45 protein-coding genes (2 of these 45 cut by a window edge) are annotated in these 57671 nt (G+C 66.8%); 17 read left to right on the forward strand and 28 right to left on the reverse strand.

The features are described from left to right. The 5 genes in view from ACFVWG_RS20050 to ACFVWG_RS20070 are tightly spaced (at most 42 nt apart) and all read right to left on the reverse strand, a layout consistent with a single transcriptional unit that may run on beyond the window. On the reverse strand, positions 1–2124 hold the 5' portion of the coding sequence (locus ACFVWG_RS20050) for a hypothetical protein (RefSeq protein WP_391544828.1). 66 nt of this gene lie to the left of the window's left edge; 2124 of the gene's 2190 nt are visible here — the first part of the coding sequence; the start codon lies at positions 2122–2124; its stop codon lies beyond the left edge, outside the window. A 28-nt stretch (positions 2125–2152) separates the two neighbouring features. After that, complete coding sequence (locus ACFVWG_RS20055) at positions 2153–4156, reverse strand: hypothetical protein (protein ID WP_391544829.1); 2004 nt, start codon at positions 4154–4156, stop codon at positions 2153–2155. An 8-nt stretch (positions 4157–4164) separates the two neighbouring features. Continuing rightward, a complete protein-coding gene (locus ACFVWG_RS20060) occupies positions 4165–6540 on the reverse strand; it encodes a hypothetical protein (RefSeq protein ID WP_391544830.1) in 2376 nt (791 codons plus the stop codon). A gap of 42 nt (positions 6541–6582) precedes the next feature. After that, a complete protein-coding gene (locus ACFVWG_RS20065) occupies positions 6583–6804 on the reverse strand; it encodes a hypothetical protein (protein ID WP_391544831.1) in 222 nt (73 codons plus the stop codon). A 19-nt stretch (positions 6805–6823) separates the two neighbouring features. Continuing rightward, positions 6824–8053: a neprosin family prolyl endopeptidase gene (locus ACFVWG_RS20070; RefSeq protein ID WP_391544832.1), complete on the reverse strand. Its 1230-nt coding sequence runs from the start codon at positions 8051–8053 to the stop codon at positions 6824–6826. A 209-nt stretch (positions 8054–8262) separates the two neighbouring features. Here ACFVWG_RS20070 and ACFVWG_RS20075 point away from each other — a divergent pair, with 209 nt between their 5' ends. The 3 genes from ACFVWG_RS20075 to ACFVWG_RS20085 are packed head-to-tail and all read left to right on the forward strand — an operon-like array spanning position 8263 to position 12813. Beyond that, positions 8263–9537: a patatin-like phospholipase family protein gene (locus ACFVWG_RS20075; RefSeq protein WP_391544833.1), complete on the forward strand. Its 1275-nt coding sequence runs from the start codon at positions 8263–8265 to the stop codon at positions 9535–9537. Continuing rightward, positions 9530–11476, forward strand: a complete 1947-nt coding sequence (locus tag ACFVWG_RS20080; protein ID WP_391544834.1) for a hypothetical protein — start codon at positions 9530–9532, stop codon at positions 11474–11476. The genes ACFVWG_RS20075 and ACFVWG_RS20080 overlap by 8 nt, the downstream gene beginning before the upstream one ends. Continuing rightward, positions 11473–12813 carry a hypothetical protein gene (locus ACFVWG_RS20085; protein ID WP_391544835.1) on the forward strand — a complete coding sequence of 447 codons (1341 nt, stop codon included), beginning with the start codon at positions 11473–11475 and terminating at the stop codon, positions 12811–12813. The genes ACFVWG_RS20080 and ACFVWG_RS20085 overlap by 4 nt, the downstream gene beginning before the upstream one ends. Before the next feature lies 1 nt (position 12814). Here ACFVWG_RS20085 and ACFVWG_RS20090 read toward each other — a convergent pair whose 3' ends face one another. Then, positions 12815–13876 (reverse strand): hypothetical protein, encoded by a 1062-nt coding sequence (locus ACFVWG_RS20090; RefSeq protein ID WP_391544836.1) that lies wholly within the window; start codon positions 13874–13876, stop codon positions 12815–12817. Positions 13877–14038: 162 nt separating this feature from the next. Between ACFVWG_RS20090 and ACFVWG_RS20095 the strand changes: the two genes are divergently transcribed. The 4 genes from ACFVWG_RS20095 to ACFVWG_RS20110 all read left to right on the forward strand — a co-directional run bounded on the left by ACFVWG_RS20095 (position 14039) and on the right by ACFVWG_RS20110 (position 17054). Then, the gene (locus ACFVWG_RS20095; RefSeq protein WP_391544837.1) at positions 14039–14305 is read left to right on the forward strand and encodes a hypothetical protein; all 267 of its coding nucleotides are present in this window, start codon (positions 14039–14041) and stop codon (positions 14303–14305) included. A gap of 159 nt (positions 14306–14464) precedes the next feature. Next, positions 14465–15409, forward strand: a complete 945-nt coding sequence (locus ACFVWG_RS20100; protein WP_391544838.1) for a C39 family peptidase — start codon at positions 14465–14467, stop codon at positions 15407–15409. A gap of 25 nt (positions 15410–15434) precedes the next feature. Further along, positions 15435–16556, forward strand: a complete 1122-nt coding sequence (locus tag ACFVWG_RS20105) for a hypothetical protein (protein ID WP_391544839.1) — start codon at positions 15435–15437, stop codon at positions 16554–16556. 99 nt (positions 16557–16655) lie between these two features. Further along, positions 16656–17054 carry a hypothetical protein gene (locus ACFVWG_RS20110; protein ID WP_391544840.1) on the forward strand — a complete coding sequence of 133 codons (399 nt, stop codon included), beginning with the start codon at positions 16656–16658 and terminating at the stop codon, positions 17052–17054. 5 nt (positions 17055–17059) lie between these two features. Here the strand turns inward: ACFVWG_RS20110 and ACFVWG_RS20115 are convergent, their stop codons facing one another. The 3 genes from ACFVWG_RS20115 to ACFVWG_RS20125 form a co-directional block, all read right to left on the reverse strand. Then, a complete protein-coding gene (locus tag ACFVWG_RS20115) occupies positions 17060–17977 on the reverse strand; it encodes an NADP-dependent oxidoreductase (protein ID WP_391544841.1) in 918 nt (305 codons plus the stop codon). A gap of 120 nt (positions 17978–18097) precedes the next feature. Beyond that, positions 18098–19423, reverse strand: a complete 1326-nt coding sequence (locus ACFVWG_RS20120; protein ID WP_391544842.1) for a PLP-dependent aminotransferase family protein — start codon at positions 19421–19423, stop codon at positions 18098–18100. 154 nt (positions 19424–19577) lie between these two features. Continuing rightward, entirely contained in the window at positions 19578–20645 is a 1068-nt protein-coding gene (locus ACFVWG_RS20125; RefSeq protein WP_391544843.1) for a hypothetical protein, read from the reverse strand. Positions 20646–20883: 238 nt separating this feature from the next. Here ACFVWG_RS20125 and ACFVWG_RS20130 point away from each other — a divergent pair, with 238 nt between their 5' ends. Further along, the gene (locus ACFVWG_RS20130; RefSeq protein WP_391544844.1) at positions 20884–23487 is read left to right on the forward strand and encodes a S8 family serine peptidase; all 2604 of its coding nucleotides are present in this window, start codon (positions 20884–20886) and stop codon (positions 23485–23487) included. 44 nt (positions 23488–23531) lie between these two features. Here the strand turns inward: ACFVWG_RS20130 and ACFVWG_RS20135 are convergent, their stop codons facing one another. From ACFVWG_RS20135 to ACFVWG_RS20175, 9 genes are all read right to left on the reverse strand, one after another. Beyond that, a complete protein-coding gene (locus ACFVWG_RS20135) occupies positions 23532–24254 on the reverse strand; it encodes an alpha/beta fold hydrolase (protein WP_391544845.1) in 723 nt (240 codons plus the stop codon). A gap of 127 nt (positions 24255–24381) precedes the next feature. Next, the gene (locus ACFVWG_RS20140; RefSeq protein ID WP_391544846.1) at positions 24382–25284 is read right to left on the reverse strand and encodes an MBL fold metallo-hydrolase; all 903 of its coding nucleotides are present in this window, start codon (positions 25282–25284) and stop codon (positions 24382–24384) included. Between the two features lie 90 nt (positions 25285–25374). Further along, entirely contained in the window at positions 25375–26985 is a 1611-nt protein-coding gene (locus ACFVWG_RS20145; RefSeq protein WP_391544847.1) for a thiamine pyrophosphate-binding protein, read from the reverse strand. Between the two features lie 90 nt (positions 26986–27075). Beyond that, positions 27076–27861, reverse strand: coding sequence for a hypothetical protein (locus ACFVWG_RS20150; RefSeq protein ID WP_391544848.1), 786 nt, complete (start codon positions 27859–27861; stop codon positions 27076–27078). Continuing rightward, positions 27858–29795 carry a hypothetical protein gene (locus tag ACFVWG_RS20155; RefSeq protein ID WP_391544849.1) on the reverse strand — a complete coding sequence of 646 codons (1938 nt, stop codon included), beginning with the start codon at positions 29793–29795 and terminating at the stop codon, positions 27858–27860. Before ACFVWG_RS20155 ends, ACFVWG_RS20150 begins: the two co-directional genes overlap by 4 nt. Further along, positions 29792–30610 carry a carbohydrate ABC transporter permease gene (locus ACFVWG_RS20160; RefSeq protein ID WP_391544850.1) on the reverse strand — a complete coding sequence of 273 codons (819 nt, stop codon included), beginning with the start codon at positions 30608–30610 and terminating at the stop codon, positions 29792–29794. The genes ACFVWG_RS20155 and ACFVWG_RS20160 overlap by 4 nt, the downstream gene beginning before the upstream one ends. After that, positions 30607–31503 (reverse strand): carbohydrate ABC transporter permease, encoded by an 897-nt coding sequence (locus tag ACFVWG_RS20165; protein WP_391544851.1) that lies wholly within the window; start codon positions 31501–31503, stop codon positions 30607–30609. The genes ACFVWG_RS20160 and ACFVWG_RS20165 overlap by 4 nt, the downstream gene beginning before the upstream one ends. Then, positions 31493–32764: an ABC transporter substrate-binding protein gene (locus ACFVWG_RS20170; protein ID WP_391544852.1), complete on the reverse strand. Its 1272-nt coding sequence runs from the start codon at positions 32762–32764 to the stop codon at positions 31493–31495. Before ACFVWG_RS20170 ends, ACFVWG_RS20165 begins: the two co-directional genes overlap by 11 nt. A 77-nt stretch (positions 32765–32841) precedes the next feature. Next, positions 32842–33495 (reverse strand): GntR family transcriptional regulator, encoded by a 654-nt coding sequence (locus ACFVWG_RS20175; protein ID WP_391544853.1) that lies wholly within the window; start codon positions 33493–33495, stop codon positions 32842–32844. A gap of 114 nt (positions 33496–33609) precedes the next feature. On the opposite strand from ACFVWG_RS20175, the gene ACFVWG_RS20180 reads away from it, so the two are divergent. After that, a complete protein-coding gene (locus ACFVWG_RS20180) occupies positions 33610–35904 on the forward strand; it encodes a carbohydrate-binding protein (protein WP_391544854.1) in 2295 nt (764 codons plus the stop codon). A gap of 21 nt (positions 35905–35925) precedes the next feature. Here the strand turns inward: ACFVWG_RS20180 and ACFVWG_RS20185 are convergent, their stop codons facing one another. Next, positions 35926–36792: a helix-turn-helix domain-containing protein gene (locus ACFVWG_RS20185; RefSeq protein WP_391544855.1), complete on the reverse strand. Its 867-nt coding sequence runs from the start codon at positions 36790–36792 to the stop codon at positions 35926–35928. A gap of 151 nt (positions 36793–36943) precedes the next feature. Between ACFVWG_RS20185 and ACFVWG_RS20190 the strand changes: the two genes are divergently transcribed. After that, positions 36944–37741, forward strand: a complete 798-nt coding sequence (locus ACFVWG_RS20190; RefSeq protein ID WP_391544856.1) for an NPP1 family protein — start codon at positions 36944–36946, stop codon at positions 37739–37741. A gap of 21 nt (positions 37742–37762) precedes the next feature. Here ACFVWG_RS20190 and ACFVWG_RS20195 read toward each other — a convergent pair whose 3' ends face one another. Beyond that, entirely contained in the window at positions 37763–40015 is a 2253-nt protein-coding gene (locus ACFVWG_RS20195; protein WP_391544857.1) for an LLM class flavin-dependent oxidoreductase, read from the reverse strand. A 134-nt stretch (positions 40016–40149) separates the two neighbouring features. Further along, positions 40150–41112 carry an alpha/beta fold hydrolase gene (locus ACFVWG_RS20200; RefSeq protein WP_391544858.1) on the reverse strand — a complete coding sequence of 321 codons (963 nt, stop codon included), beginning with the start codon at positions 41110–41112 and terminating at the stop codon, positions 40150–40152. Positions 41113–41340: 228 nt separating this feature from the next. Between ACFVWG_RS20200 and ACFVWG_RS20205 the strand changes: the two genes are divergently transcribed. Further along, positions 41341–41688, forward strand: a complete 348-nt coding sequence (locus tag ACFVWG_RS20205; RefSeq protein WP_391544859.1) for a hypothetical protein — start codon at positions 41341–41343, stop codon at positions 41686–41688. After that, complete coding sequence (locus ACFVWG_RS20210) at positions 41685–42695, forward strand: DNA topoisomerase IB (RefSeq protein ID WP_391544860.1); 1011 nt, start codon at positions 41685–41687, stop codon at positions 42693–42695. Before ACFVWG_RS20205 ends, ACFVWG_RS20210 begins: the two co-directional genes overlap by 4 nt. A 16-nt stretch (positions 42696–42711) precedes the next feature. Here ACFVWG_RS20210 and ACFVWG_RS20215 read toward each other — a convergent pair whose 3' ends face one another. Continuing rightward, positions 42712–42837 carry a hypothetical protein gene (locus tag ACFVWG_RS20215; RefSeq protein WP_391544861.1) on the reverse strand — a complete coding sequence of 42 codons (126 nt, stop codon included), beginning with the start codon at positions 42835–42837 and terminating at the stop codon, positions 42712–42714. A 28-nt stretch (positions 42838–42865) separates the two neighbouring features. Further along, positions 42866–43600, reverse strand: coding sequence for an SDR family NAD(P)-dependent oxidoreductase (locus ACFVWG_RS20220; protein WP_391544862.1), 735 nt, complete (start codon positions 43598–43600; stop codon positions 42866–42868). Between the two features lie 149 nt (positions 43601–43749). On the opposite strand from ACFVWG_RS20220, the gene ACFVWG_RS20225 reads away from it, so the two are divergent. Continuing rightward, positions 43750–44643, forward strand: a complete 894-nt coding sequence (locus ACFVWG_RS20225; RefSeq protein ID WP_391544863.1) for a LysR family transcriptional regulator — start codon at positions 43750–43752, stop codon at positions 44641–44643. 27 nt (positions 44644–44670) lie between these two features. Here ACFVWG_RS20225 and ACFVWG_RS20230 read toward each other — a convergent pair whose 3' ends face one another. The 3 genes from ACFVWG_RS20230 to ACFVWG_RS20240 all read right to left on the reverse strand — a co-directional run bounded on the left by ACFVWG_RS20230 (position 44671) and on the right by ACFVWG_RS20240 (position 49313). Then, positions 44671–45072 carry a hypothetical protein gene (locus ACFVWG_RS20230; RefSeq protein ID WP_391544864.1) on the reverse strand — a complete coding sequence of 134 codons (402 nt, stop codon included), beginning with the start codon at positions 45070–45072 and terminating at the stop codon, positions 44671–44673. Between the two features lie 23 nt (positions 45073–45095). Continuing rightward, entirely contained in the window at positions 45096–46451 is a 1356-nt protein-coding gene (locus ACFVWG_RS20235) for an APC family permease (protein WP_391544865.1), read from the reverse strand. A gap of 78 nt (positions 46452–46529) precedes the next feature. Continuing rightward, positions 46530–49313 (reverse strand): X2-like carbohydrate binding domain-containing protein, encoded by a 2784-nt coding sequence (locus ACFVWG_RS20240; protein ID WP_391544866.1) that lies wholly within the window; start codon positions 49311–49313, stop codon positions 46530–46532. A gap of 1200 nt (positions 49314–50513) precedes the next feature. On the opposite strand from ACFVWG_RS20240, the gene ACFVWG_RS20245 reads away from it, so the two are divergent. The 3 genes from ACFVWG_RS20245 to ACFVWG_RS20255 all read left to right on the forward strand — a co-directional run bounded on the left by ACFVWG_RS20245 (position 50514) and on the right by ACFVWG_RS20255 (position 54637). Continuing rightward, a complete protein-coding gene (locus ACFVWG_RS20245) occupies positions 50514–53171 on the forward strand; it encodes an ATP-binding protein (RefSeq protein ID WP_391544867.1) in 2658 nt (885 codons plus the stop codon). 177 nt (positions 53172–53348) lie between these two features. Continuing rightward, the gene (locus ACFVWG_RS20250) at positions 53349–54332 is read left to right on the forward strand and encodes a hypothetical protein (RefSeq protein WP_391544868.1); all 984 of its coding nucleotides are present in this window, start codon (positions 53349–53351) and stop codon (positions 54330–54332) included. Positions 54333–54340: 8 nt separating this feature from the next. Next, positions 54341–54637, forward strand: a complete 297-nt coding sequence (locus tag ACFVWG_RS20255; protein ID WP_391544869.1) for a hypothetical protein — start codon at positions 54341–54343, stop codon at positions 54635–54637. 310 nt (positions 54638–54947) lie between these two features. Here ACFVWG_RS20255 and ACFVWG_RS20260 read toward each other — a convergent pair whose 3' ends face one another. Further along, a complete protein-coding gene (locus ACFVWG_RS20260) occupies positions 54948–55136 on the reverse strand; it encodes a hypothetical protein (protein WP_391544870.1) in 189 nt (62 codons plus the stop codon). Positions 55137–55204: 68 nt separating this feature from the next. On the opposite strand from ACFVWG_RS20260, the gene ACFVWG_RS20265 reads away from it, so the two are divergent. Continuing rightward, entirely contained in the window at positions 55205–57286 is a 2082-nt protein-coding gene (locus tag ACFVWG_RS20265; protein WP_391544871.1) for a M14 family zinc carboxypeptidase, read from the forward strand. Between the two features lie 48 nt (positions 57287–57334). Here ACFVWG_RS20265 and ACFVWG_RS20270 read toward each other — a convergent pair whose 3' ends face one another. Further along, positions 57335–57671, reverse strand: the end of a protein-coding gene (locus ACFVWG_RS20270; protein WP_391544872.1) for an alpha/beta fold hydrolase. 542 nt of this gene lie beyond the right edge of the window; the window shows 337 of its 879 coding nt (coding positions 543–879); the start codon falls outside the window, past its right edge; its stop codon occupies positions 57335–57337.

The raw sequence follows: 57671 nt of genomic DNA on the forward strand, positions 1-57671 counted from the left end.
GCCGTCGAGCAGGAAGTAGGTGGCGGTGTAGGCGTAGGTGGCCGGGGAACCCGTCGGCAGGAACACCGTCCAGGTCTGCTTGGTGGTGTCGCCGGACCGGAACAGGAAGTCGTCGGTCTTGGGCGGGACGCTGTGCTCGTAGCGCAGCGAGATGTTGACCAGCTTGAGCTTCGTCCAGTCGAGCAGTTCGGGGACGATCCGGACGTCGAGCTTGTCCGCGAAGGTCCGGCCGAGCTTGAAGCTGGTGCCCTTGGCGTCGCTGACGTCGACGTCCTCGCTGGTGCCGTCCTGGTGCCCGATCGTCGCCTGGTACGACAGCGTGCCCTTGGCCTCGTCGATGGTCGGGAAGGTCCAGGTCTCGAACGTCTTGCCGGCCCCGCTGAGGTTCACGCCGAACGTCTGCTGGTAGTCGTTGCCGGGTTCGGTGTACGTCGCCTGGACCGAGATGTCGGCGATGTCGGCCTGCAGGTCGCCGACAGCCACGAAGGTGACCGTCTTGAGCGCCCGGAACGGGTCGTCGATCGAGATGATGTCGGCGTCGGTCGTGAGCTCGGGACCGGTGATCTCGCGGCCGTCGCCCTTCATCGTGTAGGTGGTCTGGTAGCTGACGTCGCCGGTGCGGGGCTTGCCGATCACCTCCAGCAGCTTGTGCTCCTCGGCGTCCTTGGTGAAGTTGAAGAACCGTTCGATCGGGTGGTCGCCGCCCTCGTAGCGGACCCGGACCCGGGCCCGGCTGACCTGCTCGAAGTTGATGTCACCGTTGACGATGTCGAGCTTGAGCACCGGGAGGTTGCTGAGCTTGACGTTGAGGTCGGTGCCGTCGTCCTCCTGCTCCACCGAGGTCCACGCCGGGGTGTCGCCCTCGAACTGCACGGTGTACGACCAGAAGAACTTGCGGATCTTGTCGGCGACGATGAACTCCGCCTTCTGCGGCTTGCCGACGTCGTCCTTGCCGAAGGTGGCCTCGACGGTCTTGGCGTTCTCGCCGTGCGGATAGCGCACCTTGACCTCGACGAGCGTGATCCCGTACGCCGCGAAGTCCGCATCGACGCGAATGCTGAGCCGGAGCGAGCGGAGGAACTCGTCGACGCTGACCTTGGAGTAGTAGTCCTCCCACTTCAGCTGCTGCCCGTCGGCGTCCTTGAGACTCGTCACGGTCGGCAGGCTGCCGTTCGGGTGGATGGTCCGGATGATCGCCTTGGCCTCGGTCCACTCGACCCGGACGTCGCTGATCTGGTTGTTGGTGACCTCGCGGTGGACGTTCTCGAAGTCCTGGTCCTCGGTCAGCTGCTTGACGTTGGGGTCGACGGCCTGGAAGGCCTGGAGCAGGTTGCGCTGGACGCCGGCCTCGAGCTGCTTGGTGATCAGCTCGTGCACCCAGGCGTCGAACTGGGTGCGCTGCTCCGGTGTGAGATTCGGGTCGTCGACGGGCTGGAAGTGGGTCTCGGTGACCTCGTGCTGGTAGCGCTCGCTGTGGGTCACCTCGGTGTAGCTGTCCTCGCTCCAGAAGTTGTCCTCGATGTCGACGTCCTGCCAGAAGGAGTAGAACGCGTCCGCGTGCCAGGTGCCCCAGGCCTTGGCCTCGGGCAGCCGGCAGTAGTGGTCGAGGTCGTACAGCACCTGGATCGCCGACGACGAGCCCTTGCTGAGGGTCTCCTTGAAGATGGCCGTGCCGAGGACCGAGAGCTCGAGGAAGAAGCAGGCGGTGTTCTCGCCGGTGAGGGACGGGCTGGTCGATCCGGAGATCTTCTCGACGATCTTGCCGTCCTGCTGCAGGACGAGGCGGACCGCGCCTTTGAGCCAGGGGACGGTCTGCAGCTCCACCTTCGGGCCGTTGCCGCCCATCCGGTTGTTGACCTCCTCCTGCAGCTTCTGCCGGATCTTGTCCTCGGTCTCCGGCAGCACGCTGAGGTCGGTGTCGAAGGCGACGAACCCGCCGAACTGGCTCTCCCCGGCGACCCGGATGGCGTCGTACTCGACGAACCGCAGCGCCAGCCCGCCGTTCTCCAGGCGCCCGATCCGGGGGAACCGGGGGAGCAGGTAGAAGACGTGCGAGCGGGCCGGGTCGTCGTCGCCGTGGACCTGGTGGTTCTCGAGTGTGCGGACGTTGTCGAGCTTGAGCATTGGAAGGTCCTCTCCCCCTGGATGTGGTTCAGTGCCGCCAGGTGCTGGCGTCGGTGACGACGAGCACAGGGCCGGGTCCCCCGGCCAGGGCCAGCGCCAGCGGCCCGGAGACCGCGACCCTGAGCAAGTAACGAACGGCGAGCAGTCCGGCCGCACCGGACAGCGCCCGCTTGACAGTGGCAAGGTCGGCCCCGGTGAGCGCCGTACTGAACGAGGCTTCCTGCGTGATGGTGTTGGACGTCCCCGCGGCGGCCAGGGAGGTCAATTGCCCATCGCGCAGTACGACGAGTTCGGCCGCGCCCTCGACCTCGAACGGCGCCGGCGAGAGGCGGACGTCGGCGGCTGCGCCGGCCGCCAGACACAGCTGCCGCGCCGTCTCCTGCGCAGCATCGGAGACCAGCAATGAAGTGGTGACCATGAGCATGGCGATGCCGCCGGCCTCGATCAGGGACAGCTGCGGTGCGCCGTCCGGACTCAGCGCCGGGCCTGCCGTCAGCGGCAGGAAGCGCCAGTCCGGCTCGTCCTTCAGGCCGACAACGCGCAGGCCGCCGGTCTCGACCACTTGCGGTTGCTCGTCGGGCTCCGCCCACGGCGGATCGGTGAACGAGAACGGATCGAGCCAGATGGGGGCGTCAGGCAACAATTGCCGCGTGCTGCGTGAAGCCGGACCGCGAGTGGTCGCGGTGGCCTCGATCGTCACCTCGAAGGCGTCCCGTGGAACGGCGAGCCAGGCTCGGTTCTGCGCCGCCGACAGCGAAGTCTGGCTGACGAAGACCGACGGATCCCGGGTGAGCCGGGTGGCGCGGGTGGAGACCGTCACGTCAGCCAGGTCGAGCAAGTCGTCGGTGGCGAAGACAGAGATCAGCCGTACGCCGAGATCGGCCGGCGTCACGACTGGGGTGGAATCGCCTGTCACGTGGCGGCCTTCCCCGCTGACTGTCCTGGGCACTCGGTCGGTCTCAAGCACCGCCGAACCTTCGAGGTCGTAGGAGAGCGCTTCACCGGACGCGAGCTGGAGGGTCGTCAAAGCCGGTGCCGGGGGCAACAAAGTAGCGCTTGCCTCGGCTGCGAACGGGCGGCCCGGTGGAACCGGGGGAGCGGTGAGGCGAACGGTGGCCGCGACCATGCCAGCCGGCATCGCGGGCAGTGTGCTGTGCACAGTCACCTGCTCGCGGCCGTCAGTCAGAGGCCGCACCTCATGACGGCGAATGCCTTCGTCCCCGCCCTCACCGAGCATCGGGTCACAGGTCAGACGCAACAGCCGAGTGGCCATCTCGGCCTCGCTCAGCTCCCAGGTGAAGGTTCCTGGCCGCACGTCGGGGAACTGCCAACCGGCCTCCGTGTCGTCGACGAACACTGGAACGGCCAATCGCGTCACAATGCGGTCCAGCACAGCCGCGGCCAACAGCTCGGCGTCATCCGGACCATTGCTGACCTTGATGCCAGGCAGTCCGGCACGTATCCGGTCGCGGAGGTCCTCTGGGCGCACTGGCGAGATCCCGATCCCTTGCGCCATGGCATCGACGTCCACGGTCAACGTGCCCGAGCACCGGGCAGCGACCCCGCGAACGGTCACCAGGACGACAGCGCCGAGCGTGCGCAGTCCGGCCCGCAGGCTGCCGGTCAACAGCTCACCGGCAACACCATCGAGGCGGACCAGCGTCGGCAGCACCTCTCCGGCCGTGGCGTCACAAGGTTGTGCGGCCAGTACGTCGGCCGGCAGGTCGAGATCAGCCGGTGCGACGAGCCGGACCCAACCCTCACCCAGCGGAGCAGGCCGAGCCCGCAGCACTGGCTGCCCGGGAACCCGGCTGGTGGTGTCCATCGCCGTGTTGAAGGTGAACCCGGCGGTGACCAGCGTGAACTGCTCGATGCGGTCGTCGCGTTCCTGCAGATACTCGTCGACCTGCAGTGGCTCGGCGTTCAGCGAAGCCGGTACGACGGACAACACGCCGGGCTGCTCGAAAGCGACGTACCCCTCGGCAACACCCGACCTGTGGGCCTGGCCGAAGTCCGGAAGTCCCGTGAACATGGCTCCTCCTAGGGTTGCGGCAGCGCCAGCAGGTTGCTGTCGGTGGAGCGCCAGTCGGTGTCCTGGGTGTTGCGTCCCGAGACGTGCACGAGGGTCTGCCGGAAGCGGAACGACCCGAGTCCGCGGTTGAGCAGCCAGTCCAGGAGCGGGACCGGTACGGCGACGTCGGATTGCAGGGTCGTGTGATCGACGACGACGGGACTGGCCACGCCCTCGAACTGGATGCCGATCATCGAGAGATCGCGCTCCGGATCGCCTGAGGTACCGAGGCCACCGGCGGTGGTGATGAGCTTGATCACCCGGGGGAGGCGTTCGACGCGGCGGTCGAGGGTCTGGCTGACGGCCTTCTCCGGATCCACGATGACGCGGACGCCGCTGACGTCGAGCATCACGTCGGTCCCGCCGGGTTGGGCAGGCGTCACGATGAGGTCGAGCGTCGTACCAGGGCCGAGCTTGGCTGGCAGCGCTCCGGATACGGCGGCGGGAATCCCGTCGGTCCAGGCTGGCAACACCGGGACGGTCAGGTCGACCTCGCCGACGTTGAGCAGGGTGACCGTGATGGCGCCGTCGGCACCAGGCTTCTCGGTCCACGACAACGGCGGTACGGCGGGCCTGTCCAGCCGCAGCTCGACGGGCACCTGATGCTTGTCGTCGTCCACGCTGACGTCGACGCGTCCACGCAGTACGGCGCCAGGACCGTTGGTGGTGAGGACGGCGTACACATCGCGAAGCGCGTCGAAGTCGAAGCTCTCGGAGACCCACCAGCCGCGCACCAGATCCGGAGCCGCATGCGTGGTGATCGCGCCACCAGGAAGGTCGAGCGTGCAGGTCGCCTGATGAACGGCGGGTCGTAGCTCCGCAACGCCGCCACCGGGAATGTGCTTGGCGAGCTCAGCTGCCGCGGCGAAGAGCCGGGCCGGCGAGGTCTGGGGAACGAGGTGGACACCCATCAGCGCCAGCGCCCGCTCGGCGTTGGTCTGGGCATCGATCGATCGGCCGACGGTGAAGGACAACTCCGGCCCGTACGGCGCTTCCTCGCGCTGACCGATCAGGAAGACGTCAGGCAGGAAGTAGAAGACGTTGCCGGCATTCTGATCCTGGAAGTAGACGTGGTTGCGCGACGAGGGCCCGTCGGCCGGCCAGGGTACGACCAGCGTGGTGAAACCCTTGGTGGCCGGCGGCTGCCCCGACGGGAACAGATACGGGTGGGCTTCGATGTCGAACCGGAGCTGCAGGGCGATGTCCTGCGTGTTGCTGACCAGGACGAAGCGGGCCTCGGGCTCGGGTGCCGGAACCGGGTCGGGCTCACCTGGAATGGGGAACCGTCCGGGGAAGCGCTTGAGCCTGAGCCACGGGTTGAACGGTCCGTCTCCGTCCGACAACACGCCAATGTCGGGACGGCGCAAGGTCGCTCGCAGCAGGGGAGCGGCCGGCACCTCCGGCTGGATCAAGAGGCGCTGGAAGGACCGGTCCACGGCGAGCCGCTGACGGAAGTTCACCTGGTTCAGCTGGACGGCGTCCCGGATGACTTGCCGGCTCTGCCGCTCGAGCTGCACGGCCTCCCCGACGTGATCGTCGACGCGCTCCACGACCCGCTCGTCGATGTGCTCCACGACGTGCTTGTCGATGTCGTCGTGGTGGCGCTCGAGCAGTCGCTCCAGCTCCTCGGGGCGGGGATCCGGACGACCCGGATCCGGATCCGGGAACGGAACAGGCTGGAACTGCTCGGGGATCGGATTCGGCAGAGCGTTGATGACCAGGTCGGGCAGGACCACGTGCGTCCCGAGCTGATCGGGCTGAGCGACGAAGATGACGTCCGGGCGCGGCCCCACCGCGGCGGCCCGGACAGCGACGGTGATGCCGCGATGGACCACCAGTCGTGCGTTCTCCTCGTCGCGGACGAAGGCACGCAGCAGGGCATCGCGCTCCGGCAACGTGAGCAGCAGAACGACCTCGGGTCGAACCTGCGTGGGGCCGAACCCCGGCGTGACCTCGGCGACGGGGTAGTCGCGCGCGAGCTCCCCGGCTGACGAAACGCTGACGGTCAGGTCGTGCGGCAAGATCAGGGCATCGGCCCGCGTGATCTCCGGTGCCGCGAAGCTCTCCAGCCCGAACGTCATCCGCCAGCGGCCGTCCACGAGCGAGGTCGTGATCTCGTAATGACCCGTGGCCGGTGTGACGCGGAGCCGGTAACGAGGGAGGTAGTAGACCTTCGCGGGGTCGGTAGGGTCCTCGAACAGGACAGTGTCGTCGACCCGTCCATCGGGGCTGATCGGCACGGTGATCTGCGAGCGTGGAACGCCAGGCCGGAGCGGCCCCATCCGGCGCATGGTCTCCAGATTCGCGCTCAGGCGGGAGAATCGCCCTAGCTCAGCTCCTGGCATCGCCCTGTCCCCCTCGGTCAGGTTGGTTGCCGGTGGCCCCGTTCAGCCGTTAGGCGGCGGAGCCGGATTCTGTTCAGGTGGCTGGTCCGACTGCACTTCCTTGCCCTGCAGCCGGTACGACGGACGACGCTTGAGCCGTGGAACGTAGCCCGGCGGGCATTTCGACTCGCCGGGCTCGGGCGCCGACGGGGCGCGGGCGGCCTCGGGATCGGCCAGCACGCACTCGTACTCGTCGTCGGGTGCCGAGGGCAGAACCAGAGGCAAGTCGTCCCCTGCCGTCACGTCACACGCCTCCAGGTCCGCCCCAGTAGAAGTTGGAGCCCCAGCCCGTGGTGCCGGTGAAGTCGGTGGTGATGTCGTACGCCGCGGCGTTGGTCACCTGTGGCACGCCCTGAAGCCCGGTCATCGTACCGCCTTCATCGCTTTGGTACTGGAGGTTGCGCATGTACGCCGCGTTGCCCCAGCCCGCGGCGGGAAAGGCCCCGCTACCCATCCGGGTGCTGGTCGGCTCCGGGTGGCTGTCCGCGTCGTCGACGATCTCGCCGCCCCAATCGACCCGATCGGCCATCGAGCGCAGACCGGTGTCGTTGTAGAGGCTCGCCGGGTAGTAACCCATCCACTCGCCGCCGATCCGGACCCACCAGTTGCCCTGGTACAGCTGGACCTTGATCAGCAGGTCGTACTGGTCGCCGCCGGCGACGCTCTCGGCCACCCGCATACCGGGGAACGAGGAGGTGCCGATCTGGACCCAGCCTTTGACGTCGGTGTTGTAGCCGCCGAGGTTGTCCCCGCTCTGGGAGTAGGCGTTGGTCGTGTAGTAGATGAACAGGTGCGGCTCCCAGTCGCCGTAGATGTCCTTGTAGGTCTGGGCTCCGACCTCGAGGGTCTGCAGGGCGGCGCCGCTGCCGCGGACGGTCCAGAGCTGACCGAGCGAGAACTCGTTGGACCACTGCACATAGGGCTTCCAGGTGTTGATGTATCCCTCGGTGCCGTAGTTGTTCACGAACTGGTACGCGTGGGCGTACTTGTGGTCCGCGCCGATCGCCGGCGGGTGCGGGTTGTCCGGAGGCGTGAACTCACGCCGATAGGGGCCCTTGGCAAGGTAATCCTGCAGCGTGCCGACCGGCCGCAGCTTGTCGACATCCTTGCGCAGGACCGGGACACACTCCGGCGGTCCTTGCTCGTCGTCCAGCGCGAACAGCCCACGGGCAGCCGGTACGGCGGGGCGCTCCGGGTCGTGCCCGGTCTCCTCCAGCGGCGGCGGCTTGGCCGGAGCTCCGTCGGTCTGCGATCCCGCGGGCACCCAGTCGACATGGTCGCCGGCCGCGGTGGTGGTCTGCGTGATGACGTCCCGCTTGGCGTAGACGTCGAGATGGTACTGACGGATCTCTTCCAGCCGCTCGGCGGCGGCGGTCGGGTCGTCGTCCGCCTCGGGACCGGCCAGCCCGAACTGCCCACTCCCCGCCTTCGCCGGTTTTGCTGCTGGATTGCGTTCGATGACGCCGATATCCATGACAAATCCTCCCCCGAGTGAGCCCCCCTCAGGATTCACTCATTCAGCGATCCTCCTCCCCGGTACCGAGCGCGTCAAGGCGGTGGAAATGCCGGGAAATACTTCAAGCAACGATTTGTATGAAGCGTCTGAAATCGGCAGTGCCGAAGCCTCGCCAATACCGTCGGTGAGTGGCATGCTCGGTTGCGGGGGCGCGTCCGCACTGGGGAGTGGCGGCACGCCGTACAGGGGCCACGCACTACAGGGGATGGGCACCAAGGGGGAAACAACGTATGACCGGTACTTCGGATGCTCACGCGCGCCCGGACGGCGAGGACTTCACCTCGGCGAGCCCGGTGCGGCCAGGGCCGGACGATGCCCACACCACAGCGAAGGCGGGCGTCGGGCTCTGCCTGTCCGGCGGTGGTTTCCGGGCGATGCTGTTCCATGTCGGCGTCCTGAAAAGGCTGAACGCCGCAGGCCGGCTGCGGACCCTGGACCGCATCTCGAGCGTTTCCGGAGGTTCCATCACCGCGGGTCTGCTGGCGCTGCGCTGGAACGAACTGAAGTTCGAAGCGGATGTCGCGTGCAACTTCGACGAACTGGTGACCAAGCCGCTGCTGGCTTTCGCGCATACCAAGGTCGATCTGCCGGCGGTCGCGGCCGGTGTACTGCTGCCTTACACGTCGATCGCCGATCGAGTAACCGGAAAGTTGAAAAAGCATCTTTATGGCGACGCGACATTGCAGGACCTACCGGTCGCGCCGCGTTTCGTCATCAATGCGACGAATCTCGAATCCGGCGTGCTGTTCCGCTTCAGCCGCCCGTACGTCGCGGACTACAAAGTCGGCCGGGTCGAGAATCCGACCGTGTCACTGGCCGCGGCCGTGGCCGCCTCGTCGGCATTCCCGCCGTTTCTGTCCCCGTTCGAGCTCGATCTGTCCGATGCGACCTGGACGACCGAGCCCGGCAATGTGTACACCGGCGCGGGGTACCGCTCCGACATTCTGCTGACCGACGGCGGCGTCTACGACAACCTCGCGATCGAGTCGGTCTGGAAACGGTGCCGGACCGTGCTGATCAGCGACGCCAGCGGTCACATCGGCGGTGATCCGGACCCGGCCCGCGACTGGGCGCGCGGCATCATCCGCGTCCTGCACCTGATGGACGCACAGGTCAGGTCGCTGCGCCGCAACGCCGTCGTGAGCGCCTTCGAGGACAAGAACGACCCGCACAACGGATTCTTCATCAGTACTGTCAGCGAGTTCGCAACCTGGCCGGTGCCCAAGAAGCGCCCCTACCTGGATGTCGATCCGGTGATCACCCGACGGCTCGCCAAGATCAGCACCCGGCTCAACGAGATGCCCGAAGAGCAGCAGGAACTGCTGATCAACTGGGGATTCGCCGTTGCCGACGCGGGGCTGCTGGCCTATCTGGACGAGGACCTGCCGGTCGCCGCCCTGCCCTATCCGAACCGTCTGCTGGCAGAGGCCGACGATGCCTAGGTTCGTCCAGCTGGCGGAGATCATCGATCTCAATGATTCGGCGCGCACCGGCCGTGCGCGCGCCGCGCGACCCCAGCCGGTACGGAACCTGCTGGTTCACGACACCGTCTTGATGACGGTGTTCGCCCAGGACCCGATCGTCATGGACGCCCAACTCGGCCCGCTCTTCGCACAGATCGCCGTACCGGCTGAACGCCTGCAGCGCGGGCCGCGTGGACATCGCTTCCATGTGGTCGATGTCGGCGTCGGCACGAATCTCGCGGGAGCTCCGGTCGCGCTGACCGACGGCGATCCGTGGAGCTATCGCGATCGCTGGGACACCGAGCATCGGCCCGCGGATCCGGCGCAACTCGTCGACGACGCGGAGTTCAGGGCGCAGAACCTCTTCGCCGTCGCTGCTCATACGCTTGCCCTCTACGAGCAGCATCTGGGCCGGCCGATTCCCTGGTACTCGGGCTATCCGCAGCTCTACCTGGTTCCCCGCGCACGGGTCGAGGCCAACGCGTTCTACTCGCGCGAACACAACGCGGTTCTCTTCGGCTGGCTGCCGCCGATCGGGGAGCGGCCGAGTCTCTACACCGCTTTGTCGTACGACGTGATCGCGCACGAGGTGAGTCACGCGATCCTCGACGGTCTCCGGCCGCGCTACACCGAGCCCGGGCTTGCGGACCAGTTGGCGTTCCACGAGGCGCTGGCCGACATCGTGGCGCTGCTGTCGGTGTTCAGTCTCAAGGACGTCGCCCGTCGACTGCTTGACGACGGCAACGGCAAGATCAAGTTCGAGACCGACGCCGAGGCGATGCACAATCCCGATCAGGAGCTGGGACGGCAGCAGTTGGCCGAGGGGCGCGCGGCCGAACTGAAGGCGTCGCCCTTGGCCAGGCTGGCCGAGCAGATCGGTGGACGGCGCGCCAAACCAGACGCGGCCGAGGGTGCTAGCGCCGGCCGGTATCCCGCTTTGCGGCGCTCGGTCGACCTGCCCGCATCGACGGCCTGGCTGACCGATCCCGCCTTCGACGAACCGCATCGCCGGGCCGAGATTCTGGTCGCCGCGTTCCTGCAGACCATGGTGTCCATGTGGGCCGCCCGGTTGGACCCGCTGCGGGTTGACCCGGATGGCGTCGATGTCGCCCGGGTGGCCGAAGAGGGCATCAAGTCCGCACAACACCTGCTCGGCATGGTGTTGCGGGCGCTGGACTATCTCCCGCCGGTCGAGCTCGAGTTCGCCGACGTGATCGATGCGGTGCTCACGGCGGACACCCGCCTGGCGGCCGACGACGAACACGGCTACCGCGACAAGTTGTCCGCGGCGTTCGCGAGCTTCGGCATCGTCCCGCCGCCGCATCAGATGGTCGACGAGGACGGCGTCGCCGCGCCGGCTCCGGACAAGGCCCAGGCGAACGGCAAAGCGCCGTACAAGGCAGACCCGGACGCCAAGGCGAAGGTGGGGATCCGTTACGAGCACCTCAACCTGGCGGCGCTGCGCACGTCGCCCGAGGAGATCTACCAGTTCATCTGGAACAACGCGGGCGCACTGCAGATCGACGTCCGGCTGACGACCCGGGTCGAGCGAGTTCTCGGGAGCACCCGGGCAGGCCCGGACGGCCTGATCCTCACCGAGACCATCGCCGACTACATCCAGGTCATCCGTACGACGGCCGACAACCTGCCGCCGGGGATCGAGGCGCCGGAGGGATTCCCCGATGATGCGCCGATCGAGTTGCTGGGTGGGGGAGTGCTGGTCTTCGACCAGTTCGGTCGCTTCCGGCTGCATCAGCGCAAGCCGGTGCTCGACATCGACCGGCAGAACCGGCGGCTGAAGTACCTCTTCGAGCACGGGATCCTGGATCGCGACGGAGGCCTCGGAACCTCTGACGGGCAAGGGGACAAGCGACGATTCGCCTTGCTGCACGACGACACCGACATGGACGAGCAATGAGCGTACAAGCGCGCAGTGTCCGGTTGCGTGCCTACAACGTGGGGTTCGGCGACTGCCTCCTGCTGACCGTGACCTACGGGTCTCCGCTGCCGGACGGGGGCCGGGAGCGTCACATGCTCATCGACTTCGGCAGCGTCTCGAGAGCTGATGACGGCCCGCGGCTCACCCAGGTGGCGGAGTCCATCGCGGAGCATTGCGGTGGCCAACTCGATGCTGTGGTGGCAACGCATCGGCATCGCGATCATGTGGCCGGGTTCGGTGACCGGATTGCCGGGAAGACACTCGACGGGTTGAACCCGGGGATCATCATCCGGCCGTGGACCGACGTACCGGAGAGTGACCGTGCCGACCCGCGCCTCGGGCTCGACGACAACCAGCGGCACCTGCTCGGCGTACTGGATCAGTTGCCCGCACAAGCCGAACACCTCAGCGCGCTGGCCTTCGACAGCGCAGCGCAGGCCAAGCGGGCTGGGATCCTGGCCGAACTCGGGTTCAGCAACGCCGAAGCCATCGCTCGCCTTGAGACGTGGGCGGGGGAGGGACAGGGGCACTACGTCACGGCCGGCGACACGCTGGACCTCGCGGATCGGCTGCCAGGCGTGAAGATCCAGGTCCTCGGCCCGCCCAGCCTGCGCGACGTGCCCAACCTGACCCGGTATGCCAAAGAGTCGGAGGAGTACTGGCTCGGCCTGGCGGGAGACGGCGACCTGGCGGACATGGTGCAGCCAGCTGGTACGGCGACGCTCACGCGGGCCCGGCGCGTTCTCGCCGAACCCGGCGGTGCAGGCGCGGCCGAATGGTTGCTGCGGAACCTCAACGAACGCCGGATCTCGCAGGGCCTGGAGATCGTCGAGGCGCTGGACGACGTCCTCAACAACACCAGCGTCATCCTCCTCGTCACCATCGGCAGCCGCCGCCTGCTGTTGCCCGGTGACGCCCAGGCCGAGAACTGGTCACTCACCCTCGACCAGATCGTGGGACGCGACGGCCGCCAGCCGGACCGCCGCCTCGCCACCGCACTGAGCAAGATCGATCTGTACAAGGTCGGCCACCACGGCAGCCGCAACGCGACGCCCAAGCGCCTGACCAAGCATTGGGAACAGTTCGCACCACCCGGACACACGGTCGTCTCCGTGCTCTCAACGAAGAAGGGTGTCTTCGAGAAGAGCGTCGAAGGCGCCGTACCCAAGCAGGAACTCATCGACGGCCTCGGCAAGTTCGGCCCGGTCCACAGCACCGACGACCTCGACCCCGACGTCTGGTGGATGGACCTCGAAGCCCCCACCCGCGGCAAAGCCACCTTCACTTATACCGCGGGCCCCAGCATGCCCACCTGACCTACGGATGGTTCCGATACGCCTGCTGCTCCAGCAGCCGCTGGACGTTGAAGCTGGACTCATGGATTGCATTGATCAATTGGAGAGCCTTCTCGGACTCCTCGTCGTTGACTGCCCGCCGCAGTTCGGCCAGTTCCGCCGCCAGGCGCTCGAGTGTCTGGTCGCCAAGGCCGTTCCAGAGCGCGGCGCCGAGTGAGCGCATCGTCAGTGTCGCGGCGTCTGCTGCGGAGCACCACGCCAGCGTGTGCTTCCGCATCTCGCGAAGGTCGTCTCCCGACAGCTCCTCGTAGGCGGCGGACTGCCAGGCATGGCGGAGCTTGCCAAGGGTGCTGCCCTTCATGAAATCGCTGAGGATCGTTGCGCGTTCGTCGAACTCCAAAGCCTCGCGGGTCGCCGGGGCGATGCCGTCCTTCGGCTTCGGGATGAGTTGCTCTACCAAGGACTTGGCCATCTCCTTGGCCACGTCGCCCCCGATGACGTACACCGCAGCGACCCCGAGACCGGCTGGAGGAATCGCCAGACCGATGAGACCGGCAACAGTAGCGGCCAGTCCGACTGTGCCGACAACCAACAGGCCGCGTCCGATGGCCCGCGCGAGTCGCCCTCGCCGCCGTTCCGTGAGAGGTGGTTCGTCGGCATCGTCGAGAAGCCGTGTCCCCAGTTCGAACAAGTAGTTCCGCAGCGAATCGTAGGAGTCCTCCGTGGGGTCGCCCACGAAGGCAGCCGTGGCCACTACGAGATCGTGGCGGAACCTCTCGGCTGGTGGATCTCCGTGATAGCCCGCCCCGTCGAGTACTGCCGGCCAGTCGATCGACAGCAGTTGGTCGAGCTGGCTCCGAAACGAGCGGTCCCGCCATGATCTACCGGCGCCGCTGGTGAGCTGGCGCAGCCGTTTGTCACGAGACAGGCTGACCAGCACTTCCCCCAGGTCACCTGCCACAGACGGCAGGAAGTACGGATCGTCGTTGGGTTCGCTCAACCGCTCTCGGATAATGCGTTGTTTCTCCTGCAGCTCTGCGGCCAGTTCCGCCAGCTCTTTTGCATGGTCTTCGTCGTGCTCCATGTGCCGCCCCCTGATGCTTGTCCCGCCCCTTGCCCCAGGCTATGGCGGTTCCGATGGTTTGGGACTGGCTCGGGCTCAGTTGTCTGCACGGATCCGTTGCGGTGAGACCGCGATGGTGAAGACTGGGCAGCACGGTTTTCGACCAAGGTGGGGGAGTCCTTTATGACCGACAGCAGTCCGCGTATCGGCCGGCTGTTCGATGAGTACCGGGACAGTGGGGCGGCGGCGGTCGATGAGTTCTGGCAAGAGGTGACTGCGAGCGGTACGCCGGCCTTTCAGACTGCCGGTGTCGTTACGTCCGAAGCCCCGCAGTACGTGGTCGGCGTGTTTTCGGACGTTGTGATCTGGGCTGGCACAACGCGACTCGTGCGGACCGGGCGTAGGTCACGGTGGCCGGCCCTGACGGTGGAATGCGGCGAAAGAATGTGATGGTTCGAAAAATAGTTTCATAACACCTACCGTTCGGCGGGAAGCGGAAGTACTGTTCCCGCGTGCGCACATAACGTCACTACCGCCCCAGTGAACGGAAGTCCGCCCATGCCCACTATTACTATCCGCGTCGTTTCCGTATTTCTCGGAATAGGCGCCGTGATCGCACCCGCCGTACCGGCTGCTGCCACTGCGACGCAGTTGCCGACGGCACACAGCTGGAACGATGTGGTCAACCAGGTCAACACGTCCGCGGCCGATGACTCCGTGTTCCGCTGTTTCCGGCTCGAGGAACTGACGTACTGCCTCGGGTTCGGATTCGTCGACCAGATCCCCACGTCCGCCGAAGTGAGTCAAGCTGTTCGTGAGCCGCTCGCCGGTAGCGGTCAAGAGACCGGTGCGCAGTCCCCGCAGCAGTTCGCGGCCGACCGCGCCATGATGCCGAGGGCCACGCGGCTCAACGCCGAACTCGCCGAGCTGCGGTCCGCCTGGGACGGGCGAGCCAAGGCGCGGGCCTTGGCTGCCGGTGCCGAGCCTGCCCAGGTCACGGCGTTGCCGGACTCCAAATACATCATGGCCGGCTATGCCACCTCACAGGAGCTGGGCTACTGGTGCGGCCCGGCGACCTTCCAGTCGATCGACTGGGCCGACGATGACCAGAAGGACACTCAGGCATCGTGGGCGTCCGACCTCGGTACGACGACCGGCGGTACCTCGATCACCGCGATGGTCGAGCAGACGAACCTGAAGACCGACTGGGATGTTGCCGCGGGCGCCTATATCGTCCAGAGCGTGTCGAGCTGGACGTCGGCGAAGTTCCTCGACGTTCACGAGAACCATCTCGGTGACGGCACGCCGGCCCCGATCATCGAGCACCCGCAACTGCTGAAGCGGTACTTCCCGTACCTCGCCTTCGACCACAGCGGTCACTTCCAGGTCGGCCGTGGCTACAACAGCACGGCCGGCACGATCGGTATCTTCGAGGTCTTCAACGAACGCCGCTTCAACAGCAACGGCAACGTCACCGACGGTCCGAAGAATGTTCCGGCCTCGGCGATGTTCAACGCCACCCTCGCCAACCAGTTCGAGAACATCGGGCTGTAGCTCGATGCGACCGCATGGAGTAATCGTGGCGACGGTCGCCGTGGCCGCGTTACTCGGTGCCTGCTCGGGATCGCCTTCCGCCATACCGGAAGGCGATCCCTCGCCTGTTTCACCGACGTCTGCTGCTTCGTCCAGGACACCTCCGGCGCTGTCGTCGACGACGCCTCCGCCGAGGCAGGTCTGGACGAGCTTTCTGCGTCAGCCGGTCGACGGTCAGCATGTAGTCACCCGGCAGCGCAGCTATCTCGTGACGCGCGCCAGCGATCAGGCCGGTACGACGACCGTGACCGCCCGCAGCGACGGCCGGACCGTCGTACGCCATGTTCCTGCGCCGGGTTTCGTCGCGCAGTCACCGGTGGTGATCGACGATCGATGGGCGCTGATCCAGGAGATCCGCTCCGACGGCCCGAACCGCGAGATCCGCGCTTATCGCTACAACCTCGGAACCGGTAGCAGGACAGACCTCAGTAAGACTTCCCTGCCCCCGATCACCGAGCCGGAGATCGGGGCGTACGGCGGGACGTTCGCGTACAGCACCACCGACAGCCGTCGTCGCTCCTGTCTGGTGATCGCAGCACTGGACTCGCTCCAGGCTCGCACCGTGATGTGCGTCGACGACCCGGCCTACCTCGCCGATCCGGTCGTATCGGCCGACGCGGTGACGTTCAGTCAGATCACCGCCCCGCAGACCGCCCGCCGCTGTAAACGCCTCTTCACTGCACCACTGACCGGCGGCCCGGCCCACGCCGTACCGGCTGTTCGCAACTGCATCCAGTGGAGCGGCGCAACGTTGCATGGAGCAACGATCTGGTCCGAGGTCAGTTCTGCGGATCCCGACCAGTATCAGAGCCAGGCTCATCTTCGGGAAGCCGCCGACGCGTCTCCACGCTCCCTCGGCACCATCGCAACCGACACCATCGTGCCGTGCGGAACCTGGATCTACTGGCAGATCAGAACCGTCCGCGAGGGTGTCGAACGGTTCCAGCTCGGCCGCTGGCACGCCGGCTCGTCCCGTCCGGAGGCGATCTATTCGGCACCGCCGGACACCGCCCTGAGCGCTCCTACGTGCCAGGACGGCACTCTGATCGTCGAGGTCGCCCACCTCGGTACGAACCCGACCTACACCGAGGCACTCCAACTGCAGTGAGCCACGCCCAGCGTCCAGTGGGTGGTCTGGCACTTCCGGGCGGGTGGGGGCGAGTGTCACTATGCGAGCGTTGGTATACCAGGAGGCGCGTGTAGGTCGATGAGCCTTGCCAGTTACCCGGCAGTGACGGTTACTGCGATCGCTATGTCGCAGGAGCGCGAAGACCTGCGTAGTATCGCTCGCGTTCAGTGGGCGTCCCCTCACGGTGAGTTGGAAGACAGCTCGATCGACGATGTCATCCGATGGCTCGAGCACAGTGCCGGCATCGCCTACGTCAGCCAGCCCGACGGGAGCCGTGGGCCGCGGATCCGCGTCGTCGCCGCGAACCTGCAGCGCTACATCGCCAGCAACCCTGACGACGAGACGGCCGACGCACTGCTGACCCTGCCGCGGCTCGACTCCGGCACACCCCCCGATCGAAGGTCCAGGTCCCGCCGGGCCGCCCGCCAACCAGGATGGTTCTGGGCCCCCGGAAGACGAGCCAGACCAGCAATGTAGAGGTGCTAGGGGCGGACCTGGATGATGGTCTTGCCCTTGACCCGCTCGGACGGGTTGAAGGCGGCCACCGCGTCGTCCAGGGACGCGACGTTCCCGATGACCGTGCGCAGCCGCCCCGCCCGTACCCGCTGGGCGATCTCACTGAGCTGCAGGCGGTCGGCCTCGACGACGAAATCGATCGCCAGACCATCAGCCGGCCGTGTCTCGGCCGGCCCGGCGATGGTCACCAGCGTTCCGCCCGCGCGGACCAGATTGGCGGACTGCTTCTGGAGCTCCCCACCGAAGATGTCGAACACCAGGTCAACGTCGCCGACGTCGGCCAGGGAGTCCTCCTGCAGATCGACGAACTCGTGCGCACCGAGGTCCAGCGCGGTCTGCCGATCACTGGCACGCCCGGTGCCGATCACATACGCACCCGCATCGCGGGCGAGCTGCGTCACCATCGAACCGACACCACCTGCGGCGCCGTGTACGAGCACGCTCTGCCCCACCTGAAGGCGACCGTGCACGAACAAGCCCTGCCACGCGGTCAATCCCGAGATCGGAAGACTCGCACCCACCGTGAGGTCGAGGTCACCCGGCAGGGGAGCGAGGTTCCGTGCCTCGACTGCGACGTACTCGGCCAGCGTTCCGTCACGCGTCCAGTCCGTGAGGCCGAACACTCGCTGGCCGACCGACAAGCCCCTTGTGCCATAGCCGAGAGCGCAGACCACGCCGGCGACCTCGTGCCCGGGAACCGACGGCGTCCGGTCACGACCAAGACGATCGGTCCACGTCGTGTCCCAGTCCAGTTCTCCCGGAGTGAACCCCGACGCATGAACCTCAACCAGTACGTCGTTCCCCGCGGCTTCCGGCTGCGGATGTTCCGCCAGCTTCATCCCGGCCGTTCCTGCGGCCTGATCCGTCACCAGGATCGCCTTCATTGCGCACCTTCCTCTATCCAGCCCTGCGCCTGAACGCATCAGCCCAGGCGTTTGCACGCTAACCCGTCCGCACCGGTGAATCTGGATCCACTTCAGACTCCGGAACGGGAACCAATCGGGCTAACGGATGGCCTGTACTAAAGCGTCGAGCGCACCTGACCAGCCACTGGCAGAAGGCGCAGCGAATCCCACGGCCACGCCATCACGGTCCGAGGTGGATCCAGGGTTGCGGAACAGGGCCAGGGGTTCGATCGCGAGCTGTTCACGCGCGGCACGCCGTACAAGCTCGGCCCCGCCGCGACCGGGTTGTTCGAGCAGGACGTGCAGTCCAGCGGACATCCCGGTCACGCGCGTCGTGGGGCACTCACGGCCGATCGTCTCAACCAGCTGCTGGAGCCTGCGGCGGTACTGCGCACGCATCGCGCGGATGTGCCGGTCGTAGGCCCCCGACTCGATGAAGTCGGCCATCGCCAGTTGGTTGACGAATCCAACGGATTCCTCCGCCCACCCCTTCTCCTCGACGATCGGACCAACCAGCCGATCCGGTACGACGAGCCAGCCCACGCGCAACCCAGGAGCCAAGGACTTGCTCGCGGTCCCCATGTACACGACACGATCGTGGTCCAATCCCTGCAACGCACCGACCGGCGACCGGTCGTAACGGAACTCGCCGTCGTAGTCGTCCTCGATAACCAGCGTGCCCCGCCGCCGTGCCCAGTCGACCACTGCCGCCCGCCGATCAGACTGCAGCGCCACGCCCAACGGGAACTGGTGCGACGGCGTGAGCACCACCGCGCCCACATCGGGCATCTCGTCCAAGGCAGACAGATCGGCACCGTCCGCGTCGACCGGAAGGAGCACGGGTTCGAGCCCAGCCTTCAGCAACGCCGGTCGCTGGGTGTGAAGGCAGAACTCCTCGATCGCCACCTTGGTGACCCCAGCGTTGGCAAGCACCGCAGCAACAAGCCGTAGCCCCTCGGCCGCGCCGCTGCAGACGACGACATTGTCCGTGTGCGCCTGTAGGCCTCTGGCCCGTGCGAGGTAGCGGGCAACGGCATCGCGCAGCTCGCTCCGGCCTTGCGGATCGATGTATCCAAACGCCTCGAACGGCGCATTGCTCACCGTGCGCTTCACCGCTCGAACCCACTCATCCCGGGGGAACGACGACAGATCGGGATACCCAGGCCGAAGGTCATGCACCAGCCGCGGCCGGACCGCCGGAACCCGTGGCCGCGCTCGTTTCGTCGTGAGTTCTGCCGACCGTCGCGACACCTCAGTACCCGAGCCGTGCAGCGCCGTAAGCCATCCCTCGTTGATCAGCTCCGAGTAGACCCGAACAACGGTGCTGCGCCCCACCCCAAGATCCGCCGCCAACGCCCGGCTGGGCGGCAACCGAGTCCCCGCCGCCAATCGCCCGCTCCGAATCGCCTCCCGAAACGCGTCCATAAGACCCGCCCGAACATTCCGCCCACCGCCGCCAACGTCCCCCAAATGCAGGTCAAGCCCCGCCACTCGCGCACCACGGCTCGCCGGCTCACTCACGCCGAACAACGATACGGCCCGGCGCCTGCGATCACTTGGACGTTGCTGTCGCGACGCATCAACTTCCTGCGGGGGTGACCGTGGAGTCGTCGTCGACGGTCAGGTATCCCCGGCGTACGGCGTACTTGACAGCGCCGCGTACCTCCGGCTCAGAAGCGAGTGTGCGCTCGGCCAGGGCGCTGATGGTCTGCCTGCCGGCGATCGAGACGACCGATGTCAGGTCCGTGGCGAACGCTTCGTAGCGGTTCACGTCCTGCACGGCCTCCAGGTGGGCGAGCGTCTTGGCCGGGACCTGGAGCACTTCCTGCGGCAGCGGCCGAGCCGGGTTGTGCAGATAGTTGTGGCCGTCGAACGTCAAGTAGCCAAGGGCAACGAAAACTGGCAGCAGCATCCGGGGCGTGGTCGGGGCGGGTTGTCCGACCTGCAGCGCGATGTCCGCGATCGGCAGTTCGAGCTCGTGGGTGCCCAGCAGCAGATCGCGGTCCAGCCAGTCCTCAGGGCGGCTGTGCGCCGCACCCCAGGCGGCCAGCTCCGCCGCAGTCACGCCGTCGTCGCGTTCCTTCGCCAACCACACGCAGCTGATCGGCTCCATCACCTGGTAGTTGACGACCGCACTCCAGCCATCGTCGCCGGCGACCGGTACCGGTGATGAGGATCGCCGTATCCACCGCGGCGCCTGCACATCGTCGACCGGCCAGAAATCGAGCTGCCACCGGTCCGTCGGTGACTCGTCGTCGATGTCCGCCGGTACGCCGAGCTCGTGGTGCACGACGCGAACCCGGAAGTTGCCCGGCTGACCCAAGGAGAGCGCTTCCTGAACCCACGCAGGGCTGGTGACATCGGACAGGCCGATGACGCCGCTGCCACTGCGGTACGGGACCTCGACAACGTCCTCCCACACGTCGGATACCTCGCCCACCGGACCGTCGTGTACCTGAACCAGCACCTCCAACGGCCCATCACCGGCCATCGCGCGAAGCAGACCGGACCCGCCGCGTGCGATCGTCCCGATCGAAGTCGGCTCGCCGTCCTCGTCCGCGGCCCAGCCGTCCCCGCTGTCGCGGACCACCAGCGTGCCGAACTCGGGCCAATAGTCGTCATCGCGGACGCTCCCCACCACCGTCATACCGGGAGCCTAACGAGCGATTGGTTTACGACGACGTGCATGGGTCATTTCAGGGGATCACCGTTGAAATGGACCCTTATCTGGTCAAATTTTGAGAGGAGAACCAGCGACTTCAGGGGAGGTCCCCTCAAATCCTCGGGGCGAGGGCTGGCCGGGTGGGTGTTGTGGGGGCAGACTCGGTGACGGGGGTGCTCTGGGCTGTGCCGAAGCCGGGGCCGTAAGAGCGTTGGGGGATGGCATGACTGGACCAGTGCGTGTCGACGAGGGTGGAGTTCTCGCTCATTACGCCGACTGGCGGAGCCGGACGGCTGGGAGAGCGGTCGCGGCGCTCGGGCCGACGGATCTGACGGCCATGGCGTACGTCGCGGACGAGGTGATCGTTGACGATGAAGACCGCGAGCTGATCGACGAACTCGTCGGCCGGTACGGCGCGGAGGTGATCGACGACCGGGAACTCCCCGAGCCGCCGGACGGCATCCAGGTCCGCGAGGAGGGCTTGCGCGGGCCGATCGCCGTACGGGTGAAGTTTCGCGAGGTGCCCGCGGTCGACGGTCAGGACGACCTGCTGGAACGGGCGGTCGGCGATACCGCTGACGAGGTGTTCGCGAGTTCGGAGATGGGCGCGGCCGTCGCGGCGTTGACCGCCCGATTCGCCTTGGACGGAAGGCCGATCGGGCTCAATCTGTTCGGCGAACCACTCGCCATGCCGTTGTCCACGGCCACGGAAAGTGCGATCCCGGGCGCCGGGGCGAACCCGTTCGCCTACGCGGCGTTCTCGGGCCGGACCCGAATGGTCGAGGCCTGGCAGTTGATGGACTCGATCCAGCGGGTGCGCGGGAACCCGTTCGTCGTACTCGCCGTCCTGGACGACGGATTCTGGCTCGACGCCGGCGGCGTACCGAATGTCGCGGCCGGGCAGTCCGGCTCGGACCTCGGTGCCGGGGTGATGCAGCTCAATCTGATGGCCGAAGGCACTCCCGCGGGCGGGATGTCGCCGTCGAACGGCTGGCACGGCAACTCGGTGGCCAGCGCGGGCGCGGGCATCCTGAACAACGCGGCCGGGGCGGCGGGCAGCGGCGGGACGGTGGCCTCGCCGATGCTGTTCCGGACCGATATCTCCGCAGGCCAGCTGATGCGCTGCGCGCGGATGTGCGCGGCCTGGGGGCTCGACGTACTGAACATGTCGATCGGGTTCTGGGGCCAGGCAGAAATCTGGTTCCCGACCACGGCGTGGGACAAGGCGTTCCAGTTCGCGGCGGACAACGGCGTCGTGATGATCGCTGCCGCCGGCAACCACAGACCGCCCCTCGACCTTCCGGATGCCGACGACCACATCCGGCCCGCCACCAGAACCCCGGGTGTGCTCACGATCGGCGCGCTCGATGCCGCGGACAACGCCGCCGATTTCTCGAACTTCGGCTCGTCGGTCAACCTCTGGGCACCCGGTACGGCGATCCCGGTCGCGCCGGACGGCGCCGCTCCGCTCGGAACCACCAAGAACGGTACGTCGTTCGCCGCGCCGATCGTGGCGGGAGTCGCCGCGATGATGCGCGGCGCCAACCCGAACCTGAGCGCGCACGACATCCGCCGCATCCTGGTCGAGACCGCCTGGCCGGGGAATGGCCGGGTGACCAAGGGCCTGGACGCGTTCGCCGCACTGTTCGCCGCGATCGGCGCCGCGATCCCGGACAACAGCGAGCCGAACAACACCCCGGCAACCGCCGCCCAACTCATCGCGACCGGTCCAGGTGGTGCGCTGCAGCCGGGGCTCGGCCCGTTCACGGCGCGGTCGAAGGGAGGGGACACCGACTACTGGAAGTTCCGGGTGGAGCGGTTCTCGACGGTGACGGTGACCGTCGACTGGTACGAACGCCTCAGCACGCTCGGGGTTCACGTCGAGGGGGAGGACCCAGACGTCCGCGGCCCCGATGATCTGACCAGGACGGACACCGCCGGCGGGATGATCCTGACCGGGCTACTACCACCCGGCGGTTACCGAATTCGTGTCACCGGCGGCGGGGTGACGGCGTACAGCCTGCGAGTGGCACAACGTCCGGCCACGTTGCCGCGGGACATGTTCGAGAGGAACGACTCGTTCGAATCGGCGGCGGTGATGCTGTTCGAGACGAACAAGTGGAGCCCGTTCTTCACGCGCAGTTGGGGTCCCGGCACGTACGACGCCACGTTGCACCGCGACCTGCTGTTCTCGCCGTACATCGGCGGTGGTGCGAAGGGCTCGGTCAACGTCGACTACTTCCGGCTGGACGTGCCCGAGCGCAGGATCTTCAGCCGTCCCGCGGTCGCCGTCTTCGACTCCGACCAACTGATCGACGTGACGCTGTACGACGAAAGTCGCAACGTCATCGAAAGCCGGACTGGCCTCCGCCACGTGACGCTCTACCCGCCGCCGAAGTCGACGTGCTACCTGCGCGTCACCGGTGGCCAGGTCACCCGCTATCGCATCTCCACCGGGTTGGCGACCGACAGCCGGATCATCCCGGGACCGTGGGAGGAGGTGCACGTGTTCCCGAAGTGGTGGGGCGATCCGCCGCCGCTGCGTCTGGTCGACCGGGTCACGCACTACCTCTACGAACTCGGTGAAGACCGTGGCGAGGGGCCCGCGCTCGCATTCGGCAATCCCGGCGAGGACGTCCGGATCGATCTCATCGACCGCAACGGCGAGATCGTCCGCGAAGCCCGGAGCGTTGACGACCGTCTTCTCCTCGACACCGAGGGCCTGGAACCCGGTCCCTACATGCTCCAGATATCCCGCCCGGACGAAGCCACCGTCAGCGAGCTCCGCGTCGTCCCCCCACTCCCAACCCGCCACCTCCCTGGCTGAGGAGTCCTGGTGCCGAAGTCGAGGACTGGAGCAGACTCCGTGGGTCAGTTGGTGTTCCAGTGCGCCTCGAGGAGAGAGGCGATTTGAGCGGGCTTCTGCAGTACCGTCCAGTGGTTGCAGTCGAGTTCGACGACCTTGACGGCTCGCAGTGACTCGCCGAGGCGGTGGCCGAACTCGATCTGGCAGGCGGGGTCGAGCGCTCCCCAGAAGACGAGACTCGGTGCTTGCACGTTCGCCAGCCCGGGCTCCCACTCGGTGCCAACGGTCACTGCCGACCGGTACAGCTTGAGGATGCTGTCCTTCATCAGGTCGTCAACGTGAGCGGCTGTCTGGCTGGCGAGTTCGGCCGGGATGTCGAAGCTTGCGACCAGGTCGGCGAGTGAGGCCGGGGTCGAGTCCGCCATGAACTGCGCGCCCTTGTCCGGGTCCTGCCAGATCTCGGCGAGGGCATGCCAGTGGTAGGCGCTGTTGATCGGTCCGTTGCCGCCGGCCCATGTCTTGACGAGGTCGGGGCGCAGGGACGCAACACGGGCGGTGAGAATGCATCCCCAGTCGTGGCCGACCAGGTCAACCGGTTCGCCGATCGACTCCAGGCGCTGGATCAGCCAGTCGACGTACTCCTCCTTGGTCGAGCCGAAGCCTTCGGCACGCGGGGAGCCGAAGCCAGGCAGGTCCCACGCCTGGACGTCGTGGCGGGACAGATGCCCCCGTACGCCGTCCCACAGCCGGTGGGTATCGGGGACACCGTGGATCAGAACAGCCGGCACAAGAGATCCTTTCGTGAAGTTCGGTCTGTCCTCGATCCGGGCGCAACCGCCCCGTTGCTCCCGGATCGAGGACTCTCAAAAACTCTGCATCATGACGCTGGAAGGAAGGTAGGAGTCGTTCTCACACCTAGTAGTCCCAGACGGCCGGTACGAACCGGAACGCGTTGCCGGCGGCCGCTACGTGGCAGACCGACGGGAAGGGAAGGTGGGTCGCGACCAACTGGTCTCCACTGGCCGCCAGCTCTTGCAGCAGGCGGATCCGGACCCGGGCCGACTCCTCGGGGTCGTGCTCGAAACCGTTGTACCAGTTGGGATATTCGAACCCGGGCTGGAAGACCGCGTCGCCGGCGAACGTGAGCCGCTCACCGCCGGACTCCACCCGCACGATGCTGTGCCCCGGCGTGTGACCGCCGGTACGACGGATCAGCACCCCCGGCGCAACCTCGTACTCGGTCTCGAACGGCCTCAGCTGGTCGCTGTACATGTCCAGGAACCGTGCTGCCGTCGTCCGCAGCACCTCCGGGATCGGCGCCGGCATCACCGTCTTGGAGAAGTCAGGCGCCTGCCAGAACTCGGCTTCGGCCGACGCCAGATGAACCTGTACGTCGGCGTGCAGCCGACCGCGGAGACCGTCGACGAGCAGCCCGCCGATGTGGTCCATGTGCAGGTGCGTCAGCACCACATCGGTCACGGACGCCGGCGCGATCCCGGCAGCCTCCAGCCGGAGCGCCAACTGCCCGGCCCGCGGAAACCCTGGAAACTCCGTCCCCAGGCCGGAGTCGATCAGGACGGTCCGATCCCCGCTGCGGACGACGGCCACGTTGAGCGGCCAGTCGAGAATCTCCGGTGGCAAGAACATGTCCTTGAGCCACGCCGCCAGGTCGGGCTCCGCGACATTGGTGGCCATCGTCGTGGCGGTGATCGGCAGGACTCCGTCGCTGATCACCATCACGTCGATGTCGCCGACCTTCAGCGCATAGCGCGACGGAACCAGTTCGTCATGCTTTGCCGTGTTGCTGTTCCAGTTCAAGCTTCGTCTCCTCCGGAAGTGGTGCGTTCTCCAGGGAAGACAGGGCGCCGGTGCGTTTTGTGACAACAGCTGTACGCCCTGTCATCGCGCTCAGTGCTGGATGCGGATGTCGACCATGACATCGAGACGGAGGTCGATCAGCAAGGGTCGCTCGCGTTGCTCGATCGCGACGGCCGCCTTCGCCAGGTCGTCCGTCCCGTGGACGGTGACGGCCGTACCGCCGAGCGCGTGAGCGACCTCGGCCAGGTCCGGCCAGTCGAACAACGAGATGGCCGGATCGAGTGCACGGTCGCGGAACTGGATGTGCTCGGCGCCGTAGCCGCCGTCGTTGCACACGACAACGATCAGGTCGAGACGTTCGCGAACAGCGGTGCTGAACTCGGCCAGTCCTCCGTGCAGGAAGCCGCCGTCGCCGACAACAAGTACGACGGGCCGCCGCGGCTCGGCGTACGCGGCACCGATGGCGGCTCCCATGCCGGTGCCGATCGACCCGAAGTTCTGCGGCAGCACGAAGTCGCTCGGGTGCTGAACCCGGAGCAACGGCAACGACGTCATCATGAACCGCCCACCATCGGAGACCACAACTCGGTCCGCTGGCAGGACTGCGTTGAGGAAGCGGAGCGCGGTCGCCGCATCGACCGTTCCGGGTGTGGAATCGGCCGGCGTAGCGGCCGCCGCTTCCACCGCGATCCGCTCAGCCAGCTGATCGGAGCGGAAGCCGGATCTCGTGATCTGCCGTGCATCGAGCCGGCGCAGTATCGCCCGTGCCACGGCGGCCGGATCGCCAGCCACAACGGCGTCGTACGGGCCGAGGTGGTCAGGGTTCGCCTCGCTGTGGATGATGCGTTTGCCTTCGAGCAGCTTGCCGTGGCCGGTGGTGAAGTCGTTGAGGCCGGCACCGAACACCAGGAGACAGTCGGCGTCCGCGAGAGTCTGTACGGCGGTTGGCGTGGCCAGCCCGCCAGTGATCCCCAGGTCGAACGGATCGCCGCGGAAGAGCTCGCGTGCCTTGAGCGTCGTGGTCACCGGCGCTCCGAGACGCTCGGCCAGCCGGATGAGCTCCGAGCGGGCCGGAATCGCGCCTCGCCCCGCCAGCAACACGGGACGACGCACACTGGCGAGCAGGTCGACAACGTCGGCGACCGCCGCGGAATCCGGCTGCAACGGCTGGTACGCCGCCAGCCGGAGCGGGGTCGCGCGGTAGGCGATCTCCTGGAACTGAAAATCGGACGGGATGTTGAGCACCACCGGACGTCGCTCGATCATGGCGCGACGGATGGCAAGGGCGAGATCGTCGAGGACACTGCCGGGTGTCCGCGCCTGCTCGAACCCCGCGCCGGTGGGCAGGACGAAGTCGCGGTGGTCGACGTCCTGCGGATGGTTGCGGCTGGCAACGGGTGTGTCGCCCGCGATGACCAGCATCGGCAGCCGGCCGCGGACTCCCTCGACCAGCCCGGTGATCGTGTTGGTCAGCGCCGGCCCCTGCGTCACCGTGACCACCGCCAGATTGCCGGTGACACTGGCATATCCGTGGGCCATGAACATCGCGCCGGCCTCGTGCACTGCACCGACGTACCGTCGATTCTGTTCTGCGACGAAACTGTGGGCCATGAACATGTTCGCGTCACCGATCAGACCGAACATGACGTCGACGCCGTACTCCGCGAGCGCTTGAGCAACGGCAGCGTGAACCGCTGGCATGACAACTCCTTCTGCGGCCTCCGGGAGGTACCCGGTTGGCTCTACCAGCTCAGACAGAACGCCGGCCGACGATGTGACCGCATACCCAAGCTAGGCCTGAGATCTGGACCACTCCTCGAATTCGGCGCGGCTGTTGTCGCCGAGTGGGTAGTAGTCGGAGAGGCGGGCGCCCTCGTCGAGGCGCGCGCGGCTGAACCGCTCCCACTCCTCGTGCGCGCCGGCCGTGCGCATCAAGGCGTCTGCTTGGCCGACGGGTACGACGACGGCTCCGTCGTCATCGGCGACGACGATGTCGCCGGGCAGGCAGAGTGCGCCACCGACAGCCACCGGTACGTCGTACGCCCAGGGGAAGAGCTCGGCTTGCGATGCGTAGTTGGGGGTCGTGCCCGTGCACCAGATCGGTACGCCGAGCTGCCGGATCCGCCCCGCGTCCCGGATACGGCCGTCGACCACGATGCCCGCGCCACCGCGCTTCTTGAAGTAGCGCACGAGCATGTCGCCGAGGCATCCGGTGGAGGAGCTGCCGTAGGCCTGGATCACGAGTACGTCGCCGGGCTGCACCGACTCCAGGACAGCCCACAGTGCTGTGGTGCGTTCAATGGTCTCCTGCTCCACGCCGCTGGCGATGTCCTCGCGTTGCGGCATGAACTGCAACGTCAGCGCGGAACCCGAAATGGCCGGCTGGTCCGCAACCAGTGGCGTTGGCCCGTTGATCCACGTCCGCCTGATGCCGAGTTTGTGCAGCAGCGCCGACGAGGTCGCGGCGGACACGCTGCCCATACCGTCGACGAGATCGCGAGGCGCACGGCGGAATTCCTTGCCACGAACGGGCAGGAGGACGACGGGCTGGGTGGCTCGATCCTGGGGCGTTGTCATCGAAGGCCTTCCGAGATGGTCGGGTAGGTCTGGTGCCTGGGCGGGTATGCGCGCCGGGTCAGGTGGAACGTCGGTGTGACCTGGGTGAGCGGTGGGAGCTCGATCACGAGCTTGTTCGCGCCGACCGGGCGCTGCCGCTGCTCGACAGCCGGTTCGGTGACGTCGGAACGGCCGTGCACCGGCCCGGGCCAGCCGTCTGCCAACGTGTCGAACGTGACCTGGTCGATGCGGTCCTCAGCCCAGCCACCAGCCTGTACGACGACCCTTCGGGTGCGGACCGGATCGAGGTTGACCAGCGTGCAGGTGATCCCCTCGTTGGACAGGTGCCGAACCAGAGCCGCGACACCTTCCGGCAGACCGGGACGCTTGCGCTCCTGATCCCAGTACCGCAGACGGGCTGCAGGCAGGCCGCCGTTGTAGAGGGTGGTGGGCGCACCGAGGATCTGCTGCGACAGGATCTCGGTCGCGACCGGGTTGACCTGCTGCCACCAGTGGATGTCGTCACCCTGACTGGCGCCGTTGTCCTGCCGGATCAGCGCGAGCCGCTGCGAGACCTGGCCGAGTGCCATCAGCAGGCTCTGCCGAGGATGGTCGGGATACTCACCGCGGAGCCAGGCGTACCACGCGGCCTCGTGACCGGCTTCCTCCTTGTCGCGGAACTGCTGGACGCGCCGCCAGCGGTACCCGGCCCGGGCCAGGGTCTGCTCGAGCCTCAATCGGTCGCTGTCGCTGCCGCTGTTCCACCAGAGCCAGAACAGGAAATGGATCGGCGCCGGATGCCAGTCGAACCAGCCGTGGGCCGAGTACCGGTACGGCACCAGCTCGATCTCGTACTGGATGTCCTCGCCCAGATGTCCTTCCCACCAGTGGCCGAGTGTCGAGGCCTTGGGATCGAAGTGCTGCCGCCGACCCTGCGCGAGCACGGTGTCCAGCGGTCTGCGGGCCAGGTTCCAGGTGGACTCGTCGCCACGGATCAGGAAATCGTTGCTAGCAGCAATGAGTGCCGCGGACCCGACCGAGTGCAGTCCGTGCGGCCACGCCCAGCCGTAGTGGCCGCCGTACCAGTGGCCCGAGTGCAGCTCACCGACCTTGCCACCGGGGCCGACGTTGTCCGGGATCAGCCCGTTGTTGGCCTCCGCGCGCGCTCGCCAGGCATCGACGTACTCGATGATCCAGTCCCGGAACTCGGCGGCGTTGTCGTAGAGCCAGGCGTTGGCGGCAAGTGACGTGGCGGCGAGGTTGACGGCGGTGTCGCCGACGCCCATCCGCTCCTGCATCGCCTGGCCCATGCGGTCGGCGTTTCCCGGTGCGGCGAGATCGTCCCAGCCGCGGATGCCGTCGAGGTCGTCGAGCGGCAGGCCGTACGGCTTCATCCCGAGATGGGTGGCGGAGTAGCTCTCCCACTCCTCGCCGACCCCGGGGCGTGGTCCGCCCGAACCGTTGTGTGGGGCAACGATGATGCGGTGGCCGGGATCGTAGTTGCCGGTCGGCGATCCCGGCAGGTAGAGCCGGGCGAAGCGCAGCGCGCGTTCGCGGAAGGCCGGATCGGCCGGGTCCGCGGCACACAAGGCGTAGAAGAAGACCAGCGACTCGCCCTGGTGGAACCAGTCGTAGCCGCGTTCGTACTCGTCGATCAGGAAGCCCCGCTCGGTGAGCTGGCGGGTGACACCCTCCCAGTGCCGCTTGGCCGCTGCCAGGATGTCGTCCGACCCGCCCAGCAGATAGAACGTCGGCCAGTTGAAGAAGGGTTCGTAGAAGTCGTCGACGCCGTCGCGACCGAACATCTGCCCGTGGTAGCGCAGCCGTCCGTCCAGCCCGGTGTACTTGGCCTCGAACTCCCGCCACGCGGCCTCGATCGTGGCCATCAGATGCCGCTGCAGTACGGCCCACTCCGGAGGCTGGATGACCGGCGTACTCGCGCTGATCGTTGTCATCCTTTGAGCGCCCCCGACGTCAGTCCGCTGATGATGTGCCGCTGCATGAAGACGAAGAACACGAAGACCGGTGCGATCGCGAGCAGCAGGTTCGGATAGACCGCGGAGAAGTTCGTGGTGAACTGCCCGATCGCGGCGTAGACACCGGTCGTGACGGTGTAGATCCCCGAGGCCGGACCGAGGATGATCTGCGGGTTCACGAAATCCGCCCAGACGCTGACCGCGTTCAGTACGACGACGGTCGCGATCGCCGGCCGCATCAGTGGCACGATCACCTGGACCAGGATCCGGAGCCGGCCGGCACCGTCGATCCGGGCGGCTTCGTCCAGTTGCCGGGGGATCGTCTGGATGAAGCCGGTGAAGAGGAACACCGAGACCGGGATCGTCAGCGTCGTCTCGAACAGCAGGAACCCGGGCACGGTGCCCATCAGGTGAATCGAGCGGAGCACATAGACGACCGGGATCACCAGCACCTGACTGGGAATGAAGAGTCCGGCCAGCATGATCATCAGCGCGACGCGATGGGCCCGACGGATGCCGCGAGCAACGACGTACGCGGCGGGAATCGTCACGAGCAGGCACAGCAGACCGACCCCGATGACGAAGCCCGCGGTCACCAGGTAGCCCCGCACCACGTTGTACGTCGGCGCGGTCAGCGCATCCCAGAGGTAACTGGGGGAGAGGTGGACCAGGAAACTGAAGGGTCGCTCCATGATGTCCTGCTGCGACTTGAAGCTGTTCACGACCAGCAGATAGAGCGGTGCGAGCATGATGACGCCCGCCAGCGTGAGGATGCCGGTACGGAGAACCTTCATGCGGCGACGTCCCTCTCCGCCCGGCGGCGCATCGCCGTCAAGGCCACGGTGACAACCAGGATGACGACCATCAGCAGGACGGCCTGGGCGGCGCCGTACCCGAGCTTTCCGTTCGCGAAGGAGATGGTCAGGATGTAGTAGGTGATGGTTTGTGTGGTCCCGGCCGGACCACCGGCCGTCAGCGCAAGGACGAGTTCGTAGGTGCGGAGCAAGGAGATCATCGTCAGCACCAGATTGATCGTGACCACGGGTGCCAGCAGGGCGAACTTGACCCGCCAGAACGTCTGCCAGGCGTTCGCGCCGTCGATCACCGCGGCCTCCATCAGCTCGCCGGGCAGTGTCTGCAGGCCGGCCAGGTAGAGGACCATTGTCACGCCGAAGTTCGCCCAGATGATCACCAGAACCAGACTGGCGATCGCCCAGGCGGGTTCGGCGAGGAACGGGATGCCGGTGCCGCCGAGCGCGTGCAGGACCGAGTTGACCGCACCGTTGCTGCCGAGGATCGCTGACCAGAGGAAGCCGATGATCACCGCGCCGATGACGTACGGGTAGAACAACACGCTGCGAGCGACAGCTTTGAAGTGTCCCGGACCGTCGACCAGCAGCGCCAGTCCGAGACCGAGCGCATTGGCGAACAGCGTCCCGATGATCGCGACGACCAGCGTCACGACGGCTGCGTGGACGAGCGGCTCGTCGTCGAAGATCCGGCGGTAGTTCTCCCACCCGATGAACTCCGGGCGCGGCGTGAACCCGTCCCAGCCGGTCAGGCTCAGGTAGCCCGCGATCCCGATCGGGACCAGGATGAAGACCAGCACCAGGGCCAGCGCCGGGGTGAGCATCGCGATGTCCCCGGCCGCGGGCCCCAGACGTTTGGGTGGTCGGTCAGCGCGCATTCCCGGTCCACCACTTGTCCATTGCTGCGATCGCCTGCTCGGCGGAGTCGCCGAGGTACAGCTTCTGCAGGATCTTGGTGAGTTCGGCCGACCAGCCGCTCGGCGCGGTGTTGTCGCCGAAGCCGTCACCGGCCACGACTGCCCCGGGCGCGGCGTCGACGATCTTCTGGACGGCCTGGGTCAACGGGGAGGCCTGGTAGCTGAAGCCGGCCCGGAAGTTGCCCTCCGCAACAAGCTGCTTCTGTACGGCGGTCTTGTCGCTGACCAGGTACTTCACCAGCTCGAACGCCTCCGGCTTGTGCTTCGACGAATTCAGCACGCTGTAGAGGTCGCCCGCACCACCGACCTGGGGTACCGGCTTCCCGTCGAACGACGGAGCCGGGAAGACGCCGACGCCGAACGTGGGCTTGGCCTGGTCGATGGTCGGCACCGCCCAGTTGCCCATCACGTACGTCGCGGCCTTGCCGGAGGTGAAGTCGACCAGCGAGTCGTTGTACTTGACGCCGTTCGCGTTCTTGGACACGAGTCCGTCATCGATCCAGGACTTGTAGACAGCGGCGTACCTGGCGTAGTCGCTGTTGGTGAAGGTGACCGAGCCTTTGGTGCGATCGGCGTACCAGTTGGGGTTGCTCTGCATGACGACGGCGTTGGCCAGCTGCTGGAACTGTGCGGCAGTCACCCACTCACCGGCGGTTTCCAGCGGTGTGTAGCCGCCGGCCTGCTTGATCTTCTTCAGTACGGCGGTCAACTCGTCGACCGTGGTCGGGGGAGCGGTGATGCCCGCCTTGGCGAAGGCGGCCTTGTTGTAGAACACCAGGCTCTGGGCCTGGAAGGAGGCGCCTACCGTCCACTGCCGGCCGTCGATCCGCAGTTCCTTCGCGAACGGAGTGTCAGTGACCCACGGCTCGTCCGGAAGGGTCGCCATCACCTTGGCCTCGGCCGCGGTGGTCTGGCCGCCGAGCAGATCGGGTTCGGTGCCGGCGGCCAACTGCTGGGTGAGGGTTTCCTGGACGTTGCCGGTGGCCGCGGTCGGTGCCTCGATCTTGACGGTGACGCCCGGATGGGTCTGCTCGAACGGGGCCACCAGGTCCTCGTAGAAGCTGACCGGAAGGGCCGGTGTCACATTTACCAGCATCCGCACTGTCTTCTTACCGTCGGCTTCGTTCTGGCCCTGGCCGCCGCAGGCCGACGCCGCGAGCAGCGCGGTCAGGGCCAGGCCGGTCGCCATGATGACGCGGAAGCGTCGGCGTGTGATGGTCACGATCCTCCTCCATTGATAATCGACTATCGATTAGAGACAAGGTAGGACCGGTTTCCAGGCTCGTCAACCAGGCAACGTCAGGGCTTGGAGGGGAACTCGCCCTGCCCGACGGCGTGCACGAAGAACGCCTGGCCGGCGACCGCGGCGTTACCCGCGTCGAGCAGCGCCACCAGCCGGACGTGATCCTGAGCGACCGCGTCCCAGTCGCCGGTGAAGGCCGGATCTCCGATCACGTGCTGGCTGATCAGGGTCGGCTCCATGATCGACCAGACCCGGATGAGCAGCGGGCTGCCGGCCAGCTCGACCGCCGTCCGGTGGAACTCCATGTCCAGCAGGCGTAACTCGGCGCGGTCGTCGGCGGTCGCCGCGTCCACCATGCGCTCGGCGATGGCGCGCAGCCCGGAGGAGTCGACACCGGACAACCTGGCCACGGTCTCGGCGCCGAGCTTCTCGACGGCGGCGCGCAGCTCGCGCCCGATGGTGAACTCCTCGGGGGACAGTTCGGTCACGTAGCTGCCGCGGCGGGGGAGGGAGGTCACCATGCCTTCGTGGGCCAGGCGCTTGATGGCGTCCCGGACCGGCGCCTGGCTGACGCCCAGCGATCGCGCGATCTCCGACTCGACGAGCCGGCTGCCCGGCGCCTGAGTGCCGTCCAGGATCGCCTTGCGGACCAGCCCGTACACCTTGTCCGACAGCAGTTCCTGTGTGACGGACGCATCCTCGAAAGCCACCGACTACCCCTGTTCGTTGCTAGCGATAAACGATTATCGGCCACGGCGGGCCATTGACGGCGTACCTGGAGCAGATTACCTTCCCATCAATAATCGATTAGCGATTGGATTGAGATGATCCTGACCCTGTTCCGCGTGGGGATCGCCGCGACCGCCGCCTTCGCGCTCAGCGTCGCCGGCACGGCCGGAGTCCAGGCAGCGGGCACCGCGAGTCACCGGACCTACTACGTCAGCCCTGCCGGATCCGACACCGCCTCCGGATCCGCGGGTTCGCCGTACCAGCACATCCAGCGGTGCGCCGAGATGATGCAGGCGGGGGACACCTGCCTGATCGCCTCCGGCATCTACCGCGAGGTCGTCGTACCGGCCCGCAGTGGTACGGCGTCCGCTCCGATCACGTACGCCGCAGCGCCGGGAGCGGATGTCGTTGTCGAGGGCACCGACCCGGTGGCCGGCTGGACACAGACCTCGCCGGCCGACCTTGCCGACCTCGCGACCTCGGACCAGTTCCTGTCGGCGTCGCCGTTCGGGGACGCGGTCCGCGGTGGCCACATCTACCAGGCGAGCGCGACGCTGGACCCGGCACTGCCGGGGAACCAGGTCTTCATCGACCGAGGGCTCAGCGTCGAGGCGCAGTGGCCGCATCCAGGCACCAACCCGCTGAACCCGAAGATGGCCAAGGCCCAGACAGGAACCGTCACCAGCATCACCTCCAACGAGCTGACCCAGCCGGCCGGCTACTGGCTCGGTGCCCGCTTCACCGTGCGGAACTGGTTTGTGACCGAGACCGGAGCTGTCACGAGCTATTCGCCGGGCTCGCTCGAGGCCGCCGCGCTGCCCAACTGCATCAGCCTGAACTCCGGTGAGGGAACGCCGTTCTCGCTCAGCGGGAAGCTGACGGAGCTGGGGAGCCCGAACAGCTGGTTCTACGCCAAGGACGCGCACAAGCTGTATGTCTGGACGCCCGACGGCGCTCCGGCCGGGCAGCACACGATCGAGGCGAAGCAGCGCAACTGGGGCATCGACCTGTCCGGTCGCTCGTACGTGACGCTGCGCGGGATCGGTGTGCACGCGACCTCGATCCGGACGTCAGCAACGTCGACTCACAACACGATCGACGGCACGGTCGGCTCGTACCTGTCGGCGTACCTGGATGTGACGAAGGACCCCAACATGGTCGAGGACTACGACAACTGTGGCTTCCTCACTGCGGGCGAGACGACCTCCGGCATCGTTCTCGACGGGCAGTACAACACCGTCAAGAACAGCTATCTGAACTGGAGTTCCGGCAACGGCATCGCTCTCCTCGGCGCGCACAACTCGGCCGTGAACAACACGATCGCGAACGCCGACTATCTCGGTACGTACGCCGCGGGGATCAACCTGGTGGGCTCCGACGCCGTCGTCCGGCACAACACGGTGCACGCCACCGGCCGCAGCAGCGTGAACATCGACAACAAGGTCGCCGGCCGACGCGTGTCCGGGTCCGACATCAGCTACAACGACCTGTCCGACTACAGCTATCTCGTCAACGACAACGGCGCCATCTACATCTGCTGCTTCGTCGACATGGCCGGTACGGACATGCACCACAATCTGCTGCACGACCCGAGCCCGTTCGGTGCTTCGTTCGCCCCGGGTATCTATGCGGACAACAGCACCTTCAATGTGACGCTGCACCACAACGTCGCGTACGGCAGCACCACGCACGGCGTCGCCTTGTTCAACGGGGACGGGTCGAAGGGCAACCGGGCCTACAACAACACGTCCGGTACCGATCCGAACGCGGTGACGATGTTCTCGTCGACGTACTCGGACATGGAGGTGCGCGACAACATCGGTGACGTGGCGCCGAAGACCGGAGTAGTTGAGTCGGGCAACGTTCCGTATGCGACCGACCCGTTGTTCACTGACCCGCTGCACAACGACTACAGCCTGAAGCCCGGCTCACCGGCGCGGAACGCGGGTGCCTACCCGTACGGCGTCAAGCCGTGGACCGGTGGTTCGACCCTGACCCAGACGCTGGTCCAGGCCGAGCGATACACGACGGGCACCGGTGTCGCCCGCCACTACGCCGGGACCGGCACTGTCCTGGGCAACTTCGACGGCGGCGACTCGGCCGGCTATCGCTCGATCGACTTCGGTGCCGGACGCAACCTCTTCGTGGCGAGTATCGGCTCGGATCCGGCGTACGCGGGGAAGAGCTTCCAGATCCGGGTGGACGCCATCGACGGACCCGTGATCGGCACGATGACGATGCTGTCCACCGGTGGGTTCGACACCTACCGCACGCACTCGATCCCGATCACGACCACCAAGGGTGTGCACGACGTCTACCTGGTCGCGGCTTCCGAAGGCCCCGGCATCGGCAACCTCGACTGGTTCTCGTTCGCCACACCGAGCCGCTGAGAGGGGGTCGTCGGGCGGCGGTCAGGCGCCGTCCGGCGACGACATCGCGGGCGACCTTTGTCCAGCCCGCGAGGAAGGCACGCGCCGCGCGAGCTCACGAAGCGCCTTCTCTGCGGCGCTTCCGGGGGCGGCCTGGTAGACGTGGAGCAGCTGCCAAGGTGCGGCGTTCACGGTCAGCGTTTGGTAGGTGAGATCGAGCCGGCCCACGTCAGGGTGCCGAAGCCGCACCACGTCGTACCTGGGCAGCCGCACTTCGTGCTTGGCCCACATTCGCGCGAAGTCGGCGCTCTCCTCGCAGAGCCTGGTCACGAGCGCACGCCGTCGCGCTGACGCGTCGCAAGGAGTGGAGGAGACCGCATGTAGTCCGGCGACGGCTTTGGTGGCGACGATTTCCCAGTCGACGAAGAACTCCCGAGCTCTGGGGTTCAGAAAGGTGAACACCAGCAGGTTCGGTCGAGGTCCGGCCGGCGAGTAGAGAGCGGCTGCCAGCGGGTTGGCGGTCAGCACTTCCAACCGGGAACCAACGACCATGGCCGGGGTGTCCGGCCAGGCTGCCAGCATCCGGCTGAGGTCCGGATTGACTTCCTCGGACACGGATCCGTCGACGGCCAGTAGTGGGTGCGCGAGTCGGTGCAGGTGTTCGGTCGCCTCCGCGTCGAGGTGCAGAACTTCGGCCAGGGCTTTGATGACCTTGTGCGAGGGGTTGCGCTCGCGGCCTTGCTCGAGTCGCGACAGGTAGTCGGCGCTGATGCCAGTGAGCGTCGCCAGGTCCTCGCGGCGAAGGCCGGTGGTGCGCAGGCTCGGTGGTCCGGCGAGTCCGACATCGGCCGGCCGTAGCAGACCGCGCCGGGCCTTGATGAACTCCCCGAGGCGGTTGTGTTCTCTCATGTGGTCACCGTCATACCCGCTAAGACAAGACGTCATCATGAGCTGTGACGCCGTCATCTCAGGAGAGATGTCAGGGAGTTTCCCTCTCTGGATGACTCGGGTTCCGGCTGCAACGCTTCGGCACGTCACCTCCCTGCCGAAGGAGCAAACTATGGCGACCGAATCTCCGCACTCCCGCAGATCTCGACGACTGGCCGGCACCGTCATCGCAGCGGTGATCCTGATGGTGAGCACGGCCGTGACGGCGTACGCGACGCCACCGCCGCATCTGCCGCAGAACGCCAACGGGTACGAGCAGTCGTTCTCGCCGGCGTACGACTACGACTACGACGGGTGTTACGCCGTACCGGCCATCGGTGCGGACGGGACGCTCAACCCTGGTCTCGATCTCACCGGGGCCGTGAACGGTAATTGCCACGACAAGTCCGACCTCGACAACGCCCAGACCTACTCACGCTCGAAATGCAACAACGGCTGGTGCGCGGTCGTCTACGCCAGCTACTTCGAGAAGGATCAAGCCGTCACCGGTAGCGGTCTGGGTGGACACCGGCACGACTGGGAACACGTCATTTTGTGGATCAAGCAGTCGACCAACCGGGTCGAGTACGTGACCACGACGCAGCACTCGGGCCAGGTGACCTACCCGCGGTCCCAGGTTCGTTTCGAGAACACGCATCCGAAGGTCGTCTATCACAAGGACGGCGGCTCCACCCACTACTTCCGGCTCGCCGACAACGACGACGAGCCGCCGGAGAACCACTACCACGACTGGCGCTACCCGCCGCTGGTCGGCTGGGACGGCTGGCCGAGCCAGAGCCTGCGCTACGCACTCATGTACCCGGCCTACTTCGGTGAGGCCACCATCAAGATCACCGACAAGGAAGACCGCTTCCGCAACCTCCTCAACGCCGCCAAGCCCAGCGGTATCCCGTTCAACCCCTGGGCCTGATCGCAGCGACACGTGGTGACCTCACCGGGGCAGCAGGTCGGCCTTGGTGAGGTCGAAGTTCTTGTCGAAGATGCCGTCCGGGTCGTACTTGGTCTTGAGCGCGCGCAGGCGGCACAGCGTCGGGCCGGGGAAGGCGTCGAGCAGTCGCTCCGGGTCCGTGGTGGTCTCGAAGCTCAGGTACATCCCGTCCAGGTGCGGGTAGAGCTCGCTCCACAGCTCATCCTGGTACGACGTCCAGTCCGGGAAGGTGACGCTGACGACGGAGAAGTTCTGGCTGCGGTGCGCGTACGCCGTGGCCTCCGCCGATACGTCGTTGACCGCGCCACCCGCTGAGCGGAACTGCATCATCAGGATCTTGCCGGACTTGATCATCTTCTCGACCACGGCGGTGCTTTCCGCTGTCAGGTGGTCCAGCAGTCCACTGCGGTTGTGCGCAGGCCCGTTCCCGTCGTGCCGGTAGTCGGGCAGCTGGATCACCGACGCGTACGGCGTCAACTCGGCTTCCTGCTCGAGGACGGGGCCTACCGTGAGGAACGGCGCCAGCGCTTCCTCCGCCGCAGGCACGTCGTCACCGGCGTACACCAGAATGATCTGCGCTATCGGCGGTTGTCCGCGGCGTGCTGGGTAGAGCGCCATGAAGCTGGTCAGCTCGCGTGGTGCGTCCTCGACGAGCCGGCCCCATCGCTCCATGACCGCGGCGGTCTCCGAGGCATCGACGTACAGGGTGGCGTGAACGACGTCGTGCAACTCGGTCGCCTCGATCTCGAAGGCGGTGACGATGCCGAAGTTCCCGCCGGCGCCGCGGACCGCCCAGAAGAGGTCGGGCTCGTGGTCGGCGTCGATGCGGTGAAAGGTCCCGTCGGCCAGGACGATCTCGACCGCGCGGATGTGGTCGATCGTGAGGCCGTAGCTGCGAGCGAGGTAGCCGAGGCCGGCCGTCGTCGCCAACCCGCCGACACCCACCCCGCCGAAGTCGCCGGAGCTGATCGCGAGTCCGTGTGGCTCGAGTGCTGCGGCGACCTGGCCCCACCGCGCGCCGGGTTCGACGCGGACGAGGCGGCGGGCCCGGTCGAGGACCTCGACGGCGTTCATTCGGCCGAGGTCGACGACGATCCCGCCGTCGTTGGTCGAGCGTCCGCTGAAGCCGTGGCCTCCGCTGCGTACCGAGATCGAGACGTCCTGGCTGCGCGCGTACGTGAGTGCGGAGCGAACCTCGTCGACGGTTCCGGCCTGGATGACGAGTGCCGGCGAACCCTTGCGGGCGAACGTGTGCCGCACCCGGTCGTACGACGGATCACCCGGCTCGACCGCCTTCGTGCGCAACTCCACGGGCAGCGCGTCGTAGTCGATCCCAGGCACTCGTGCGGCCAGCGCGGCCGGAGTTCGTTCGATCTTCCGCTCTCTCGTGACGAGCTCCCGCAGTTGCGGGGCAACCTCCTGGCCGAGGACCTGGAGTGAGCGCGGGTCGTCGCCGACCAGGAAGAACGCGCTGAAGCCGTGATCCAGCACCAGCGGCAGCAACTGCTCCGCCCAGCTGTCCGGGCTGTCCTTCAGGAACGAGTCCGGACCCGGAGGCATCAGGTTGAGCATCCGCCGTACGGCGCTCGGATCGCGACCGGCCGCCAGTGCGGCCTCGTCGATCATGGTGTTGCCGGTGATGTGAGCGCCCGGCTCGAGGTACTCCAGTGTCGGCAACCAGCCGTCGGCCTTGCGTCCCGTCAGCTCGAGGATCCGTGGCTTGTAGGCACCGAGCCAAACCGAGATGTCATGCGCTGGCCGCGGCCCGCGCTTCGTTCCCGGGACTTGGTAGTGCTTTCCGTCGAAGCGGAACGCGCCGCGGGTGTCGGTGTCCCACACTCCGCGCACGATGTCGATCGCCTCGGACAAGGCCTCAAGCCGCTGGCCTGGGCTCTTCATCCCGCCGCCGCCCATTCCGTGGACGGCATCCGGGAATCCGCCGGCCCCGATGCCCAGCTCGAATCGGCCGTGGGACAGCAGGTCCAGGCTGGCTGATGCCCGCGCCAGTACGGCGGGCGGTCGCAACGGCAGGTTGAGCACGTTCCCGGCCACGGTGATCCGCTGCGTTCGGGCGGCGACCCAGCTCAGCAGGGTCCAGGTGTCCAGCAGCCCGGCGTTGTACGGGTGGTCCTGGAACGTCACCACGTCCAGCCCGGCCGAGTCTGCGGTCTCCGCCAGGCTCACCACTCGATCCGGGTCGCCTGCCGAAGGCGTCAGAAACGCCCCGACCAGCAGCTCATGCCCGTAGTCGCCCACTTCAATCCCCTCCGATAGTAGATAATCTGTCCACCAGATTATATGTAGCACAACGCATCATGATGATGGCGCATTCCTGGCGAGCTGCCCAACGCCGGTACGGCGCACGCCGTACCGGCATCGGGCTATGCGATCTAGGTCCCGAGGAAGGCGAGGAGTCTGGCGGTGAGTTCTCCGGGCTTCTCTTCCCAGAGCCAGTGGCCGGAGTCCGCGACGACGCCGCCGGTGACGTTGGTGGCGTATTCGCGGACCTGGTTGAGGACGAAGGGGCCCCAGCTGTACTGGGCGCCGAGGGCGAGGACGGGCATGGTCAGTTTGGTGCGGCCGTTCACCTTGTTGTCGGCGACGTCCTGGTTGAAGGCGCGGAACCACTCGAAGCTGGCCTCCAGATGGCCAGGGCGCCGGAAGAAGCGGCCATAGATGGCGGCGTCGGCCCTGGTCACGCCGTCCTTGTTGTACTCGACCATGTCGGCGAAGCCGTCGATCCACTCGGTCTCGCGACCTCTGATCATCTGTTCCGGAAGGCCGTTGCGGACGTTGAAGAAGCCGAGGTTCCACGAGCCCGGGCCGGCCGGAGTCAGTGAGGGCGACTCGTAGAGCTTCTGATCGGGGATCGGTGCTTCGGTGAGCACCAGCTTGGTGACGTCCTTCGGGTACCGGGAGGCGTAGGCATAGGACACCATCGTGCCGATGTCGTGACCGACCAGCCGGACGTCATGGTCGCGGCCGAGCTTCACCAGCAGGCCGTGGATATCGCCCGCCATCGTCATCTTGTCGTAGCCGCCGGCCGGAGCATCGCTACCACCGGCGCCGCGGAGATCCGGCGCGATCACGTGATAGTGCTTCGCCAGTTCCGGAAGGACCTTGTGCCATCCGTACCAGGTCTCCGGATACCCGTGCAGCAGCACGAGCGTCGGCCCGTGGCCACCCTCGACAAAGTTGATTCCGACCTCACCGACCCGGACCTTGTCCTCGCGAAAGCCTGCCGGTGGTCGCGGCGAACTCTGCGCGGCCGACGCCGCCGGCCCACTCACCAGTGCACCGGCAACCGACACCACCGCGATGGCGGCAGCCAAGAATCTCTTGTTCCAGTTCAACTTCGTCTCCTCCTGAAGAGCGATGACCGAAGACAGTCACGGCGGTGAGCGCCACACCGTGCAGTCATCGCTATAGACAGGACAGAGACCCGACCCGTGACAGTCGCTTCGCCAGCACTAGAAGGGGGCTGCAGGGTTCGAGTGGGTTGTTGGTGGGCACTGGGCGATCACTCGTCAGGCAGTGTGCGAGTCACTCCACTCCGTTCTGCGTGACGAAGGGTCCTGCTCATGACTGTCATCGATGGTGCTTCCGAGGTCTCTAGCGGGCATGAGGCGGTCAGCTGGGAAGTGGAGGCGGGGACGGCGCGCATCGTCGTCCGCGGCGCGTTCTGTGAAACGACCGCGGCCCTGGCGCGGGAGTTGCTGCTGGATGTCTGTACGCCGGACCTCGCGGGATTGGTGCTCGCGATCGAGGCGACCGTCGATCCGGCGGACCATGACGATCTCTGCCATCTGGTGGACGTGGCTCAGCGGCGGTGCTGGGCGGCCAGTTGCCGGCTGGAGGTGGAGGCGACGGATCCTGGCGCTTGCGACGCCTTGGCCGCGGCCGGGTGGGGTGCGGTGACGCGTCGATGAGGCTGAAGCGGAGTGACCCGGACGGGCCTGGCTTCGGCCGACGTGGGCGGGGGAAGGGGTTCAGCTATTTAGATGCTGACGGCAACGTGATCACCGATGCCGACGTACTGGACAGGATTCGGGCGCTGGTCATTCCGCCGGCCTGGAAGGACGTCTGGATCAGTCCGCACGCGAACGGTCACATCCAGGCGGTCGGGACCGATGAGGCCGGCCGTCGCCAGTACCTGTACCACGTGGAGTGGCGCAGTACGAAGGATGCCGACAAGCACGACCGGGTACGGCGTTTGGCCAACCGGCTGCCGGAGTTCCGCGAGGCCGTGGAGCGCGATCTGCGTGCCAAGGGCCTGACTCGGGAGCGTGTCTTGGCGGCTGCGCTGAGGATGCTCGACCATGGTGTCTTCCGGACCGGTAACGACCGGTACGCCGCTGAGTCGGGCAGCCGCGGAGCCGCGACGCTGCTGCGCAAGGATGTGCGCGTTCGCAAGGGCTTGCTGGTGTTCGACTACGTGGCCAAAGGCGGTATCCAGCGAAGCTTCGAGCTGGAGGACGACAAGCTCGTGCGGGCGGTCGCCGCGCTGAAGCGTGGCCGGCATGACAATCCGCGGTTGCTGGTCTATCGCGACAAGGACGGCTGGCACGAGATCAACGCGGGGCTGATCAACGAACGCTTCCAGGAGATCGTCGGCGACCAGTACACCGTGAAGGACCTGCGCACCTGGACCGCGACCGTGCACGCCGCGGCCGACCTCGCCGAGGCCGACCCACCGGAGACCAAGAAGGCCGCGAAGAAAGCCGTGAAGGAGATGCTGACCGAGGTCTCCGGCCATCTGGGTAATACGCCGGCGGTCGCGCGCAGCTCGTACGTCGACCCGCGGGTGATCTCGCAGTACGAGGAAGGCCGGACGATCGCCCGCGCGATCAACCAGACCGGTTCCGACGACCTCGACAGCCAGAAGGTCCGCGAGAAGCTCGAGCCCTCAGTGGCCCGCCTCCTCAAGGACGGCTGAGTCCGCCGGATCACGCTCAGCTGGTGAATTCGTCGACGCCGAGGGCGAAGTCCCAGTGACCGACGCTGTTGCCGCCCGCCACCGCGAGCGTTCCGATGGCGCGGGCCATATTTCCCGTGCCGATGATGGTGACGCTACTCATAAGGTGCACTCGCTTTCTTGTGTGTGGTTCAGATGGCCGTGGTGCCGCCGTCGGCGACCAGTTCCAGTCCGTTGACGTAGCTGGAGTCGTCGGAGGCGAGGAACAAGGCGACGGTGGCGATTTCTTCCGGGCGACCCATCTGCCCGCGGGGGATGAGGGACTCGAACGCGGCCCTGGTCGCCTCGTCGAACAGTTCTTCCTGTTTGGCGGTGGCGACCTGGCCGGGGGTCAGAACGTTGACCCGGATCTTGCGGTCGCGCAGTTCGTTGAGCCAGACGCGGGCCCAGGCCTGCTGGACGGCTTTGCTTCCTGCGTAGAGGCTCCAGCCGGGGAAGGCGCCGAGGGAGGCGTTGGATCCGGTCATGATGATCGAGCCGTTGTCGTTGATCAGCGGTAGTGCTTTCTGCACCGTGAACAAGGTGCCGCGCGCGTTGAGCGAGAAGGCGCGCTGGAACTGTTCCTCGGTGATCTCGCCGAGTACGGCGGGCTCGCCCATCCCGGCGCTGGCCCACAGCACGTCGATCGAGCCCTGCTCCCGCTTCACGGCGTCGTACAAGCGGTCCAGGTCGTCCAGGTCGGCCGCGTCCCCCTGGACGGCGGTGACGTTGCGGCCGATCCGCTTGACGGCCTCATCCAGTGCGTCCTGCCGTCGGGCCTGGATGAAGACGTGAGCTCCTTGTTCGACGAACAGTTCGGCGCCGGCCAATGCCATTCCGGTTGATCCGCCGGTAATCACCGCGACCTTCCCATCGAGCTTTCCCACGATTGCTCTGCCTGCTTTCTGAATCTCTTGATCGAATTCATTTCCGCTGCGTTGGTTACCTCTTCAGGCTGTCACCGGCCCGAATGGCTGTCCAAGACCGCTTTCGGTCGCGGTGATACCTTGGAGGCATCACCAACCCGGGAGGGCCCGTGGATCTGGACCTGCGCAAACTCCGCTACTTCCGCGCTGTCGCCGACGAGCTGCACTTCGGCCGCGCCGCCGAGGAGCTGCACATCGCGCAGCCGGCGCTCAGCCGCCAGATCCGAGCGCTGGAACACGATCTCGGCGCCGCGCTGTTCACCAGGAATCGCCACGGAGCGGCCCTCACCGACGCCGGCCGGCAACTCCTGACCGACGTCGGTCCGCTACTCGCCTCCGCGGACGCCGTACGCCGCCGGGTCGCCGTCGCCGCCCACGGCAGCCGCCGGCTGACCGTAGGCTTCCGGACCGGCATCCCGGTCATCCCGGCAGCGCAGGTGTTCGAGGCCCGACACCCGGACGTGGTCATAGACGTGCAGCGAATCGAATGGGACGACCAGGTCCCGATGCTGCTGGATGGCCGAATCGACGTCGCCTACATGCGGCTGCCCATCGACGAGACCGACCTGCGTGTGATCCCCCTGTACGTCGAGCCGCTGATGGTGGTCCTGCCCGCAGGCCACCGCCTGGCCGGCAAGGAAGAGCTCACCGAGGCCGACCTAGCCGGTGAACCGATGGTCTGGCACGCCGACCCGACCACGCACCCCACCAAGCGCCCCCACCCCGACTCCGGTCTCCGAGTACGCGGCGTCGAGGAGAAACTCGAACACGTCGCAGCCGGCCGAGGCATTTCCTTCGTGGCGCGTTCCGAGACCCTGTTCTACTCACGCCCCGACATCAGCTACGTCCCCGTCCCGGAACTAGCACCCGACCAGGTCTTCCTCGCGACGGCAGCGTCGCAAACCTCACCCCTGGCCGAGGACTTCGTCACCGCAGCCCAAGCCGCAGCCGACATCACCGCAGAATGCGGAAACTACGACGCCTATTCACCCGGCCAGCCCTGAATCGGGGCTTGATCGAGTGCCGCCACGTCAGCCGCCGGAACCCCCCTTGCCGGCTTTGCCGAAGCCGCCGCGCGCGATGGTGCCGATGTTGCCGCCCTTGGTAGACAGGCCGCCGCGCTGGATGGTCGCCGTACCGCCAGAGGTGTTGCGCAGGTTGGAGGTGGTGTAGCTGCCGTCGCCGGTGTTGTAGCGGCCACCGACCGGCGGCACCAGGAAACCGCCGCGGGTGGCCATGTAGAACCAGAAGAAGCCGGCCCCGGAGCCGTGGTACTCGCGCTCGTCCTTGCATTGGTCGTCGTCGGTCCGCTGCTGCGTCTGTGGGTCGACACAGATTGCTGCGTAGTCGGCCGTGTCGTTGTCGTTACTGCACCCGGTCAGCGATGCGGCGACCAGAGCGGTCAGTCCGAGCGTGATGCCTGCACTGCGCATCCGTCTGATTGGTCCAGATTGCGTCATGCCCTGCCTTCCCCGTCAGCAGGCGGCTTCATCGAGTACATGATCAGCGCGCCCACCACCATCGTCACACCCACCACAACCAGGGGACCGGTACCCACGTCGGAGACAGCCAGCACCAGTACGGCGACGAACGACGCCGCCGCCAGCAGCGGGACGACTACCCGTTGCAGCACCCGGCCCTTGAGCTGGCCGGTGAAATACACCGGTACGGCGATCGCGGTGGCGAGGTAGTAGAGCGACACCAGCACCGAGACGGCCCCGACGGCGTCGGCCAGTACTGCGTCCGAGGTAAGGACCAGGGTGACGTAGATGACCACGCTGGCCACTGCGAAGACCAGGGTGGAGACGCTGGGAGTGTGGAAGCGAGTGGAGATCCGCGCGAACTGCCCCGGGAACGCGTCGCGCCGGGCCATCGACAGCATCGTCCGGGCGGTCGGCAGGATGGTTGTCTGCGTCGAGGCGAGCGCGGAGACGAGTACTGCGCCGATCAGGAGCTTGCCGCCCGCAGTACCGAGCAGGTCGTTGCTCAGGACCGAGAAGAAGTCGTCGTCCGCGATCTCGCTCAGCGGGCCGACCCCCGCGTACACAAGCGCGGACCAGACGACTACGGCGTACAGGACGATCAGGAAACCGTTGGCGAGGAGTGCCGCGATGGCCGGAGTACGGCGCGGCTCGCGAGTCTCCTCATTGACGCTGAAGGACGAGTCCCAGCCCCAGTAGAGGAACACTGCGACCAGTACGCCGGTGGCCCACTTGCCCTCGCCGGTGTTCGTCGCGAGGCTCATGGTGCCGGCCTCTCGGAAGGCGTTGACGGCGAACCAGAGCAGTGCGACGACCTCCACCGTCAGCAGGATCGCCTGCGTCCAGGCGGCGATCCGGATCCCGCGGTAGGCGAGCACTGCCATCACGGCGATGAACACGGTCCCCAGAGCAGCTTGTGCTGGGCGGGAGTCGGCAGCGCCGTCCAGGCCGAGCAGCACATAGGTGTAGACCGAGGCGACCTGGGCCAGGTTGCTCATGACGAGCACGCAGGCCATCACGGTGGTCCAGCCGACCATGCGGCCGACACCTATGCCGAACGCCTTCTCGGTCCAGGGGAACGTCGTACCGCAGTCTGGCTCGGTCCTGTTCAGCTCCCGGAAGCAGAGCGCCACCAGGACGACCGGTATGGCCGACAGCGCCAGGACCAGGGGAGCGGCGGTACCGACGGACGCGGCGAGGAGCCCGACCGCGACCGCCACCGAGTACGCCGGCGCGGAGGAGGAGATCCCGATCGCGGTGGACGGTCCCAACCCAAGCGCGTCCCGCCGCAGACTGCGCCCGCGGGACCGTGAATCAGCTGTTGTCGTCATCGTGCCCCCAGCGTGCCATCCCAGGCCATGAAGGTGCCGACCAGGGCGGTAAGCACCTGCATGGCCACCCGTATGCCGCTACGCGATCGTGTACCGGATCATGTCGTTGCGGAGAACGGTTCCGGAGACTTTCACGATGCGCAGTGTGTGGTCACTGTTGCTGAGGCCGGATCGGGTGAACACGCTTTGCAGAGTGCCGCGGGAGGCGCTTTGCAGGTTCACCCGCTGAATGAGGACGTTGTCGACGTACACGTCAGCCTCGCCTTGGTCGGGGGCTACGGCCGTGAGCCAGGTGACGCTCGTGCCCTTGAAGGTGAATTCGAGGGATGCACCGTTCGCTGTCGCTGCGTGGATGTCGTCGCGGTAGTCGCTCCTGAAGGTGAAGGCCAGGCTGCTGTAGCCGATGGGTTGGGCCGCGAGATAGCTCTTCTTGATCGTGACCACCTGACCGGATGCGGTGTAGTCGGTGCCATTGACCAGTGTGGTGCCGCCTCGCTGGACGGAGGTCAGGTCGCTCACTGGTCGGCCGAGCTGAAGCACAACGTCCGCCTGAGCAGATGTCTTCTTGTCGAAGACCGCGGTGTCCGGTGTGAGAAGGCTCGGCTGTCGTACGTCGAGTCGGTCGACCAGTATGAACTGGCCGGACTTTTTCACCCCGCGGATTGTGTGCGTGCCGTTCGCCAGCCCGGAGACGCTGTAGACGACCTGCTGGGCACCACGGCCGCTGGCCAGGCTGGCGTTGACGGTCTGCTTGAAGGCGCCGTCGATGTAGATGTCGACCTCGCCCTGTGACGCATGCGTCTCGGTCACGTAGTCGACGCCCGTTCCGACAAAGGTCGAGCTGAAGGCGTCGCCGTTGGCTTCGGCGTACTGGACGTCGTCGCGGTAGTCGCCGAAGCCGCGGCCGGTGCTGGCGCCCCACGATCCGGTGTAGGTGATCTGTGCGTCGTTGTTGTTGAGCGAGACGGTGCGGACACCGCCCGGCGTGCGGACGTTGAATTTGTCGAGCAGCATGAACTGGCCAGTCTTCTTCACGCCCCGGATCGTGTGGATCCCGTTGGTGAGGCCGGAGGTGCCGTAGACGACCTGCTGTGCGCCACGACCGCTGGCTTGGTATGCGCTGACGGTCTGCTTGAAAACGCCGTCGACGTAGATGTCCACATCACCTTGTGAGGCGTGCTTCTCGGTCACGTAGTCGACACCGGTCCCGGTGAACGTGTAGGAGAACGCGTCGCCGTTCGCTTCGGCGTACTGGACGTCGTCCTGGTAGTCGCCGAGTCCGCGGCTCCAACTACGATTCCACGTGCCCGTGTAGTTGATCGCCGGGTTGTCATTGTTCACCTCGGTGGTACGGACACCGGCCGCAGGCGCCGTACCGCCTGCTGTGGTGTCCACGGTCGTGACGGCCAGCGAGTCCGTGATCGTCTTGACCTCCCGACCACCGTTGCGCTGCCAGGTTCCGGCGTACCCGACCCGCAGGTCGTCGTCGTTCACGCTGATCGTCGAGCCGGGCTGCGGCGTCACCTTCAGCAGCCGTACGCCGTGCGCAGGCACCGCGGTCGCCGTGAACCCTGACGCGAAGCTGCCGAGATCCTGCTTGGCCCACAGATCACGCACCTGCGCTCCACCGGCCAGACCGAGGTCGGACCAGTTCGCGGTCACCGTCGACTGTGAACCGCCGAGGTTGAACAGGGCAACGGTGTAGCTGCTGTCTGCGTTCAGCGAGTACCAGACCTGCTGGTCGGTCGCGGTCGACACCGGCTGCGCGGGGCGGCCGGCTTGGTTGACCGCGAGCACTTCGGTGTTCGTCAGCAGGCTCAGGCCGAACTGGTCGAGTTGCGTGAGGTCGTTGCCGACGTAGAACGGCGCGGCCGACACAGCCCACAGCGTCGCCGCCGTCCGCCGTTCGTCCTGGGTCAGGCCATCCATCGCGCCATTGCCGACGTCCAGTGAGTCGAGGTCGTTCCAGCCGCCGGGGCCGCCATGCCGCCACCACTCGGCGAGCTTGGGGAACAACCTGCTGATGTTCGGCCACGCGGTCAGGGCCTGCCCGGGGCAGTAGCACTCGACATCCCAGTCGATCCGCCAGCCGTTCGCGTACTGCTTCCAGTAGTCGGCGTAGTTGATGTCGAGCGCCCAGGACAGTTCGAACCAGATCCCGTGCGGGGTCAGCGCCTGCGACCAGCCGGCCACCTCGGCGCGCGCGTCGAGCGAGAGGTCGTTGTGCCCCGACCCCGGGGTGACACTGTCGAACTTGAGGAAGTCGATACCCCACTCGGCGTACAGATCGGCGATCGAGTTGAGGTAGAACTGCGAGCAGGGTTTGGCCATGTCGATGCGGTTTCCGAAGCCCCAGTAGTCAGCCTGCTGCAGCGGTTGGAGTGCGAGGTCACCAGTCCGGCACTCGGGGTGTCCGAAGACCGGGAGGTTGGCCTGTTGGAGGGCGGGAGAGATGCCGGGGATGCTGTAGATCCCGACCTTCTGGCCGTTGGCGTGGATGTAGTCGATGACATCGGAGAACCCGTTCGGGAACAGCGTCGTACTGGGCTTCGGGCGGCCGTAGGCGTCGATACCGTCGTTCCAGCCGGCGTCGATGTTGATCCGGTTGTACCCGTACGGCTGCAGCTTCTGGTGCATCGCATCGGACTGCGCCTTGAGCTGTGCGGCGTTGATCCAGGTCCCGCCGTTGTTGGAGTAGACCTGCATGCTGTAACTGCTCCAACCCATGTACGGCGTTCGCGCGCCCTCGCCGGCGGGTCCCGTCAGGGGCTGCACCTCCGCTGCCGCCGTACCGGTCGGGGCAGCGACCGAGGTCGACGACAGGCCTAGGGGGATGAGCGTGGCAACCACCAGCGTCGCCACAGACGCACGTAAGCGTCTGCGGTGGAGGGAAATGGCCATGGCAGGGTGACCTTTCTGTTGCTCCGGAGCGGGCCGGACCTCGCCGTCAGTTAATTCACGGCGTTCAGAAAGTCTGCACTGCGCCGAGCTGCGTGGCTATGGCTCACTGGCAAGTCGCTCGGGTAGGAGGGTATGGCCTTCACTGGGCGGACGGCGCGGGGTTCTGGTCGCGGTCGCGCCGGTCCTGCTCGCGTTTGGAGTAGGCGGCGGCGCGGATCGCCTCGTCTTCCAGACCGTGGAGTTGACCGTTGCCACGGCTCCAGTTGCCAACGCAGCCACAAGCGCAGACTCCAAACCCGGCACCAACAGCCACGGACGGTTGGCGAGCACCATGCCCAGCAACAGGCGCCAGCGGCGCTCAAGTCCGGGAGGGCGCCGCGGCGCTCATCCATCGGGTGGGGATCTAACATGCGGCTGACCAGCGAGCGCACCGCCCGGCGAGTGCGCCCATGCATCCGAGGCCCGCCCAGCGCAGGCCATGACAGCGCCGCAGCGCGTTGCTCCGTGTCGGTCTCGACCAGCAGATGCCGGCCCTCGTGATCGTGGAGTGGAAGTTCGGTCAGCCCAACGACGAGATCCCAGCCACGTTCGCGAGCCCGCTCCCGCAGCCGCCCCACCGTGGCCCCGATATCCTCAGACCCGGTCGTAAACGGCTCACTCACGACCGTGATTTCCCAGTGGCCGCTGCCATCAGGCGGCCTCAGGTCCGTCAGACGCCGCGCGATCTGAGTCGGTGCAGCCGGATCGGCCACGAGCCCAACGCGGATGGCTTCCATTCGGCCCCGGTATTCCTCTAACCGCCAGCACACGCACAACCGAAGGCCGCAAGCCGGGCCTCAGCAGGGGAGCGAGTCGCTGGCGGCGCTCTCCGCCATGGCTGGCGACCGAGGTGGCGGGATCCGGAGCGATACGTGGGCGGTCACAGGGAACGCGCTAGAGCGCCAATGCGAAAGGGCTCCGCAAGGCCGGCCTGTTGCCGCTTCTGGCAACGGAAAGTCAGCGACGCGTGAGGCGTATCCGCCGTAACATGGTTTCGGAACTAGGGGAACGGGTGCGCAGTGCGCGCCTCATCGGGTCAACGGGGGTTGGATGCTCGAGGTTCGTGTGCTTGGGGCGGTGGTGGTAGAAGCGGATGGGAAGCTGGTGCGGCTTGACCGGCCAATGGAACGCGCGTTGGCGGTGCGGCTGACTCTTGCCGGTGGCGAAGGAGTGTCCGATCAGCGGCTCAGCCGGGATCTGTGGGATGACATCGATGACGAGCGCATCGCGCAACGCTTGCGGGTGTTGACGCATCGACTACGTGGACGCCTTGGACCACACCGAGATCTGTTGCGTCGCACGGCGGTCGGTTATCGGCTGGATGCGTGTGCCATCGACCTCGTCGCCCTCGAACGAGCACAGGCCCGACTCGCGGGTGCGGGGGAGGGTGTTGGCCGGGAGGCGCTGCTACGGGATGCCGTCGGCCTTTGGCGGGACGATTCGTTGGTGGACGTCCGATCGTTTCCGTTCGCCCGTGGTGAGGCGGAGCGGTTGGACGCAGTCCGTCTCGACCTGCAGGTCGACCTGTACACAACGGAACTTGAGCTCGGGAATCCGGTCATGGCCGAAATCGAGCGCCTGGCCGCGACACATCCGCTCCACGAACCGATCGTCGCCCTCTCGGTACTCGCGCTGTATCGAGCGGGCCGACAAGCTGACGCGCTCAACCGGCTGACTGCCCTCCGGAACGCGCTGGCTGCCGAGTACGGCGTATCGTTGTCGCCCGAGAGTGCAGACCTCGAACTGAAGCTCCTCCGCCAGGACCCACATCTCGCCGCAGGTGACCCCGTCGTGGCGGTTGCTCGCCGAGTGCCGGAGCCTGCCCCGGTGGGGTCGGTGTCGGCAACGCCGTTCGTGGGGCGGGACGCCGATCGGACCTGGCTGTTGCAGCGCCTGCGCCGGCCGGTGTTGGTGACGCTCACGGGCGGCCCAGGAGTTGGCAAGACCCGCCTCGCGCGCGAGGTGGTGGCGTGCCTGGGTGGTCGTCGTACCGCCTGGTTGGACTTGGCCTCGGTCAGTACGCGGGGCGCGATGGTTGCCGGTCTGGCGGCGGCCGCCGGTGTGACCGAGGGGTCAGGCGATGTTCTGGCCCGGAGCGCTGATGCGTTGGCCGGCGCGGTGCTCGTCGTGGACAACGCCGAGCATCTGGTCGACCCAGTGGCGGATCTGCTCAGCGTGGTCCGGCGCACCAGCGACGGTTTGTCCGTCCTGGTCACGTCGCAGCGCGCGATCCGCATGGAAGGCGAGGAGGTCCGTCAAGTCGGGCCACTGGCGATCGAGGCCGCGACAGAGCTGTTCTGCGCACGCAGCGGCGCCGCAGCAGATGCGGATGTGACAGCGGTCTGTACGGCGGTCGAGTGCTGGCCGCTCGCGGTCGAGTTGGCGGCCGGACTCACCCGCACGCTGTCGGTGCGGCAGCTCGCAGAGCGCATCGAGTATCAGGTCCGGCTACTGGTTGGTGGTCTGCGCGACTCGACCGGCAGGCATTCCAGCTTGCGTGCGGCGATCGATTGGAGTCATTCGCTGCTTGATGAGCCGAGCCGCGTCGTACTGCGTCGCATGGCCGTGTTCGACGGCGGGTGCACGCTCGATGCGGTCGAGCAGGTCGTCGCGATGGATCCGATCACCGTGACGCTGGCGCTCGCGGACCTGCAGGATCGCTGCCTGCTTGCCGTCGACAACGCCACCGGTGGGTCGCCGCGATTCCGCTTGTTGCTCAGTATCCGCGATCACGGGCTCGAGCAGCTTGGTGCGTCCGGCGAGGAGTCCGACGTACGACGACGGCACGCGAACTGGTGTGCGGAGCTGGCGGCGGGGAGCGAGCGGTACGGCGGCCAGAACCATGGCGAACTGCTAGGCGAGCTGATGGTCGAGGAAGCCAACCTCCGGGCGGCGATCGAGTGGTCACTCGATCACGAGGCGACCTGGGTGACGCGGATCATCGCGCCGTCGTGGTGGTACTGGTGGGTGCGCGGGTTGCTGGCCGACGCGCTCGACTGGCTCGGCCGCTGCTTGGCGGCGCTCGACCCCGAGCCGACCACCGAACGCGCCTACACACTCCGTGCGATCGCTTCACTGACCAGGAACGGCGGCGACCTGACGAAGGCCCGGGCGATCGGTGATCAGGCCTTGGCGATCTTCCGGGAACTCGGCCACCAGTTGGGTTGTGCGACGACGCTGCTCGGGCTGTCGATCACCAATATCTGCCTGCGGGACTATGAGACGGCGTTGACGCAGAGCCGCGAGGCGAGCGCCGTCGCGCTCGCCCTCGGCAACGATCGGATTCGTGGTGCGGCGATCGACGCGACCGGTGGGGCGTTGCGCTGTCTCGGGCGGCTGGACGCGGCCGAAGACGTGTTCCTGGAGGTCGAGCAGTTGTGGATCACGATGGCCGATTCACGCGGTCTCGCCTCCACTCGCGCTGGTCTGGCGATGATCGCCAGGCAACGTGGTGAGCTGCCAAAGGCGAGGGCCTACTGCCTGGATGCGTTGCGCACCTATCAGGAACTGGATCTCACCGAGGGCCAACTCGAAGTACTCGAGTTGATCGCCTGCCTCGAAGTTGACGAGGGCCGGCCGACTGACGCCCTCCGGCTGCTGACCGTTGCGAGTCGCGACCGCCGCCGACTCGGCGTACCGTCCAAAGTCCCCGACGAGTTGGTCGCGCGCGACAACGCGGAGGCCTCGGCGCTGCAAGCCCTCGGCCCCGCCGCCGGACAGATCGTCGACGCCGCGACCGAAGCAGAACTCGCCTCGGTGGTCGGCGCGCTACTCCGCTGAATGCCCGAACAGGCAGCTGAAACGTCCGGGTAACCGACAGGAGATTGCCGCGCCACAGGCTCGAATCCTCAACAGGAGGAGACCGCCCGAGCCGGCAACCGTGCCGCGTTCGGGCACCTCGAAAGGGGAATCATGCCCAGACTCCGATGGCAATCAACAACCAAGACACTCATCGGCTTGGCGACCGCCTTGATCGCACTCGCCGTACCGACCGTGGTCGTTGCCGGCCCGCTCTACTGGACATCACAACAGCAGATCGGCGGCGCCACCGGACCAGGCCCGGCCGCCGGTGGTCACGGCTGTACATCAGCCCTGGCTTGGAAGGGGCCGACTGATCAGAACATCTATTATTCCGGGTACGACGAACCGGGTCAGCACGTCGTGCCGGGAGCTGTCACAAACGATGCGCCGGACATCGATTGTGCCGTAACGGACCGGGCCATCGTGATCGGCTGGCGAAGCGCTGCCGATGGTGCGATCTACGTCATGGAACGCCGTTACGGACAACCGAACAGTTGGACCGTCCCCGTCCGGGTGAGTGGACCAGCTGGCAGCAAGCCGTCGATCGCCGTGGATGAACCCTGCATGAATTGCCCCAGTTTCCGAAGGATGGTTGTGGCGTGGCGTGGACCAGGCAGCGACGGCACGATCTACCTCAACTCCTCCGAAGGCGGTCTCTGGAGAACACCCAGGTCGCTGGGTCCGTGGGCCTCTACCAATGAGGCTCCGCGGATCACCTTCGGAGGAAGCAGGGGACTGGCCGGGGTTTGGAAGGGGGCGACGAACAACCAGATCTACTACAGCACCGGTTCGGTCGACCAGCCGTGGGACGAACCGCGACCGATCGGTGGTGGCGGCGGCACGAGTGCGGCACCTTCCATCGACAACAACTTCGTGGTGTGGCGGGGGATCAGCCCTGATCAGGGCCTGTACTACACACAGCTGAACGATGCGCCTACTTGGAATTGGGACCCGCAGAAGCGGCTCTGCGGCGCCGGTGGCAGCAGTAGCGCACCCGACGTCAACCATGTCGACCGTCTGGAGTTCCCCACGGGCGGTTGGACCGGCCATCGGGTTGTCTGGAAGGGCGTCAACGACGACCCACGAATGTGGGAGTCAATCGGCCGAAGCCCCAAACAGGCCGGCGACTGCACCCCGTGATCCCACGCATGAGGTCCTTCATGGGCGCTCACTTCCAGCGCCACGGTCGCAGCGTCCAGAGCGGAGGTAGCAGCTCCCAGTACGGCGATGTTCTGGCCTTTGAACTGGGTGAGGTCGATCCGATCGCCTGTGTGGGCGGCCAGGTGCGCGGGAAGCGCGCGGAAGTACGGCGGCAGAGCGCCTCCGTTGCCCTCGACGCCCGTGGCCAGTACCAGTTTTCGAGTCGTCTCGACCCGTTCGTCCACGTGGCCGCCGGTACCGGTCACCGCAAGCCGGAGGGCAAGGTGGTCGGAGGGCTGGGATGACGCCGACCAACCGGGTGTGGTGGCGCACCGGAAGGGCGACGGTGGATCCGAACCAGGCGACGTACTGCGCCCAGTCGGTCCGAGGAATGTTCTCGACGATGTCGTAGGCGGCCTGGCCGTGGAGGCGTTCGTACCAGGCCCGGAAGCTCAGTTCCGGGTGGCCGAACTCCGGCCAGGTTTTCGGAGTGCGCAGTGCGCGTTGGTGGGATTGGGTCAGCCTCGACGCTGTTGGTTGAACGCCGAGACCTGGGGCGGCGGCGTCTCGAGACACTGTCGCCCTTAATCCGGTCTGTGCCCAGTTCGGTCGTTTCTATGTGTCGTGACCGGCGCGAGCTTGATCGGCAGGTATCGGGTGGTCCGAGAGTTTGCGGGTGTCGATCAGCTCCTGGGCGACGTCGCGGAGCTTCAGCAAGGCCCGGGCAACCGTCAGCTGACCAGCGACGGAGATCTGGCGAATCAGCTCGACTTCGGCCCCCGTCCCGGGTGAGCATGTGCGCACGAGTCGCACCGCGCCGCCCGCCAGGCAGCCCGCCGCCCGCGGTGCGACAGAGTGGGGGTACGCCCGAAATGAACTGGACCATGCGCCGCGGCACTGCCGTGGTGGGTTGCGCGGTCGCCGTCGCAGCGGTCGTCGCTGGGTTACAGGGGCTGCCCGCCCCGGCCCAGGCTGATCCGCCGCCGGACAACAGGTCACAGCTGCTCGACGTGAGCACGCCGACCCGCGCCGATAAGGAGAAGCTGCTCAAGCTCGGTTTCGACGTCACCGAGCAGGCCGACGCCGATTCCGTCACGGTGTTCGCCGGGGACGCCCGCGAGCGGAACCTGCTGAAGTCCGCCGGCTACCAATGGACAGTCAAGGTCGCTGATGTCGAGGAGCAGAACCGTCTCGACCGCGCCAAGGACGCCGCGTATGCGGCCAAGACCGCTGTCTCGCCGCTGCCCAGCGGGCGAGACACGTACCGTCGGCTGGCCGACTACGAGGCGGATCTGACGCTACTGGCGAAGAAGTACCCGAAGCTGGTCAAGCCGATCACGCTGCCCTACAAGACCAGCGAGGGCCGCACGGTCCGGGGTATCGAGATCACCACCAACCCGCAGAACGTCACCGACGGCAAGCCCGTCTTCTTCCTGATGGGCGCGCACCACGCGCGCGAGTGGCCGTCGGCGGAGACCGCGATCGAGTACGCCTTCGATCTCACCAAGAACTACGGCAAGAACAAGCGGATCACGTCGATCGTGCAGACGACGCGCACCATCGTCGTACCGATCGTCAACGTCGACGGCTACAACACCTCACGCGAGGCCGCGCCCAAGGGTGACTTCAGCAAGTTCGATTACGAGATGAAGCGTAAGTCGTGTGAGGTGACGGCCAAGACGCTGCCCGAGGAGCTCGGCGGCGACTGTGGCAACAACCCGCAGGGCGTGCAGCGTGGTACCGACCCCAACCGGAACTATCCGGGCTTCTGGGGTGGACCGGGCGCCAGCACCAACTACCGCAGTGAGACCTACCGCGGTGACGAGCCGTCCATCCTGCCCGAGGTGCAGAACGTCCGCTGGGTCGTCTCCCATCGTCAGGTGACCGGACTGATCACTCTGCACACCTTCGGGAACCTGGTCCTGCGTCCGCCGGGCGTCATGGCCGTGGGTGCACCCCCGGACGAGCCGGCGTACAAGGCTCTAGGAGCATCGCTGGCGGTCGACAACGGCTACACCAACCAGCCGAGCTTCCAGCTGTACGACACCACCGGTTCGACCGAGGACTGGAGCTACTGGGCAACCGGCGGATTCGGGTTCACCTTCGAGATCGGCTCGTCCTTCCATCCGCCGTACGCCGAAGGGGTCATCGCGCACTACCTCGGCCAGGCTCCGGCGCCGGCACCTGGCGCGGGCGGTAACCGCGAGGCCCTGCTGACGATGAGCGAGGCCACCGGCAACGCCAAGCTGCACTCGACCCTCCTCGGCGCGACCGCACCCGGCCGCACGCTGAAGATCGCGAAGACCTTCCAGACCCCGACCTCGCCGGTCATCCAGCCGGACGGTACGGCGAAGGATCCGATCATCTACGCCGACAAGCTCGAGTCGACGCTGACCACCGGCCGCGGCCCGTTCAAGTGGTCGGTCAACCCGTCCACCCGCCCGTACGTCGCCGGCCGTTGGGGCCGCGACCCGGTCGCACCGACCCAGCCGTCGGTCACGTTGACCAACCCGGACGGGATTCCGGTCAAGGGCCAGGCCGAGACTGCGACGTTCACGATCAAGGCGCCGCCGGAGGCCGACAACGGCAAGGCCTCGATCAAGATCGGCTGGAACAAGCCGGACGTCGACTGGGACGTCTACGTCTACGGGCCGGACGGCAAGCAGATCGCGCAGGCGGCGTCGCTGGCCGACCCGGAGGTCGCTGTCCTGCTCGACCCGGTACCCGGCCAGTACACGGTCCGGGTGGAGAACTTCGACGGCGGCGAGACGGCCGACTGGACCGGCTCGGTCGAGTTCGCGCCGCCGACGCCCGCGTCGTACACCGGTGTCAAGGAGAGCTGGAAGCTGAGCTGCTACACCAAGGCCGGTAAGGTCCTCGGCACTCGCGAGGTCACCGTCGACCGCGGTAAGACGGTCTGGGTCGGCGACCCCTGCCGCCGCTTCAAGGGCTGAGCCACCCAGAGGACCCCTCGGCGATCGAGCAGTACGCCGAGGGGTCCGCTAGTTCTTGTCGACGTCGCGGAGGAAGTCGAGGACGGCGGTGGCCAGTTCGCGCGGGGCTTCTTGGGCTGCGTAGTGGCCGACGCCCTTGAGGGAGACGGAGCGAATCGCGCCGGCCGTGACCTGGGTGAAGGTGCTCCTGGTGAAGTCGCCGCCTCCGGCGCCGATGGCGAGTACCGGCATCTTGAGCGGGTTCGCGGCGGCGATGGCGGTGATGTCGTCGCCGTCTTGCAGCATTGACCGGTAGAGGCCGGTGGCGCCACGGAATCCGCCGGGCCGGGAGTAGGTCCGGACGTACTCGGTGAGGTCTGATTCGATGATCGCTCCGGGGGTCACA

This window comes from Kribbella sp. NPDC058245 (assembly GCF_042882005.1).
GTDB lineage: Bacteria > Actinomycetota > Actinomycetes > Propionibacteriales > Kribbellaceae > Kribbella.

Coding starts and splice junctions, on each gene's coding strand:
- ACFVWG_RS20055 (WP_391544829.1), bottom strand. CDS start 4,156: ATGTTCACGGGACTTCCGGACTTCGGCCAGGCCCACAGGTCGGGTGTT.
- ACFVWG_RS20060 (WP_391544830.1), bottom strand. CDS start 6,540: ATGCCAGGAGCTGAGCTAGGGCGATTCTCCCGCCTGAGCGCGAATCTG.
- ACFVWG_RS20070 (WP_391544832.1), bottom strand. CDS start 8,053: ATGGATATCGGCGTCATCGAACGCAATCCAGCAGCAAAACCGGCGAAG.
- ACFVWG_RS20080 (WP_391544834.1), top strand. CDS start 9,530: ATGCCTAGGTTCGTCCAGCTGGCGGAGATCATCGATCTCAATGATTCG.
- ACFVWG_RS20085 (WP_391544835.1), top strand. CDS start 11,473: ATGAGCGTACAAGCGCGCAGTGTCCGGTTGCGTGCCTACAACGTGGGG.
- ACFVWG_RS20090 (WP_391544836.1), bottom strand. CDS start 13,876: ATGGAGCACGACGAAGACCATGCAAAAGAGCTGGCGGAACTGGCCGCA.
- ACFVWG_RS20095 (WP_391544837.1), top strand. CDS start 14,039: ATGACCGACAGCAGTCCGCGTATCGGCCGGCTGTTCGATGAGTACCGG.
- ACFVWG_RS20110 (WP_391544840.1), top strand. CDS start 16,656: ATGAGCCTTGCCAGTTACCCGGCAGTGACGGTTACTGCGATCGCTATG.
- ACFVWG_RS20115 (WP_391544841.1), bottom strand. CDS start 17,977: ATGAAGGCGATCCTGGTGACGGATCAGGCCGCAGGAACGGCCGGGATG.
- ACFVWG_RS20120 (WP_391544842.1), bottom strand. CDS start 19,423: ATGGACGCGTTTCGGGAGGCGATTCGGAGCGGGCGATTGGCGGCGGGG.
- ACFVWG_RS20125 (WP_391544843.1), bottom strand. CDS start 20,645: ATGACGGTGGTGGGGAGCGTCCGCGATGACGACTATTGGCCCGAGTTC.
- ACFVWG_RS20130 (WP_391544844.1), top strand. CDS start 20,884: ATGACTGGACCAGTGCGTGTCGACGAGGGTGGAGTTCTCGCTCATTAC.
- ACFVWG_RS20145 (WP_391544847.1), bottom strand. CDS start 26,985: ATGCCAGCGGTTCACGCTGCCGTTGCTCAAGCGCTCGCGGAGTACGGC.
- ACFVWG_RS20150 (WP_391544848.1), bottom strand. CDS start 27,861: ATGACAACGCCCCAGGATCGAGCCACCCAGCCCGTCGTCCTCCTGCCC.
- ACFVWG_RS20155 (WP_391544849.1), bottom strand. CDS start 29,795: ATGACAACGATCAGCGCGAGTACGCCGGTCATCCAGCCTCCGGAGTGG.
- ACFVWG_RS20160 (WP_391544850.1), bottom strand. CDS start 30,610: ATGAAGGTTCTCCGTACCGGCATCCTCACGCTGGCGGGCGTCATCATG.
- ACFVWG_RS20165 (WP_391544851.1), bottom strand. CDS start 31,503: ATGCGCGCTGACCGACCACCCAAACGTCTGGGGCCCGCGGCCGGGGAC.
- ACFVWG_RS20180 (WP_391544854.1), top strand. CDS start 33,610: ATGATCCTGACCCTGTTCCGCGTGGGGATCGCCGCGACCGCCGCCTTC.
- ACFVWG_RS20185 (WP_391544855.1), bottom strand. CDS start 36,792: ATGAGAGAACACAACCGCCTCGGGGAGTTCATCAAGGCCCGGCGCGGT.
- ACFVWG_RS20190 (WP_391544856.1), top strand. CDS start 36,944: ATGGCGACCGAATCTCCGCACTCCCGCAGATCTCGACGACTGGCCGGC.
- ACFVWG_RS20205 (WP_391544859.1), top strand. CDS start 41,341: ATGACTGTCATCGATGGTGCTTCCGAGGTCTCTAGCGGGCATGAGGCG.
- ACFVWG_RS20210 (WP_391544860.1), top strand. CDS start 41,685: ATGAGGCTGAAGCGGAGTGACCCGGACGGGCCTGGCTTCGGCCGACGT.
- ACFVWG_RS20215 (WP_391544861.1), bottom strand. CDS start 42,837: ATGAGTAGCGTCACCATCATCGGCACGGGAAATATGGCCCGCGCCATC.
- ACFVWG_RS20230 (WP_391544864.1), bottom strand. CDS start 45,072: ATGCGCAGTGCAGGCATCACGCTCGGACTGACCGCTCTGGTCGCCGCA.
- ACFVWG_RS20235 (WP_391544865.1), bottom strand. CDS start 46,451: ATGACGACAACAGCTGATTCACGGTCCCGCGGGCGCAGTCTGCGGCGG.
- ACFVWG_RS20245 (WP_391544867.1), top strand. CDS start 50,514: ATGGAACGCGCGTTGGCGGTGCGGCTGACTCTTGCCGGTGGCGAAGGA.
- ACFVWG_RS20255 (WP_391544869.1), top strand. CDS start 54,341: ATGAGGTCCTTCATGGGCGCTCACTTCCAGCGCCACGGTCGCAGCGTC.
- ACFVWG_RS20265 (WP_391544871.1), top strand. CDS start 55,205: ATGAACTGGACCATGCGCCGCGGCACTGCCGTGGTGGGTTGCGCGGTC.